Raw genomic sequence first — 57671 nt, forward strand, 5'->3', positions numbered from 1 at the left:
GGGGGCTGGGGGGGATGCGGTTTCTATTCCCTACACCCTACACCCTACACCCTACACCCGCGCGCAGCGCTATAATTCCCCCCTGCCCAGCAACCCCTAGCCCGAGAAGTCAGCCGTGGACATTCCCCTCGAACATCTGTGGAATCGAGTGCTCGAACGTCTCCAAGTCCAACTTGGCGAACCGACGTTCGACACCTGGATCAAGACCGCGAATGCGGAACGCCTCGAAGATAATTGTCTGGTGATCCGCACGCCGAACCCTTTCGCCTGCAATTGGCTGCAAAAATATTACCGGGATCTGATCGCGGACGCGGTGCAAGAAATTTTGGGCGACTCCGTGGACATCTACATCACCACGGGGACGGGGGAATTGGCGAAGGCCGACGATTCTCACCCGATCTGGCCGTCTCCCGGAAACAGTAACGGCGCAGAGGGTCCCCATCCCGATCCGAAACCGGCCAATCTCAACTCTAAATATGTATTTTCCCGGTTCGTGGTGGGGGCGAACAGCCGTCTGGCCCACGCGGCGGCTTTGGCGGTGGCGGAGTCGCCGGGGCGGGAATTTAACCCGCTGTTCCTGTGCGGGGGGGTGGGGTTGGGCAAAACCCATTTGATGCAGGCGATCGGCCACTACCGCTTGGAAATCAACCCCTATTCGCGGGTGTTTTACGTTTCGACGGAGAAGTTTACCAACGACCTGATCGGGGCGATCCGCCGGGACAGTATGCAGAGTTTTCGGGACCACTACCGGGCGGCGGACGTGCTGTTGGTGGACGACATCCAATTTATCGAGGGGAAGGAGTACACCCAGGAGGAATTTTTCCACACCTTCAATACCCTGCACGAAGCGGGGAAACAGATCGTGCTGGCATCCGATCGCCCGCCGACGAAAATTCCGGGGCTGCAAGAGCGGCTGTGTTCGCGGTTTTCGATGGGGTTGGTGGCCGACATCCAGCCGCCGGATTTGGAAACCCGGATGGCGATTTTGCAGAAAAAGGCGGAGTATGAAAACGTGCGTCTGCCCCGGGAGGCGATCGAGTATATCGCCGCCAACTACACCTCGAATATTCGGGAACTGGAGGGGGCGTTAATCCGGGCGGTGGCTTACATTTCGATCTCGGGTTTGCCGATGACGGTGGAGAATATCGCCCCGGTTTTGACGCCGACGGAACGGGTGGAAGAGTCTTCGCCGGAGGCGGTGATTCAGGCGGTGGCGGAGACGTTCAAGGTTTCGGTGGAGGATTTGAAGGGGAGTTCCCGACGCCGGGAGATCAGTTTGGCGCGGCAGGTGGGGATGTATTTGATGCGGCAGCATACGGATCTGAGCTTGCCGAAAATTGGGGAACTGTTCGGCGGGAAAGACCATACGACGGTGATGTACGGCTGCGAAAAGATTACCAAACGTCGCGATCGCGATCCGGAGTTGAATCAAATTTTGCGGCGGTTGAGCGATCGCATTAATTTGAGCAATCGATCGTGACCGGGCAGCCTGTGGAAAAGGTTGTGGATAACCGTGCAATTGATGCTCAACTCGACCATTGACGGCGGGTTTCTTGCCCCGGAATCGGCTCCGATCCGGATGATTTTCCACAGGTTTTCCACAGAAGTGAAGTCTGCGAAACGGCTGATACTGCTCAAATTGAGAAATAATTTCCACAGTTTCCACAGCCGGAAGACGGGAAAAGAGCGCCCGGCGAGTGCGATCGCAAATGGCGGACAAAGCGGGTACGGCAAACGCCATAACGGTTCGGAAATGATAAAATCCTCGCAACTCCGACTCAGATCCGCTTGCATTCATTGGCGCCCATGGTTCTCGACATTTAGCAATCAAGCAGAGGAAACCGGATGCTTACTATGATTCGATCGACGGCATCCCTCGCTTTCGCCTTCGTTCTTCTCTGGAATTCGGGCTTTATCGGGGCGGAGTACGCCCTACCCCATGCGCCGACCTTTACTTTGATGTTTTGGCGATACTGGACACTCACTCTCATTCTGGCTGTGTCACTCAGCCGTACCCGCCGACTGCGTTTACCCGGCACGGGTGCCGTCCGTCATGCCATGCTGGTCGGGATTCTTTCGCACGGCGTCTGGCTGTCCTGCGCGACGATCGCTTTGAACCGAGGCGTGCCGGCGGGCATCGTCGCTCTGGTGGTCGCGCTGCAACCCCTGGCCACCGGCGCGCTTTCCGGATGGATGACGGGCGAGCGGACTCCACCGCATCGATGGGTCGGCTTGGTCGTGGGCTTTGCGGGAGTCTGCGTCGTGCTGTTAAACCGCATCGAATTCGATGACTTTGAATCGGTCTTCGCCTATCTGATTCCGCTTCTTTCGGTGATGGCGATGACGATCGCCAGTCTCTTGCAACGGCGAGCCAAATTATCCCATGAAAACCTGTCGCTTCCCGCAGACTTGGATCTGTTTTTTCAAGGGTTCGGGACTGCGTTAGCCGTCACCTTGCCGGCGATCTGGCTGGAGGGTCTGGCCACAGAGTGGAACGGCGAGTTGATCGGAGCGCTGTTGTGGCTGGTCCTGGCCGTATCTCTGGGGGCATACGGCATGATGTGGCAACTCATCGCCCGGATCGACGCCACCCGCGTGGCCAGCCTGTTCTACCTGGGTCCTCCAGTCACAATGTTGCTGGCCTGGGTTGCTTTTGGCGACACGCTTCAAGGGAGCGACATACTCGGACTCGCGATCGTTTTTGCGGGTGTGGGTCTGACCTACAGGCATCGAGCCAGAATCGGCTGACGAATCCGACGGCTCCGAATGGCAGATTCCCGATCGCCGAGTGCCAACTGCTATATAATGTTCGAGCCCGCCCGATGGTGAGATATCGCAATGGGAAGCGAGTGTATTGAGAGTTGGGATCGGGGAAGAAATCTTGAAACCCTGACAGAAAAGCGGTTTCAGTTCCCTACACCCCACACCCTACACCCTACACCCTCACCCGGGCTGGGGGGATTGGCCGGAAAGACCGTCCGCCGCCCGTCGGCGCGGTGGAAATTCCCAACATATGGAATCTGAATAGGAAATCGACACGATGCGTTTAATTGTAGAACAGCAACAGTTAAGTTCTAATTTATCTTGGGTTTCGAGAGCCATTCCCTCCCGTCCGACCCATCCGATTTTGTCGAATATTTGGGTCGGTGCCGACAAGGAAAACCAGCGGTTGAGTCTGACGGCCTTCGACCTGAGTTTGGGAATTCACACCAGTTTTCCGGCCCAGGTGGAGGAGGAGGGGACCCTCACCCTGCCGGCGAAACTGCTTAACGATATCGTCTCCCGGTTGCCAGGAGGGGAAATCGAGGTGGATGACGAGGCGGGGGAAGCGATCGCCACCCTGACCTCGAGTTCGGGCCGCTACCAGGTGCGGGGCATGGGGGCGGAGGAATACCCGGATTTGCCCTTCGTGGAGGAGGGAGACACGATCCAACTGTCGGCGGAGGCGCTGATGGAGGGCCTGCGGGGGACCCTGTTCGCCACCAGCCCGGACGAAACCAAGCAGGTGCTCACGGGGGTGAATCTGAAGGTGGGGGCGGACAATTTGGCGTTTGCCTCCACGGACGGACACCGGTTGGCGGTGGTGCAGACGGAAAATGTCCGGGACGGGGAAGCCGCGGATCTCGAAGAGTTTGAAGTGACGGTTCCGGCCCGCGCCCTGCGGGAGGTGGAGCGGATGATCGGGATGCGGCACGCGGGTCATTCCTCGGAGGAAGACGCCCCGGCACCGGGGGTGACGCTGCGGTTCGACGAAACCCAAGTCGTGTTTGAATTGGGCGATCGCGACAAGAGTTCGGACACCTATCGCCGCCTGACGTCGCGGAAGTTGGAGGGAGCCTATCCCGCCTACGAACAGTTGATTCCGAATCAGTTTTTGAGTCAGGTGAACGTGGAACGCCGCACGTTTTTGGGGGCCCTGGAACGGATCGCGGTTTTGGCAAGTCAAAAAAATGATATCATCAAGTGCGCGATCGACGGGGTGAATCAAGAGATTTCCCTTTCCGTGGAGGCGGCGGACGTGGGAAATGCCCTGGAGTCGATGCCGGCCCAAATTTCCGGCGACGAACCCAAGCAACTCGCCTTCAACGTGAAGTATTTGATGGAGGGGTTGAAGGTGTTCAACAGCTCAGAAATTCAGATACAGTTGAATGCGGCGACGGCGCCGGTGATTCTCAATCCTTTGGGGGGGTTGAAGATGACCTATCTGGTGATGCCGGTTCAGCTTCGCAGCTAGGTTGAGAGTTGTCAGTCCGCCGGATTTTCAAGTCCCGGCGGACCGCGCGAACTCGGTCAAGATTCCAAACTGCGATCGATGCGATCGCGCAATTTCTCGGCCAAAATCTTCACGTTGGGTTCGGTTAAGATGCTCAGATGGTGGCCGGGAACCTCGATGATATCCACTCCCCCGAGAGCCAATTCCTCCCATCCCAGTTGGGGGTCGATGGTGCGACCCAAGCCGGCTTGGCGGTCCGCCGCCCGGAACAGGGTAATTTGACCGGCGTAAGGTCGGGGGACGTGAGCTTTCATCGCCTCTAAATTGGCCGCTTCGATCGCCAAATTTTGATCGGCGATGGACAGATTCCGCTGTCGGGTCAACTCCGCCGTGACCTGACGCGACCGCCGTTGTCGCCGCAACCACCCGAGCCGATATTTCACCCGCTCCCACAGGTAGCCCGGACCCCGCCGCAACAGGCGTTGCAAGTGGCCGGATATGCGATGTTGGGGGGGCAAATATTTGATGGCGCCGGGAGCCGTGGTATCGAACATGATCAGCAAACCGACTTGACATCCGGCGGCCGTCAGTTGTTGGGCTATTTCAAAGGCGACCCGGCCGCCGAAGGACATCCCCGCCAGAAAATAGGGGCCTTCCGGTCGGATCTGTCGGATTTCTTGAACGTAGAAAGCGGCGATCTCTTCAATTTTTCGGCGCAGTATTTGCCCCTCTTGGTCGAACTGGGCGGCGAGTCCGTAGAACGGATAATCGGTCCCCAAATTTCGCGCCAAATCTCGGTAGTAAAATACCCCACCTTTCAGCGGGTGGACGGCAAAAATCGGCGGTTTTGAACCTCGGGGCTGAATCGGAACCAAAGCTTTCCAAGTCGGAGTCCACCCCCGCTGGCGGAGGATGTCGGCCAGCCGCTCGATGGTGGGCGCGTGGAACAGCGTCGCCAGGGGGAGGGTTTTGTTGAAGGCGGCCTGAATGTCGGAGAATAATTTGACGCTGAGTAACGAATGCCCCCCGACATCGAAAAAGTTATCCCGGATGCCGACCGCCGGATTGTTCAAAACTTGCCGCCAAATTTCCGTGAGTTTCAATTCCAATTCATCCCGGGGTTCGAGGGAGTCGGAGGTGGGCGCGATCGCCACAGAGTCGGGAATCGGCAAGGCGCGATAGTCAATTTTTTGATTCGGCGTGAGCGGCAGTGCGTCCAAGTTCACGAAGGTGGCGGGAATCATGTAATTGGGCAGTTTTCCTTTTAAAAACTGGCGCAGTCGGTCGGGGTCGGGGGGCGCGGAATTGGACGCGAGGTAGGCGGTCAGGGTGGGGTCGCCCGCCTCCGATTCGCGACAGGTGACCGCCACCCCGTCTATGTGGGGATATTGAGAGAGTGCGGCTTCAATTTCTCCCATTTCGACCCGGAATCCCCGAATTTTAACCTGGCGATCTTTGCGCCCGAAAAATTCGACGTTGCCGTCGGGTTGGTAGTATCCCAAATCTCCCGTTTTGTAGAGGCGATCGCCCGGAATTTGGGTGAAGGGATTTTCGATAAATCGTTCCCGAGTCAGGGTTTCATCGTTCAAATATCCTTTCGCCAAATAGGGGGTGCGGATGCAAATTTCTCCGATTTCGCCGATGCCGGCGAGTCGTCCGCGACCGTTCAAAACCAACAGTTGCACGCCGTCGATCCCCCGGCCGACGGGGATGTTGCCACCTTTGCCCGTCTCGGGAATGACGAAATAACTCATGGCTTGGGGGGTTTCCGTGGCGCCGTAAAAGTTGACGCAGGTCGCCGACGGCGCCAATTTTCGGACTTTTTCGATATCCCGACTTTTCAGTTTTTCGCCTCCGAAAAACAGATATCGCAGGTCGGGGAGTCGGGCGCGATCGCCCATTTCTGCCAGCAATTGACTCAGGGCCGGCGTCAGGTGGGCGACGCCAATTTGGCGGCTTCGCATCCACTCCGACAGGATGTCGGGTGAATAGATGTCGTCGGCTTTGGGAATTTCCAGCGTTCCCCCCACCGTCAGGGGGGTGAAAATATCCCGCAACAGCGGGTCGTGGGCGAGTCCGGACAGCAAGCTGAAGCGGTCTTCGGCGGTCAATTGGAACTGTCGGACGTGCCAGCGGATGAAGTGGGCGAGGGGGCGGTGGGTGCCGAGAATTCCCTTGGGTACGCCGGTGGAACCGGAGGTGAAGGCGATGTAAGCCAAGTCATCGGGTTCGGATTCGATATCGGGGGGATCGCCGGGATAATTGGCCAGCGATTTTTCATCGAAAATCAGATGAGATAAAGCGGGAAAATTGGCGGTCGCCTCGGCCAGTTGCGGGGGGAAATCGGGGGCGGACGGGAGTCGGATCAACGCCTTCGGATTTGCCAGATGCAGGCAGGTGACGAGGCGATCGCCGGGATAAGTGGGGTCGAGAATCAAAAAGGCGGCATTGGCTTTGAAGACCCCCAAAATTGCCGCCACCAAGGACGCGGCGCGGTCGGCATAAATCGCGACAATATCTTCGCGACTGACGCCCGCTTCAACTAAGGCGCGGGCCAGTTGATTGCTGCGGGTTTCCAACGCTTGATAGGTCCAGCTTCCTTCCGCATCGGCCACGGCTATCTTTTGGGGAATTTGTCGGGCCATTTGGGAAAACTGAGTTGACAGCGGACCTTCCCAGGCGGCGGTCGGAGGCCGGGTCGGATCGGGCAGAAGGGGGCGGGCCGAAGGGGGGAGCAGGGAAAATTCATCGACCTTCAATTCGGGGGTTTCCAGCACCTGCCCCAGCAAATACTCGAAGGCTTCCAACATCCGATACATCCGCTCCCGGCCGAACAAATCGGCGTTGTAAACCAGTTCCAATTTCAAACGGTCCGGCTGTTCTCGGATGTAAAAATTCAAGTCGAATAGAGAATGGGTTTCGGGGACGGTCAGCGGTTCGACCTCCAAGCCGGGAAGCTTCAGGTTGCGATCGCCCAAATTGATCGAATTAAACCACACCTGAAAAATGGGGCTGTAACTCAAATCCCGATCCGGATGCAACACTTCCACCAGTTTTTCAAAGGGCACGTCCTGATTGGCGTAAGCGTCCAAGGTGGCGGATCGAATTTGATTCAAGAGGTCTTTGAAGCGGGAATTGCCCGACAATTGATTTCGCAAAACGAGGGTATTGACAAAAAAGCCGATCAGGGGTTCGACTTCCACTTGATTGCGTCCGGCGATGGGAGTTCCCACCACCAAATCCTCTTGTCCGGCGTGCCGGGATAACAGCAGTTGAAAGGTCGCCAACAAAGTCATGAACGGGGTCACTCCCTGCTGTTGGCTGAAGGTTTTCAGGGCCCGACTCGACGAGGGCGAGAGCGATCGCGTTTCTTTTTTCCCGGAAAATGTCTGCACGGGGGGGCGGGGGTAATCCGTCGGCAATTCCAAAACGGGGAGGTTTCCGCCGAGTTTTTCCTGCCAATAGGCGAGTTGGGAAGCGGCTATTTCCCCCTCGACCGCCCGCCGCTGCCACAGGGCAAAATCGGCGTACTGAACGGAGAGTTCCGGGAGGGAAAGGGGTTCTCCGCGATCGTGGTGGGCGTAAAGTTGCCCCAATTCTCCCATCAAAATTCCCATCGACCAGCCGTCGGAAATAATATGATGAATTGCCACGATTAAAATGTGTTCCGACGGACTCAAACGCACCAGAGTGGTTCCCATCAGGGGGGGGCGATCGAAGTTGAAAGGGGTTTCGCAGGTTCGGGCGAGGGCCGCCTCAATTTTGATTTTCTGTTCGGTTTCGGACTGGTCTCGGAGATCGACCGTCTCCAGGGGAAGGGTGAGATTTGGGGAGATGACCTGCACCGGCTGTCCCCCCCGGGAAATCAACGCCGTCCGCAGGGTTTCGTGGCGTGCGACGATGTGGTTGAAACTTTTTTCTAAGGCGGTTTGGTTGAGGGAACCTCGGAGGCGATAAACGGCCGAAAGGTGATAGGCCGTACTCTCCGGTTCCAGTTGAGCCAAAAACCAGAGACGTTGTTGGGTGAATGAAAGGGGGATGGTATCGGGGCGGTCGGTCGCCTCGATCGCTCGGGCCGTCCGGGTGATTTGTGTCTGAATTTGTGCCACCAAATCGGCGACGGTCGGCGATTCAAATAGCTGTCGCAGGGTCAGGTCGATCGCCAATTCTTGACGCATCCGCGAAATCATTTGGGTGGCCAAAATAGAGGTTCCGCCCAACTCGAAGAAGTTGTCGTGAATGGCGATCCGGCTCACCCCCAAAATCGACTCCCAAATCCGGGCAATTTGGCGTTCGGTTTCCGTCGAGGGATAGACCCGATCGCCCTCGGTCTGGCGACGTTCCAACGCTTCGCGATCGATGTCGCCCGCCGCCGTCAACGGCAGTTCTTCAAGTCGATAGAATTGGCAGGGGATCGGCGTTCCGAAGCGATCGCGGACGGCGATATTTTCCAGGGTATCCCGGGGGATCGCGCCGCCTTTTGTGGTAAAATAAAGGGCAAGTTTTTGCGTGGCGATGGGAGTCCGTTCCCGGCGGTGGCGGATGTAGGGATTGCTTCCATCCAAACCGACGATCAGGTAATCGCAATCGTGGGACAATCCCCCGAACAGGGAATGCAAACCCTGGCGCGATCGCAAGGTCTGGTAGCCTCGGGCGCGGGAAAGATCGCGCATCTGATAGGTGCGATCGGCCCCCACTTCTTCCCAAATACTCCAGGCAAAACAGTAACTTCGCAAGGATTTTTGATGGCGTTGATAGTGGGTAAATCCGTCTAAAAATCGGTTTGCCGCGGCATACCCCCCCATCCGATACGTTCCAAAAATACTGGAAACGGAAGAAAAATTGACAAAGATTGCATCCGGATTGTTTTCTATCAACTGATGCAATGCCGAGGTCCCCCACACTTTTGGCGCGAGCATTTTCGCCAGACCTTCCCGCGTTTCATTCCCCCACAATTCTTCCCGGGTGACTCGGGCCAGGTGAATGATGCCGTCGAGGCGAGTTTCCCACCGCGAGGACAGGCGATCGACGACTTGTTTTAATCGGGCGAAATCGCAGATATCGACCGCCTCGTAATGCGCGACACCGGGGAGTTCTTCCAATTCCAAATAAGCGCGGATCTGGCGCGAGAGTTTGCCGTCTTTTTTCAATTCATCCGCCCAGGTTTCGCGGGGGGGAAGTTTCGTCCGTCCGACCAACAACAATCGCGCCTCGTGGCGGTTGAGCAACTGTTTGGCAATCTCGACGCCAATTTCCCCCAAACCGCCGCTCAACAGGTACATTCCTCCGTTTTTAAAGGGGGTTCCCCGTCGAGAATCCGGGCGCATCTCCACCCTTTTGAGGCGGGGGATCAGGCGCTTTCCGCCGCGATGGGCGACCTCTCGTTCCCGCCGGACGACGTGCAGTTCCGTCCAAACCTGTCGGACTTGGGCGGCTATCTCTTCGCCCTCCAAATCTAGGTGACGGCAATCCAGCCACGGCAGTTCTTGGGGGATGGTTTCGATCGCGCCCAAAATTGGCGTTTTTTCGACTTCTATTTCGTCGCTCGGAGAGGTGGCTTGACCGCGGCGGGAGATGACGGTCAGTCGAACTGAAGTTCGGTCGGCATCGTTCTTTTCGAGGGCTTGAACCAAAAATAGCAGGCTGTAAAGGCCGAGATTTTGGGCGGCCGCGATCGCTTCCGGCGTCAAGTCCGTTTCGGTTCGGCGATCGTAAGTCCACAAATGCAGGAGATGAGAAATGGCGGCATTTTTGGCGATGGCGGACTCGAACAGTCGGCGGTAGTGTCCGGGGTCTTCCGGGTTGATGCGATACGTTTTTTCATCAATTTTTTGAAAGCTTTCCCCGGCGTAGACGGCAATATAAGGATGTTTGCGTTCCTCAAATTCGGAACACAACGCCGCCCCCAAACCCGCGCGATCGCAGAAAACCAGGGCGATTCCCCCCGGCAAGTTATCGGCGCGGGTGGCCGCTTCTTTTTGAACCCAGACCGGGCGATAAAACCAGTTCGGGATCGTGTTTTCATTTTCCAACAAAATGTCAACCCGTTTGACCCGTTCCGCGAATTCTCCCGCCTCAAATTGTCGTTTGAGTTGCAGGCGCTGAATTTTCCCGATCGAGGTTTTGGGAATTTCTTCTTTTTCCACGGGGATCAGGTAGGATGGGCCGATTCCCAATTCCCGGACCAGATGGCTGCGGATTTCTTTGAAAATGCGGACGACCTGCCCTTCTTCGGAGGTGGAGGGGTTGAAAAAGATCAGCAGCTCGTCCGTGTTCGCGTCCGCCTCGCGAATGGCACAGGCGGCCGTGTAGGACACCGCGACCCCTGCAATTTCTTCGACCAATGCTTCAATTTCATAACTGTAGTGGTTCAAACCGTTGATAATGATCAGATCTTTTTCCCGACCTGTAATCGTGAGACATCCCCGGCGGAGATAGCCCAAATCTCCGGTTTTGAACCAACCCTCTTCCGTAAAAGCCTCTCGGTTGAGTTCGGCATTTTGGTAGTAGTTCGCGATCACCATCGCACCCCGAATTTGCAGGCGTCCCACCGTCCCTTCCGGGACGATCCGATCTTGGCGATCGACGATCCGCATTTGAAATCCGGGGGTCGGCTTTCCGACTTCGACGTAGGGGGCATCCTCGGCGGACAATGCCAGTAAATACCGGTGCGAAAAGGTGACTGCGGCGCCGGTTTCCGACATTCCCCAGGCGGCGTGCATGAGGGAGTCGGAAAACCCGTGGGGGGCGAGTAATTTGGCAAATTTCTGGGCGGTTTTGGGGACGATCGCTTCCGCCACACTCAGCATGGATTTGAGGGATGATAAATCCCAGCGTCCGGATCGAATTTGCTCGGCGCGATCGCAGATCAAACCCATAAAAAAGTTGGGTCCCCAAGCAAATGTCACCCGGTACTTTTCGATCCAATCCAACCACGTCAGAGGATTTTCCAATACCAAAGAACTCGGGGCGTGAACTTGTCGGGAACCGACGTAAATATCCCGAATGGAACAGCGGACTAAACTGCCCACGTGGTCGAGGTGCAGCCAGTTGAGGGAGATATCATCCGGGGTAAAATCATTGATTTTGGAACTCGCGGCGATATTGCTGATGATGTTTTGATGGGTCAGCATCACCCCTTTGGGGACTCCCGTACTGCCGGAGGTAAAGAGCAAGACGGCCAAATCTTCGGGTCGGCTGTCGTGATAGTCGCGATCGCCCGGGCAGGTTGCCAAGGATTCAATTCGGACAATTTGAAAGTCCTCCAGGTTCAACTGTTCCGCCATTCCCCGCAGTTTAGATGCCAAACTTTCGTTGCTCAGGACGATGGGTTTGTCGAGGAGATTCCAAGTATTACAAATTTTTTTTACGGTGCCGTTGGATGGTTCGTAGATGGCGGCGGTGGCGATGGGGACGGGGACAATTCCCCCCAAAATGCACCCCCAAAATGCCGGGATGTAATCCGAGTTGTCGTCGAACTGAAAAATCGCTTTGTCTCCGGCTTTTAAGCCGAGTTGTCTCAATCCCGCCAAAATCCGCCCCGCCGCCTCCAACAATTCGGGATAGGATTGGTTGGTTTCCGACCCATCTTCGCGAATGTAGGTGATCCCGTGGGGCGATCGCGCGGCCGTCCGCCGCAAAATTTCGCCGAGGTTTTTGGGGTCGTCCGGCTCGACCGGCAGGGCTTCACCCCGGGCGACGGATGGGGATTTCTCTTCCGCATCGGAGTCAGTTTGGGCGGTGGCGACCGGCTTTTGAGTCCCTTGTAAATGGGCGGATGTCGAGTTCAATTCCCACCCATCTAATAATTCCGATAAATGAATGGGAGGAATTTTCTCCCGACATTCTTCGACCGTCCCGGCAACTTGTCGGATGCCGGAAACAGACTGCAATGTTTCTTCCCACCGGCGAACCGAATGGGGGTCGAGAACCGGCACGTCAAATAAAGCCCGTTCGTCAACTTTACCCTGGGGAGTCAGAGGGATGGAGGCGACGGGAAGGTAGGTTTCGGGCAACCGGTGTCCGGGCAGCGTCTGCTGTAGGGAAACGTGCCATTTCTCGGGGTCGAATCGTCCGGATGTGACAATATAGGCAATCAGTTCCGGAGCGGAATTTTCGGGCGTGCGAATCGCCACATAGACATCATCAACAGAAGAATCGTTGAGGATTTCTTGTTCTACCTGTTGTCGGTTGATTTCCATAGGTTTCAGATGGGAAAAATAGTTCAAACTTGCATGAAAGCTTAGTTCCGAAGTCCCGGACTACATTCAACACCCTGAACAGTTGGAATGGCTCCGCAACAGCCGCCAAGGATTCTTCCCCCCTCGAAGGGGTGAGTTTTCAACATTAAAATTAAACTTTCAGGCACGCGATGGGTATCGTCCGCGAAAGCGACTCCCCAATCTTGAGACGGGGCGATCAAACCGATCGGAATCGGATTGATGTCGCCGTCTGGAGGATTCCGGTTCGAGTGGCTGTCGGCGCGATCGGGCGGGCAGATGATAAAAATCCGGCTCTTCGAGATGACAATGGCACCCTGCCATCCGATCTTACTATCAAATCCGGTTATTTACCAGACAGATTCCGAACGGCGGTGGGGTGTGGAGTGTGGGATGTGGGAAAAACATATTCTTTATTCCCTCTTCCCTTTCTACAATAGCAATGTCCCAAACGTCGAGGGGAGACATCTCAAAATCGACCGGAAAGTATGGCGTGACACGCGGGGGCAGGAAAGTCCTATCATCCCGCCCCGACTCAAGCGCCGTTTAACTTAGCTCGATTCCACTTCGGGATGCAGCAGGGCGGAGTGAAAACCTTTGCGAATCACGAGGTTGAGATACCGGCGCTGGAACTGGGCCCATCTGCACCACGCCTGATAGCGACTGCGGGCGAGATGATTCGCAAGTTTGGGCAGGTTCTTTTTGATATCGTCGCCCAAAATATCCACCAAAACGGCTTCCAAAACCATGCTATCTTGAATGTCGCCCAAACATTCTTGAATATCTTTCATGTCCTGGAGATAGGCGTCGTAAGTGGGGCCGTAAAAATCAGTGAACAGATTCATCAAATACCGGACTCGTTTGGTCTGTTTCCGCAAACTGTGCAAGACTTCTCCGTGGGCCGTCAACAGTTTTTCGACTTTTTTCTTGGACAGGGTTTGAGTGGGTTGATTGCCGTCCGAATTGTTTTCCACCGCCTCAGTTTCATCGGAGAGGTGTTCGACACCGAACAGCCAACCCGGGTGCAAAAACAGCTTGCTGACTTGGGGGAGAAGCAGGTCTGGCAACACTTCTTCGACGGGCAGTTTTTCGATCGCCGTATATTGCGGAAAGTCGATCCACTGCTGCAACTGTTGTTTCATCTGCTGATACTTCTTACCTTCCAGGGTCGATCGCACCAGTTTAAAAGCCTTGTGGCGGCGTTTGACTAACTGCAATAAAACCACATCCAGGGCTTTTTTTTCCGGTTCGGGAAGCTGGGGGTAATAGTGGGTATTCAACGCTTCCAAAAGCACGTCCAAATCCCGCAATTCTCCCAGGCGGCGAGCAATTTTTCCGATCGGGCGATCGCCCGCCGCTTTCGGCAAATTCAACACCGGGGCGAACCCAGTCGCAGCCGACCGCAGCCGCCGCATTCCCACCCGCATTTGGTGCAATTCTTCGGGATCTTCGTCTTTCAAAACTGCGGCTTCGTGGCTGAGGACTTTGTTCAGATATTTTTGAATACCTAAAGCAGCCCAATTTCCCAATGTATTGGGTTTCAGTTGTGTTTCAATTGTCATGGTTGCTCTCTAAAATAGAGAATGGTGTTAGGACAAGCTTAACTATAGCAATTCACAAAAACTGATTTTACAAAACTTTATCAATTTTGAGAAAAATACTGAGTCCTCCGGCCCACCCCTGGAGACCACCGGGATATTCACTGGTCAACTCGATCGCCAGTTGTTAACCTCTGGCGGTAATCGCCGACCCCGGCACCGGGAACCTCGAAGCCGTGAAAAGCCTTTCCCATCTGATATCGCCCGCGATCGCCCCAAACCTTCACCTTTCCTTCGCCATATTCAACACAAAGCTAACATTTAACCAGATTTTAACTGTCAATGTCAAGTCCTTGTGTTTTGATGGAAACAGGATCGGGCTCCTATCTTGGGGCTCCCGACCCGAGGATGAGGCTGGGAGGCCGGGTGTGGAGAAAATGAATCGGTCGTCGATAACCGATAATAGATAATTATCGATTTTTTCCCGCACCCCAGACCCAAATTCTCGGCCATTTCCACTCTTATAAAAAAACCAGATAACTTCCACCATGATCTCGAGCGATCGCCCCAAAATCAGCAGCCCGACCCAAGTGCTGTGCAGCTATCAGAACCGGACATCCACAATTGAGATTTTGCGGATGGACGATCCCGGATGTGACCCATTCGAGCGGATCGTATTTCCCGGCCAAATTTTCCTATTCGAGGCAACAGGGGAATCCCATCTCAAAATCTTCTATGCCGTCTCATCCGAAGCGATCGAAATGCGCCGGATTTCCTGTCGGACCCTGCAAGTGGACGAGGGGGTGTGAGCCAGTCGAAACGGTGAATTCCAATCCACGGGATCGCTTTTTAGTCTGCGGTTTAGGCAGCCTCGGCCAACATTGCGTGGTCGCCCTGAAAGAATTTGGAGTCCGGGTCAACGGCATCAACCTCGCCGAACCCGAACACTGGGAAATCCCCCGCCTGCCGGAATTGTTGGACCGGTTGATCGTCGGCGACGCCCGCCAAGGGTCGGTTTTGGAACGGGCGGACATCCGCCAATGTCGGGCGGTGCTGATCGTGACGAGTCAGGAACGGATGAACGCCGAAACCGCCCTGGCGATCCGCAAAATCAATCCCCGCGCCCGGTTGGTGGTGCGCTCTGCGAAAGAAAATTTCAATCAGTTGTTGGGCGAACATCTGGGCAACTTCGTCGCCTTTGAACCCACCCAACTCCCCGCCCCGGCCTTCGCATTGGCGGCCCTGGGAACGGACATTTTGGGATTTTTCCAGTTAGACGGGTTGCGAGTGCAAGTCGTCCGGCGGCAGATCGTCCCGGGCGATCGCTGGTGTTATCGAACGTCACTGCGGGAACTCAACGGCCGCACCCGGCGGATTTTGCGCCACACCCGGGACGACGATCGCCCCCAAGAGTCCCTGCACGACTGGGCACCGAAAGCCGAACTGCAACCGGGCGATACGGTGATCTATATCGAAGTGGTCGATCGCCCCCACTTTGAATCCGCCAATCCAGATTCTCCCCGGCGATGGCGGTGGAAATGGTTTCAGTTTCCCCGGTGGCGGGAGTTGCGCCCTCGGTTGGTGGAACTGTGGGAGGGAAACCGGGAGCAGTCCGTCAGCCCGGTGGCGATCGTGTGTCTGGCTTTCGTGGCGGCGCTGCTCGTCCTGGGAACCGCCCTATTTTACCGCTTCTATCCGGATGCCAGCCTGGTGGGGGCGTTCTACGGGGTCGCCGTCCTGTTGCTGGGCGAATACGCCGAATTATTCGGGGATTTTCAAATCGATCCGGCCGTCCCCGGGTGGCTGCAGTTTTTCGCCTTCCTCCTCACCCTGGTGGGGACGGCGTTGGTGGGGGTGTTGTACGCTTTGCTCACCCAGGCGATGCTGAGTAGCCGATTTCAACTCACCCGCCGCCGCCCCCCGATTCCCACCCACGATCACGCGATCGTTGTCGGGTTGGGGCGGGTCGGACAGCGGGTGGTGAGGCTCCTGCAGGAGTTCAGACAGCCGGTGGTGGGCATCACGTTCAACCCCCAGTTCGACCCGGCGGTTTTGCCGGCTATTCCCATCGTCACGGGCAATCTCAAAGAAACCCTGAGTCGGGTGAATCTGGCCGCGGCCCGCAGCGTGGTGGTGGTGACGGACGACGAGATGTTGAATCTGGAAATCAGCTTGATGGCCCGTTCGGCGAATCCCAACTGCCATTTGGCGATCCGGACGGAGGAACAGAGTCTCACCGACAGTTTGAATCACCTGCTGCCGGGGACTCACGTCATTTGCGCCTACGGGGTGACGGCGGAGGCGTTTGCGGGGGCGGCGTTCGGGGAAAATATCCTGGATTTGTTCCGGTTGGGCGATCGCACCGTTTTGGTGACGGAGTACGAAATCGAGGCGGGGGACACGCTCAACGAGTTGCTGTTGGGGGAGGTGGCCTACGGTTACGGCGTGGTGCCGATTTGGCACCGGCGGGGTTCCCAGTCGCCCCGGTTGATGCCGCCGGACGAGATCCAGTTGGCGGTCGGCGATCGCATGGTGGTGTTGGCGACGATGGAGGGGTTGCGGGCCGTGGAGGAGGGGATATTTCTCACCGTCCCCCGCTGGCGAATTCGCATCGAAAAAGCTCTGACGTCGGGAGCGGTATTTGAAGGGGCAAATGCGATCGTCCGCATCTGCGGATGTCCGTTAAATGTGGCCCGGAATTTGATGGCGGATTTACCCGCGATCTTGCCCCGGCTGCTGTTCGAGCACCAGGTCTATCATTTGTCGGAGGAGTTGCGGCGATCGCAGGTCATCGCCCGGGTGATTCCCCCGGATGACACCGGAGAAATTTAACCGGATAATAATCTAAAGCTCACAATTCCTTAAATTCAACCTTGCAGACTATTGATGACAGACAGTGGGGGTAACGGTACATTGAATATCAATACCGGCACGGCGGTCGAGACGCTCGATCTGACCAAGAGCTTCAAGGGAAAGGTCGCCCTTCAGGGGATTGACGTGACAGTGCGATCGGGCGAAATGGTGGCGTTGGTGGGGGCTTCCGGCTCGGGAAAATCCACCTTGTTGCGCCACCTCAACGGCTTGGAACGGGGCGATCGCGGCCGGGTGGAAATCTTCGGGATGCCCTTGCAAACCGACGGCCGATTCCATTCTAAGGTGCGGCACCTGCGGAGTCAGATCGGCTGCATTTTTCAGCAGTTCAATTTGGTCAAACGACTCACCGCCATTGAAAATGTCTGGGTGGGGAATTTGTCCCGCATTTCCCTGGCCCGTTCGGCACTCCGCCTGTTCACCCCGGCGGAAAAACAAGCCGCCCTTTCCGCCTTGGAACGGGTGGGGATTTTGGAACAGGCCTACCAGCGGGCCTCCCAACTGTCCGGGGGTCAACAGCAGCGGGTGGCGATCGCCCGATGTTTGGTTCAGGGTGCCAAAATTATCCTCGCCGACGAACCGATCGCTTCCCTCGACCCGGAGTCGGCCCACCGGGTGATGCAGCTACTCGGCGACCTCAACCGCACCCACGGCATCACGGTGATCGCCTCCCTGCACCAAGTGCAGATGGTGCGCCGCTATTTTGTGCGATCGGTCGCCCTCAAAGACGGGGCGGTGATGTTCGATGGCCCGACAACGGCCCTCGACGACACCGAACTCAACCGCCTGTACGGCACGGCGGCCCAAGAACTCGTCCTGAGCGGACACGGAGAATTGAAATAAAGTCGCCCCCAAACGAGCCTTTTTCGGTTTTCCATTTCCACTTATTTATTCAATCCCAACTGTATCCTATGGACAGACGAAATTTTTTAAAATCAACTTCTCTATTTGTTTTCTCCGCCGCCGGTGCAAAACTGCTGGCGAGTTGTTCTTCCAACTCGACCTCAACGACCCCGGCAGCGGACGGTAAAACCGGGACAGAAGCCACGGAAACCGCCAAAGCGACCAATGTTTCCGCCCTCGACCCCGACCTGAAAACCCTGGAATTTGGCATCATTTCCACCGAGTCCCAAGCCAATCAAAAACCGCTCTGGGAACCCTTCGTAGCGGCGATGTCCGAAGAACTAGGAATCCCCGTCAAAGCCTCCTACGCCACCTCCTACGCCGGGGTAATCGAAGCCATGCGCTTCGGGAAAGTTCACCTGGCTTGGCTGGGTGGAAAATCCTATATCGGAGCGGCGAAAATGGCTAATGCCGAAGCCTTCGCCCGCACCGTCGCCCTCGACGGCTCCCAGGGGTACTATGCCCACCTGATCGCAAATAAGGATAACCCGATCGTCGGCGAAATCAAAGACGGGAAGGGAGATTTATATGTGATAGAAAATGCGGATAAATTGACTTTCGCATTTAACGATCCAAACTCCACATCCGGTTTCTTAGTTCCCAGTTATTACGTTTTTGCAAAAAATGATGTCAACCCCAAGAAAGCCTTTGAAAAACTCGTCTTTTCGGGAAGTCACGAGGCGACGGCTTTGGCGGTGGCAAACAATCAGGTCGATGTGGCAACCAACAACAGCGAATCCCTCAGTCGTCTGGAAAAAACCGCTCCGGAAGCCCGTAAAAATATCGAAATCATTTGGACTTCCGTAGAAATCCCCAGCGATCCGATCGCCTACCGCAAGGATTTGCCGGAAGAAATGAAACAAAAAATTCGGGATTTCTTCTATAATTATCAAGACGAACAGATTCTCGGTCCGTTGGAGTGGTCTGGTTTCGTTCCGGCCGGAGATGCGGATTGGAACCCCATCCGCGAATTGGAAGTTGGCAAGGAAATCTTGGAAGTCCAGTCGGACGAGAAGATCGACGCAGCGACGAGGGAGCAAAAATTGACGCAACTTCGGCAGAAATTGGAAGCCCTGCAATAAGACGATTGGAACCCCCGAACCCAACCACTTATAGCAGTGCGCGATCGTGTAGTTACAAGGTCTAGAAACGGGAGTCGGGAGTCGGGAGTGGGGAGTCGGGGGATTGACAATTCTCACCCATCCGCTGTGTAACTACGCGGCTCGCACAGCGCTATATCAACCCGTTGTTGCGCTTTAGGGCCACCGAAACGGGGCTGAAGCCCAACCAACACTGATTTTATATTAACTCAAAATGAACGGTTCTTCAAGTCGTTTCGATTCCTCCCAAACATCCCTGCAATTGGAAGCCTCTCCAGCCGTTTTAGAGATGCTCGAAAAAGAAGAAAAGCGGGTAACGGGAGTCCGCATTTTCTTCGGGCTGATGGCGATCGCGATTTTAATTTTTTCCTTCATCCAAAGCGAGATAAACGTTGCCGTCTTGGCGGAAAACAGCGGCAACATGGCGACCTACATCGCCGGTTATTTCCCCCCGGACTTCTCCGATTGGAGAATTTACTTAGAAGATACGATTATCACCATTTCGATGGGAATTTGGGGGACGTTAATCGCCGCGATCGTCGCCGTTCCCCTGGCGATTTTTGCCTCGGAAAATATCTGCCCGATCTGGATCGTCCAACCCATGCGGCGCCTCTTGGATGCCATGCGGGCGATCAACGAAATGGTGTTCGCCCTCATCTTCGTCGTCGCCGTCGGTTTGGGTCCCTTTGCCGGGGTGCTGGCGTTGAGTGTCAGCACGGCGGGAGCCCTCGGAAAACTGTTTTCCGAAGCCGTCGAATCCATCGATCCGGGTCCGGTGGAGGGCATCCGCGCCACGGGGGCGAATAACATCCAAGAAATCCTGTTCGGCGTGGTGCCCCAGGTGATGCCGCTGTGGACTTCTTTTGTATTGTACCGCTTTGAATCCAACGTCCGTTCCGCCTCCGTTTTGGGAATCGTCGGCGCAGGCGGCATCGGGGTTTCCCTCTACCAAAGTTTCCAAGCCTTCGACTATCAGAAAGTTTGCGCCATTCTGATTATTTTGATCGTGGCAACGTCCGCGATCGATTTCGGTTCCGCCAAGTTGCGAAATTGGTTGGTTTGAAGGGGATAGGGGATAGGGAGTCGGGAAAATTTCACTTTTCACTTTTCACTTTTCACTTTCCCCGCACCCTCACCCCAACACCGCATCGGGATTGGCGGTTTCGATCAGAATGCTTTCCACCTGTTCGACACTCAAACCGGGATTGGCACTCAACATCAATGCCGCCGTGCCGGAGACGTGGGGTGTCGCCATCGAGGTTCCGTCATACCAACTGTAGGTGTTGTTTGGCGTGGTCGAATAAATGGCCTGTCCGGGGGCGCCGACATAGTCGAGGGGAACCTCCCCGGCGCGGTTGGAAAAACTGACCAAATTTCCGGCGGAATTCACGGCCCCCACCGCGATGCCGTTGTCTTTGGCGTAGTAGGCGGGATAGGCGGGGGCGGAACTGTAGCTGTTACCGGCGGCCATCACCACCGCGACTCCCCGTTCCACCGCAAATTCGATCGCCCGTTCTTCCGGCGGCGAGGGAAAATTTCCCCCCAGGCTGAGATTGATGATGTCGGCACCGTTATCGACGGCGTAGTAAATTCCCGTCGCCACCTCGTTGGGTGCGGCGGCGCCCTCGCTGTCGAGGACGCGGACGGGCATGATTTGGGCGCCGGGTGCGACTCCGGTGATTCCGAATCCGTCACCGGCGGCGGCGATGGTTCCGGCGATGTGGGTCCCGTGGCCGATCGCATCCATCGGATCGCGATCGCCGTCTACGAAGTCCCAGCCGATCGCGTCGTCAACAAACCCGTTTGCGTCGTCGTCGATGCCGTTACCGGGAATTTCATCCGAATTGTGCCAGATATTGTTCGCCAAATCCGGGTGGGTGTAGTCCACGCCACTATCGATGACGGCGACGACCACTCCGGTTCCGGTGTAGCCGGCGTTCCAGACTTCCGGGGCGCCGATGGTGTCGAGTCCCCAGTTGTCCCCGAAGCGATCGGGAACCTCCTGTAAGGGGGCGGGGGAGGCGATCGCACCGGCAACGGCGGCGGAGGCATTCACCAAGCCGTATCCGTAGCGGCTGTTAAAACCGGCGTGAAGGTGATTCGATGTCGGTGTCGCGGATAAGGTGAGATTGTAGGCAGTCGTTCCTTGGTAGGGATAGACGTTGACAAAATAGGTTCCGGGTTCGAGGTTGGCTTCGATCAATTCCGGGCGATTAAACCAATGGTAAGAACCCGCGATCGCTTCTCCGTAATCGACCCGACCGTTGGCGTTAAAATCCCGGCTCAGTTCCACGTCCGCATCCGCACTCAACCCCTCCAAAACCAGGCGGAAATCGGCGGGAGTCGCCAGGGTGAAACGGTAAATATCTCCCGAGTCGAAATAGCCCACCGAGTCGCCGACGGTTTGCGTGCCGTTCAGATCGCCCAAGTCCACGATGCCGAGTAAGGAATCGTACCCATAAAAACTGCTTTGCCGTCCGGTTTCGGAATTTGAACCCGTGAGGGGATCGGCGGCGGAGTCTGGGAGAGTTTCCCCGCCGTCGGTGGAAGAAACGGTCGGTTCCGGGGAGAAAATTTGGGGCGATCGCAACCCAATCTCGGCGGGGTCGTCCGGCGGAAAAATCAATGGCGTCTCTTCCGACGGTGCGGATGGAATGGGTGGCGAGAGGTGATTTTCTGGGGCGATCGCGGCATCCGAATTGACAGTCGAATATAATTCGTCCGCTTGCCAACTGCCGAAGTCTAACATGGGGTGAGCCTCCTACACGGGGAACCGACGGAACCGACGGTTCTTTTTTGCTCCGGACTCCTCACTCTTTTAATATAACGTTTGTCAAAACATTTGAACCGACCCCTTTTCGCCACAACGTTCGCACCGGGGGAGATCCGCGCATTAATAAAAAAAAGATTAAAGAATCTGAAAACGATTAACAATTATTAATTATTAATGATTAATTGTTGGCATCTGAGGGGGTTGTCGCCAGTGCTTCGCCACATCGGCGGATGTAATATCGGGCTACTTGATCCGAGGGATTTTTAGCAATGATCGCTTCAAATAATTCTAACGCTTCTTCAATCCGGCTGTTTCTCCAAGCTTGGGTGGCGCGATCGAATAAAGGGCGGGTGCGAATTTTGGTTTCGGAAATGGGATAATTTCGACTTCCGAGCAGTTCGTAAATTTCCAAAGGTTGGGTTTTACCTCGGGGGGTTACGCGATCAATCCAGCGAGTATAAAAAAAGTTTGATTTTGCTTGTCTATCTGTCATGGATTCTGCGGTTTCTACCGCCACTTTACTGGCGATGATGTGGCATCCGTAAACTTTGGTCAGTCCCTCCAAACGGGAGGCGGTATTGACGATATTTCCGATGACGGTAGAATCCATGCGATATTCCGATCCCAGAGTGCCGATCATGCCGATGCCGGTGTCGATGCCGATGCCAATGCGGATCGGTTTTTGGATTTTAAATTGGCGGCGATCGCGGTTGAATTCCCGCAAACTCTGTTTCATCATCAAAGCCGAATTAAAAGCGTCCGTCGCGTGATCGTTTGGGCGATCAAAAACCGCCATGATCGCGTCTCCCAAATACTTGTCGATGAATCCGTTGTGGGTGGAAATACAGCGGCTCATCTGGTTGAAAAATGCATTCAACCATTCAAAGGTTTCTCGCGCCTGTTGAGATTCCGCGATCGCCGTAAAGCCGCGAATATCGCAAAACAGAACCGTCAGTTCCTCCTCCGTCACATTTCCCAACTGGATCGACTCCACCCCTTCGGGGGCGATGCGTTTTAAAAATTGCTGGGGGACGAAGAGTTGAAATTTGTCCGACAGATATTCGTTGATCTGCCAAGCCGCGGACAGTTGCCGCCGGTTTTGTTCTTGAACCTGCCGCTGCAACTGCACCTGATTCGTCCGCGATCGCATTTTATTGAGCTTCAAAATATTGGTAATTTTCGCCAACAACAGTTCGCTGTTAAACGGTTTGGTAATGTAATCGTCCCCCATTGTCTCCAACCCTTTCAACCGGGACTGGTCGTCATCCAAAGCCGTCAAAAAAATGATCGGGATCGTCTGCAACCGGCTATCTTTCCGAAGTTTTTCGCAAATTTCAAACCCGTCCATATCCGGCATCATAATATCCAGCAACACCAAATCCGGCGGCGACTTGTGGGCGAGTTCCAAAGCTTCGAGTCCCGACTCAGCCAGGTCGGTGCTGTAACCCTCCGAAATTAATAACTCTTCCAATAACACCAAATTGGCCGGTTCGTCATCGACCAGGAGAATGTGCGACTGTGTTTCAGACATGGGGTTGGGGGGGTAACTGTTCGGGGAATAGGGAAGTTTGACGACCTGCCGGACGGCAAAATCGATCGCGATATCGGCTCTATTTAATTTTATCTTTTCGGCAGATACCCCTGTTGACCGGTGAAAAATTGAGATCGAACCGATCCTCACCTACGGAAATTGTAACGATCCTGAGAATTGTCCGGAGCGGCTGTCCTCAGTCGCCGTCGAGCAAGCCTTTCACCGTCTTCAACGCCGTTTCCACATCCAGCGGTTTGCTCAAATAAGCGATCGCCCCGGCCTCCAAACAGCGATCGCGGTCCCCCGGCATCGCCATCGCCGTCACCGCCACCACCGGGACCGCCTTCCAAACCGGATGCCGCTTCAATTCCCGCATCAGTTCAAACCCGTCGATCTCCGGCAGTTGAATGTCCATCAAAATCAGATCCGGCAACGTCCCGGCTTTCACCAGGGGGGAATGAATCAAATCTAACATCGTCTGGCCGTCGGCGATCAATTCCACCTGATACCCCTGCAATTCCAACATCTCAGAAATCAACAACTGATTGAACGGTTGATCCTCCACCACCAACATCCGGGGGGTATTTCCCTTTTTCAACTCGGGCATCGGTCCGGCAGTTTGATAAGTCTCCATCTCGGAAGGGGGGCTTTTTGCCAATTCCTGCCGCATTTCCGTCAGCGGCAGCCACACCCGGAACCGGCTCCCCTCGTCAACCCGGGTCTGCAACGAGACAGTCCCCCCGTGCAGTTCGGCCAGACGCTTGGTGAGCACCAACCCCAATCCCGTCCCCTCGTGGCGGCGCGTCAGGGACGAGTCGATCTGTTGGAAGGGTTGGAACAGCAGATGCCAGCGATCTTCAGGGATACCGATGCCGGAGTCGAGCACTTCCAGGCACAAATAGGGAGTGCTCTCGTTGACCGGAGAGCGATCGGGGCGGTAATCTCCCTCCATCTGCGCCCCGTAGGCCAGTTGTCCGCTCAACCGCACCTTTCCCCCTTCCGGGGTGAATTTCACCGCGTTGGAGAGCAGGTTGATCAAAATTTGGCGCACCCGCCGCTCGTCGAGTAAAACCTCGGTGATGCGATAATCTAACTCCAACGAGAGGGCCAGACATTTTTTTTCGGCCCGGGGTTGGATCATTTTCAGGCACTCGCTGCACAGTTGGTGGATGTTGACCGATTCCAGGTTCAACTCGGTTTTGCCGGATTCGATTTTGGAGAGGTCGAGGATGTCGTTGATGAGCTGCAACAGGTGCTTGCCGCTTTTTTCGATAAACTGCACCTGGTTGATCTGGCGCGTATTGAGTTCCCCGGCGGTTTTGCGTTTGAGCAGATCGGAGAAGCCCAAAATGCTGTTGAGGGGGGTGCGGAGTTCGTGGGACATGGAGGCAAGAAACTCCGATTTCAGTTGGGAGGCCCGCTCCAAGTTTTCGTTGCTCTGGCGCAGCCGTTCCTGGGCCTGGGCGCGTTCGATCGCCGTTCCGAGGGTGCGGCAGGCGGCGAAGAGCATATCGAGTTGGGGATATTCCTGCATTTTTTCGAGATCCCGGGATTCGAGGGTCAGGACTCCGATGATCTGGCCGGTGGTGCAGGGGATGGGGAAAATTCCCAGCTTGCCGATCCCCGGGTGGCGGAATGCGGGGACGGACTGGGGGTGGTTGGCGTAGTCTTCCACGAACACGGGTTGCCCCGTCTCCACCACGTCCCACAGCAGGCCTTCGCCGTGGGGGATGCCTTGATTTAACATGGATTGCATTTCGGTGACGGCGGGTTCCCCGTAGGTGGCCACGAATTGGCCGGAAATTTGGTTTCCCACCATGCCGGTGACGCGGTTGTTGCCTTCCCCGAGGATGACTTTGACATCGCCGAAGGCCGCGTCCATGACTTGAATCAGGTAGTTGAGGGCGAATTGGGCGATCTCTTGCAGGTTGTCGAGGTCCTGGAGGCGTTCGTTGAGTCCCAGGAGAAAGCGCAGCCGCCGGACTTCGGTGTTGAGGTTCAGTTGGGTGTTGCGGTGGTCGGTGACGTCCCGGAAGGTGAGCAGGCGTCCGCCCTGGGGGGTGGGGATGCTTTGGATTTCCAGGCAAATTTGGTTGTGCTGTTGGATGCAGAAGGACAGGCGCCCCCCGGGAGAGTTGCCGATGGTGCGTTTGAGGTGTTCGCACTGATCCTCGGACCAGTGGCCCCGGGAGGTGATGGCGGCGCAGAGTGCCTCGATGTCGGGTCGGGCCGCGAGGAATTCGGCGGGGAACCCCCAGAGATCCGCGAGTTTTTGGTTGAACCGGACGAGGCGATCGCTCGGGTCGAACAGGGCGATGGCGTGGTCGATTTCATTGAGGATCAGGGCTTGCTCGTCCGTTAACTGCTGTGTGTCCATGGGTTTTGTCAGATCTCGAATCTCAACTGGGCAGCGCCCCACCTCGGGGGATCGCCTCCTCCACCTTCAGAAAAGTTAACAAAAGTTAATTGAAGGTTGGGGTGAGGCAGATCGAAAGGGGCCGTGATCTCGGACGGAAGGCGATCGCTTCCGCCGGCGAGGGAAGACCGGAGCGAGCAACTGAAAACAAATGGAGTCGAAGTGAGAGCGACGGGAGGGCTAACTTCCAGGTTATCAAAGTGGCGAGAATTTCGACGGTTTCGGACTCCGATCGCCCGTCAACCGCGATCGGGGATTGATCTTCTGCTAGGCTCTCTCTTGAGATAGACGACGCCGAGACGAACCTTCCGGATAATGGGCTTAACTAGACCCGCTTCTTATCATATCCAATGTTTTTTGTCAAGACCTGCGGTCTGGGAAATGATTTCGATCCGGGGGATTTTAATCGAAAATTGGCTCAAAAAAAGTTGTTTTGACAACCTCTGGTGGTATATGATGAGAATATTGTAAAGTTTTATTGAGATCGGTGATCAACTTTGCCCCCGGGCAAGGGCGATCGTCCGAAGCAATTTAGAGAGGAGCAAACACGATGGCTTTTGAACTTCCCGATTTACCCTATTCCAAAGACGCTCTCGCGTCCGACAAGATGTCTGCCGACACCCTGTCGTACCACCACGACAAGCACCACGCCGCCTACGTCAGCAAACTCAACGCGGCGATCGAAGGCACGGACATGGCAAATATGTCCCTCGAAGAGATTATCAAGGCGACCTACAACGATTCCTCCAAGTCCGGCGTGTTCAACAACGCCGCCCAGGTGTGGAACCACAGCTTTTTCTGGAAGTGCATGAAAGCCGGCGGCGGCGGCCAACCCACCGGCGCCCTGGCCGACAAAATTAACGCCGACTTCGGCAGCTTCGACAAATTTGCCGAAGAGTTCAAGAATGCGGCGGCTACCCAGTTCGGCAGCGGTTGGGCCTGGTTGGTCCTCGACAACGGCACCCTGAAAGTGATGAAGACCCCCAACGCGGTCAACCCCATCGTCGAAGGCAAAACCCCCCTGCTGACTTTGGATGTTTGGGAACACGCCTACTACCTCGACTTCCAAAATGCCCGGCCCGGTTTCATCGACAACTTCATGAATAACCTGGTCAACTGGGATTTCGTCGCCGAAAATCTCGCATCCGCCAGCTAAAATTGGTGACAATCTGGCTATAATTTGCCCATTTTGATGGCTTGAGTGGACATCCGCCACTCAAGTTTCAACGGACAGTCACGGTCATCGTGGCTGTTTTGTCGTAGACGCAGACTCTTATGGATTCTCGAGATCTCGCCCGCTACATCGAAGCCACCGACGGCATTTCTAAACCGTGGCTCCTGGTACAATTGCGCCTCAAAAAACTCCGGGAGCGGCGGTCCGAGTTATCGGAGTCGGAGTACGTCCGGGAATTGTCCGCTTTGCACGAAGAATTGATGAATTTGGGAGAATGGTGGGTCGGGATCGAGCCGGAAGTGTTCGGCGATCGCTGAATGTGGGAATTTGAGATTTGAGATTTGAGATTTGAGATTCCCCCCCAATCAGCAGTCAAGTCAACTCCCCCCGACGGGCGCTTTTCCCATCTCCGCACCCGTCAATTGTGCGATCGGCGACAGAAGTTTTGGCCCGACCGTGATTTCTCAATTGTGTGTTCCAGTTGCTCGGCATCAAAATGGGGCGATCACCGGCCCCGCTTTAAATAAGCTCCTCTCAGGTAAAGCACGCCGTCCGAGTTGTTAAAGAATTGGTAAATTGGCTGGAAATTCCTTGACATCCCAGAAATAAGAAGGTTCCATGTTAGCTAGAAAAATATTTTAATCGGCAAAATTTGCGCCGGGTGCATGGAAACAAATGACTTTAAAAAAATTTTTTCAGCTCGAATGAGCGAGACTAACTCGCGACTCCCATCGACAAATGTGAGCGTTACAGTCCGAACCCGAGGGGCGATCGCCCCTCTCTCCCCCTTGAATTCGTCGATGTCTGACGGAGTCTGCGACTTCGTAATTCCCGCCTCTTCTCATCAAAGAGGGTTGTTATAACTCTCCCATCTCTCCCTATTGATCATCTCAAAAATCCCAATCTTTTATTTGAATTGACCGAGATTTGGGATTTTCAATCCATTCAAACTCTGTCGGCTCGAGTCCTATGGTGTTCAATGATCGTAAACATGGTTGCGTTGCCATCTTCCAATTCTCCTTTCAATTCAAAAACTTTCCCTGACCGGGCGTGGAGTTCGCAGTCCTTACCCCAACCCCCTCAATTTGGTGCCACTGACTTTCGCGGACGGGTGGGAGAATTTCTCAACCCGTCCCTGGCCCTCCAGATCGGGTATTGGAGTGGGCAAGTGCTGCAAGCCTCCACCTCCCGTCCCGGCCCCGTGATTCTCGGCCAGGATTCCCGGCCGTCGAGCAATCTGTTGGCCATGTCCTTCTCCGCCGGTTTGGCGGCAACCGGTTTGGAAGTGTGGCATCTGGGACTGTGTCCGGCCCCGGCGGTGTCCCACCTGAGTGCGACCACCGGGGCCGTCGGCGGCGTGATGATTTCCGCCGACGAGAGTGCCCCCGACCAAAACGGCATCAAAATACTCGGCGCGGACGGGATGCCCATTTCTCCGAGTCTCCACTACCAAATCGAAGCGGGGGTGCGGGGAAAGGGCGATCTCATGGGGTGCGATCGCCTCGACTCCTACCGCTGGGGGCGGCAGTACCACCGGACGGAGTGGCTCGAACACTACCGCCAATTTTTACAGGATTCGAGACCTCTGACAGATTTGTGCGGAATGCGAATTGTCCTAGATTTGGCGTGGGGGGCAGCCGCCCACCTCGTCCCCCCCCTCTTCGAGTCCTGGGGGGCACAGGTCATCCGCCTCCACGACCAACCCGACGGCCATCGCATCAATATCGATTGCGGTTTTAACTCTCCCGACCTGCTGCGGCGAGCCGTTTTGGAGCACCAGGCCGATCTGGGGTTCGCCTTCAACGGCGATGCCGGACGGGTTTTGGCGATGGACGACCGGGGGGAAATCGTCGATGGCAACCACATCCTCTATTTGTGGGGGACGGCCCTGAAACGGCGGGGGCAACTTCCGAATCGGACGGTCGTCTCCAACCCGATGGCGAACTTGGCCTTTGAACGGGCCTGGGCCGTCTCTGGGGGACGCTTGGTGCGGATTCGGGGCGACGAGTCCCACATCCACCAAGAAATGCTGCGGTTGGGGGCGATTTTGGGCGGCGACCCGTCCGGTTCCATTTTCTGCCGGCACTACGGCGGAACGGGGGACAGCGTGCTCAGTGCCCTGCATTTGGCCGCCCTGACCCGAGAAGCCGGAATGTCCCTGGCTCGACTGAAACGGGAGAGCTTTCAACTGTATCCCCAACGGAGGCAGACGGTGTCCGTTAAACACTGCGATCGCCTGCTCATTTGGTGGGAATGCGAGTCCTTACGACGGGCGATCGAAAAGGCAGAAATTGCCATGGGAAATCAAGGGCGCGTCATCGTTCAAGTGACCGCAAAATCGGAACCTAAATTGGGGATCACGGTGGAAGCTTCTGATGTAAATATCGCCCACTATTGGTTAGAATATTTACTTTCTACTGTCCGACGGGAACTTTCTTCCTAGCAGATAAAAATCTCGATTTCCAAGGGTGGACTTCCCACTCACTCTATCAGTTTAGGGTATTTTTCATGAAGTTTGGAGGTTCAATCATGGGTTTCGTCAAACACCCGGCCGAATTTACCAGTCGGCTCGGCTATCTAGTTCCGGGAAGCGCGAGTTCTCGCAATTGGGAATCTGTTTTCTGGTTCAAGTGGCTGCTGCCCGGGCGATTTTTCAAGCGGTGGTTGCTGGTCAGCGGTATCGGAATTCTATTGATCGGTTTGGGTCTGGGAATTTGCCTGACTCGCATCTCGATGGATTGGCAACAGTTGGCGGTTTGCCTTCAGAATGTCGTCCGGGTATTACCCGGCCCCGCCGCCGGCGCGATCGCGGTCTTCCTGGGCCTGTTTTTGACGATCTGGGGGCAGGTGCGGGCGGCGACTTCCATGACCGACCTGCTCGCCGGAGCGGCCGTCGTGTCCCGCGATCGCCGCCTGGAGTCCCTTTCTTCCCAGCCCTCTCCCAAAGTCGTCCTCATCGGAGGCGGAAAAGGGTTGTCCGGCATCTCGCGAGGTTTGAAATCTTATCGCGCCACTATCACCGCCACCATCGACTTGACGGCGGGGGGGAAACAATCTGAGTCCTTCAACAGCAAGCATCCGCTTTTCTCCCTCTGGCCCGATTCGTTTTCGGGACCCAATCGCCTCCTGCAAAACTCGGTCAATTTATTTCAAACGGTCGGCACGGGGATGCCCCGGTCGTCCGCAGTGTCGGTCGCCGAGAAATCCACACCTCCATGTCCGGGGACTCCGGCGAATTACCCGTCTTGGGTGGCCTCATCCGAGTCGCTCCCCTGCCTCAACGGGGGCGAGTGTATCCGGGATTCCATGCGGTCAGAATTGGTGCGGGCGATTCAAGAAGCTGACTGTATTGTTGTCGGTCCGGGAAGTTTGCACACCCATTTGATTCCGAATCTGACCGCCCCCGAAATTCGAGATGCCATCGCCTCGGCCAAGGCCCTGCGCGTCTACGTCTGCAATATCATGACGGAACCGGGCGAAACGGACGGATATACGGTCGCCGAACACCTTCGCACCCTCCACGACGCCTGCGGCGGCTCCCTATTTGATGCGGTTTTGGTGCAGCGCGGCAGCCCTTCGGCGCGATCGCTGATGCATTACGCCCAAGACAATATTCACCCCGTCTATTTCGACCGCGAGGAGGTCGAAGAACTCGGATGCTCCGCGATCGCGGCCAATGTTATGCAGGAGGATGAAAAAACCGGCGCCGTCCGCCACCATCCCCAACGACTGGCCCGGGTTCTCCTGAATTGGTACGAAGAACATCGGCCGACGCGATCGGTATAGTTGAAACTGCGGGGCGACAAGGGGCCCCTTGTCGCCCCGCAGTCTCCTTTTATAGCGCTCGACACTCGGCTTTGAGCCGTCAGCTTTCCCTCAACTGCCCATCCGACAGCTCGATCGCTTCGGGGACACCTCCGCCCTCTTCCGTCCCTTTCAAAACATTCAATAAAAACTCGAGCTGGGGATCGGTTTTAGACAGAAAACCCGACGAACGAGAAGCCACGATATCTTCCAATTCCAGAATTCGCCGGCGACTCGAATCGACCCCTCCTTGATGACCCAACTCGGCATACAGTTTCGACGCTTCTCGATAATTCGACAGCGCCCCATCGAAGCGGTTCAAATGTTGGCAGGTCAACCCTAACATAAAATAAGTTTTGGCTTCATCCCAGCGCCGCCTTTCCGCCCAACCCTGTGCCACTTCCAAAGCCGAGTGATAAGAATCAAAAGCCCGACGGTAATCCTTGAGTTGGTGATAATATAACCCCGCAATTTGCTCCAAAAGTTTGAACTCACCCCGCTTGTCCCGACCCTCTCTGACGATCGCTAACCGCCTTTCTAAAACCGCGATCGCCTTCTCAAAATTTTCTGTTTTTTGATATAAATTCTCCAAATATTCTAAAATGACGGCGATCCACGTTTTGCCCTCTTCCCATTGATCACAAACCGCGATCGCCCGTTCGTAATCAGCGATCGCATCCGCCAATTTTCCCCGTTTCCAGCTTCCCCAAGCCGACCAATACAAAGCAGTCCCCTCCATTTGACAATCCGACAACTCCCGGGAAATCTCCAACATCTGCCGATGACATTCCCCGGCCAACTCATCCAGACCCTCCCCGGAAAATCCTCGACCTAAACCGTGCCAAACCCAGCCCAACTTGCGACGATCTCGAGTGGTTTTGACAATTTTCAGCAACTTTTGATAAAATAAAGTTGCCTCCTGAAACTTTTTGTTATTCAAAAAATTATTGCCGATCACACTCAGAGAATCCCACGCCTGCCGAGTTTGGGGATGATTTTCCAATTGACTGAATAACTGATAGGCCAAAGAATAAGCGGAAACCGCAGAGTCCGGTTGCTGCAAATGGAAGTAACACTGCCCCAAACACAATTGGGATGCCCCCTGAAACCAGAGATGCTGTCGAGTTTGGGAGCGTTGATAACAGGTCTTGTAGGACGCGATCGCATCTTCAAAATGACCCAAACTCTGCCAACATACCCCCACCTTATACCAAACATCCATCTGGTCGGGATTTAATTCCAAAGCCCGAACAAAGCAAGATAAGGCATCCCGGAATTTGCCGGCATTCTGGAGCTCGATGCCCCGTCCGATCCACTGTTGGACGACAAAGCTATTGGCCGGTTGAGTCGCCGCAGCCTGAGAATCACCAGTCATAACCCCAAACCATCATATAAGTCCGATAAAATTCTAGCTTGACAAATCAGAATAACTGCTGTTTTCATGTTCTTCTTAATGAAGATTCTGGCGCTCCCTGGCGGTGCAGAATCCGCCAGATTTCTATCCGTTTTTTATGAACTCAAACACCGATTCGATTCTGGCGCGATATAATCCTATCACGGCTCGGCCCGGAAATCCACATCTTTTAACAATTCGATCGCTTTGATGGCGGCGGGGAAAACACTCATCCATCCCGACCGGAACATCGGGGCGATCGCCTGCTAAAATAACGGCAGTTCCTCGAACTTCTGAACGGCAAACGAAACCGACAACATGAACCCGACAGACGATATGATCCCCAGCCCCAAACTGATCTTCCTCGATGCCGTCGGAACCCTATTCGGCCTCCGGGATAGCGTGGGGGAAATCTACGGAAACATCGCCAGACAGTGGGGCGTGGATGTCCCCGCCAAACCCCTCAACCGGGCCTTCTTCCACGCCTTCTCCACCGCCCCCCCGATGGCCTTTCCCGACGCCGACCCCGACGATATTCCCCGGTTGGAGTTTGAATGGTGGCTCGATGTCGCCGCCCGCAGTTTCAAAGCGGTAGAAGCCTTCGACCAGTTCGCAGATTTTTCCGAGTTTTTCGTCGATCTTTACGAAGAATTTGCCACCGCCAAGCCTTGGTTCGTTTATCCCGATGTCATTCCAGCTCTAAAAAAATGGCGCGATCGCGACATCGAACTCGCCGTATTATCTAACTTTGACTCCCGACTTTATCCCCTATTGGAAGCCCTGGAACTCGCCCCCCATTTCTCCCGCGTCACCATCTCCACCGCAGTCGGAGCCGCCAAACCCGACCCGAAAATATTCGCGATCGCCCTCAAAAAACACGGCATTTCCCCCTCGGAAGTCCTCCACATCGGCGACAGCTTAAAAGCCGACTGCGAAGGGGCGAAAGCCGCCGGAATTCCCGCCATCTGGATTGATCGCGACGGCGAAAACACCCCCCAAACCCACCCGTCCGTTCTGCGACGATGTACCACCTTCGCAGAAATAGAATTGAGTTAAAATTCCCCCTTACAAAGGGGGATAATGGGGGATTTTTCAGCCACAATTAAACTGAAGAATCCCCCCCGCCCCCTGGACAAAGGCAGTCACTATCGCCTAAAACCCTTATCCAGCAAGTCTTTCGGCTACTCCATCACCGGCCAAAACCTCCTGGATGCCGATCCGCTTCCCAAAAATGTCGGAACCGGGCTTGACGAAACCCCACATTTAACATATGATAAAAAATCGTCGTCAAAACGCAGGCGACTGCTGGTATGGGGATGGCTAACTCTTAGGATTTGCCAGGAACCGGCGGTTCTATCGTCGCCACTCCACTCCCGAATCCCGTCGATTGTTCAAAGCTGCCAAAGCTTCGCCCAATTGTAGCGCGCCAGCAGTCAGGTCGGTCAAGCCTCAAAACCGTTTGACCGCAGCCGCCGAAAAGGATACTGAGTAGAACCCTACTCAAGTCCGAGCGACATCCGGGCAGCACTGAGGACCATTCCTCAGTCTTGGAACAGCTTAAACAAGTTGATAGCCTGAAAGCCTTCCAGGTCAACCCGCCTCCCCAACCGGGGGGCAAAACCGGAAGAGGCGATCGGTATGCCTGCCCCGAACCCGGGGAACTCAATTTGATGATGCCCCGAGCATCGTCAGTTTGGCGGATTAACCGTTACGGGAAATCCCGCCCTATTGTAATGCGTAGAAAAGAGAGGCTAGTTTAAGTGTCTGTAGGTATCCTCGGCACCAAGCTCGGCATGACTCAGATATTTGACGCCGAAAGCGGAAAGGCAATTCCGGTGACGGTCGTTCAAGCCGGGCCATGCCCCATCACCCAAGTCAAAACCGAAGCGACGGACGGCTACACCGCCATCCAGGTCGGTTACGGCGAAGTTCCCAACAAAACCCGCAAGCTCAACAGCAAAAAATCGCCCGATAAAGAGGTCAACAAATACCTCAGCAGCGCCGAACAGGGGCACCTGGCGAAATCCAGCAGTCCGATGGTTCGCCACCTGAAAGAATATCGGGTCGAGAGCAGCGACAGCTTCGAGCTCGGCGGCGAAATCAAAGTCGATCGCTTCGAGCCCGGCCAACTGGTGGACGTGACCGGCATCAGCATGGGTCGCGGTTTTGCGGGCAACCAGAAACGCAATAACTTCCGGCGCGGACCGATGGCCCACGGCTCCAAAAACCATCGCCTCCCCGGTTCCATCGGACCCGGAACCACCCCAGGCCGCGTTTACCCCGGCAAGAAAATGGCGGGCCGCTACGGCGGCAAGCAGATTACCACCCGGAAGCTGACCGTCGTGCGGGTAGATGCAGAACGGAATTTGCTGTTAATTAAGGGTTCGATCCCCGGCAAACCGGGCGGCCTGCTCAATATCAAACCGGCCAACCTGGTGGGTGGCAAGTAGAGAGAAAACAGGGGGAAATATGGTTGATTGTGTCGTTCGCAACTGGCAGGGGGAAGAAGTCGGACAGGCGACCCTGGAACTGAAAGTTGCAAAAGAAGAAAACGCCTCCCACATCGTCCACAGAGCATTGGTTCGCCAGATGAACAATGGGCGTCAGGGGACGGCAAACACCAAAACCCGCGCCGAAGTGCGGGGGGGCGGCCGCAAGCCGTGGCGGCAAAAAGGGACCGGACGGGCCAGAGCCGGTTCGATCCGTTCTCCGCTGTGGCGGGGAGGCGGGATCATCTTCGGCCCCAAGCCCAGAGATTACGGCATCAAGATGAATCGCAAGGAGCGGCGCCTGGCCCTGCGGACGGCGCTGCAAAGTCGGGCCGAAGACATGGTGGTGGTGGAAAATTTTGCCACCCAACTGCCCCGGCCGAAAACCAAAGATTTGATGGCAGCTTTAGATCGGTGGGGCATCTCCGCCGGAGAGAAAGTGCTGCTGGTGTTGCCCGAAAAACAAGAAAACGTCTACCTGTCGGGTCGCAACGTGGCGAAGATGAGAATTTGTCTGGCCGACAGCTTGAACGTGTATGACGTTCTGGTGGCTGACAAAATCGTGACCACAGCCGATGCCCTTGCGAAAGTTCAGGAGGTTTATGGTGACTGAATTTAAGACCCGCGATCTAGCCGACGTGATCCGGCGTCCGATCGTGACGGAAAAAGCGACCATCCAGATGGAGCTCAACCAGTTCACGTTCGATGTCGATCCGAGGGCCGACAAACCGACCATCAAAGCGGCGATCGAACTGCTGTTTGAGGTCAAAGTTCGGAGCGTGAACACCCAAAACCCGCCGCGCCGGAAGCGCCGTGTCGGCCGGTTTTCGGGCTACAAGCCGAGTTACAAGAAAGCGATCGTCACCCTAGAGGATGGGGAACCCCTGAGAAAAATCCTCTTCCCGGAGGTTTAGGTTTAAGCCGGAACCCCAACAGGATAGGGAGGTTAGGCAAAATATCTAACTTCCACGGAAACAGACAGAGGATCGATCCAAAATGGCAATTCGTTCTTACCGACCCTACACCCCCAGTACCCGCCAACATACCGTCTCGGAATTTACAGAGGTCACTCGCGCCGAGTCGGAAAAATCCTTGACCGTCTCCAAGCACCGCAACAAAGGTCGCAACAACCGGGGCGTGATCACCTGCCGCCACCGGGGGGGCGGACACAAAAAACTGTATCGAATTATCGATTTCCGGCGCGACAAGCACAACATCCCGGCGAAAGTGGCCGAGATCGAATACGATCCCAACCGCAACGCCCGCATCGCCCTGCTGTTCTACACCGACGGCGAAAAGCGCTATATCCTGCATCCGGCGGGATTGGCCGTCGGCACCACCATCGTCTCCGGACCCGAATCCCCCATCGAAGTGGGCAACGCCCTGCCCCTGTCCAAGATCCCCCTGGGTACGAGCGTCCACAACGTGGAGATGATTCCCGGCAAAGGGGGACAGATGGTGCGAGCCGCGGGGGCCAGCGCCCAGGTGATGGCAAAAGAAGGGGATTACGTCACCCTGAAACTGCCCTCCGGGGAACAGCGGAAAATTCCCGCCCGGTGCTACGCCACCATTGGCCAGGTGGGCAACGTGGACGCCAGAAACATCAGCATCGGGAAAGCCGGTCGGAATCGGTGGTTGGGCAAGCGCCCGACGGTCCGGGGTAGCGTGATGAACCCCGTCGATCACCCCCACGGCGGCGGTGAGGGACGGGCTCCCATCGGCCGCAGCGGCCCGGTGACGCCCTGGGGCAAACCCGCCTTGGGTGCCAAGACCCGAAATCCGAAGAAGCGCAGCACGGCTTTGATCGTGCGCCGCCGTCGGAAATCCTCGAAGCGCGGCAAAGGCGGCCGTCAGACCTAAGACGGTTTGGGAGGTCGAGGCGGTTCCGGCGCGAATCGCCCCGCCGTCTGCCAGCGTTCCAACCCCATACATGAATTTCAGAACACACCATGTCTCGATCGCTAAAAAAAGGCCCATTCGTTGCCGACCACTTGCTCAAAAAAATTGAAAAGCTCAATTCCGACAAAAAGAAGGAAGTGATCAAAACTTGGTCGCGGGCTTCCACCGTCGTCCCCCAGATGGTCGGCCACACGATCGCCGTCCACAACGGCCGCCAGCACGTCCCCGTCTTTATCAACGAGCAAATGGTGGGACACAAGTTGGGCGAATTCGCCCCCACCCGCACCTTCCGAGGTCACGCCAAGAGCGATAAGAAAGCCCGCCGATAAGGAGTACAGATATGGCTGTCGATACCACTACAGAAGTTCGAGCGATCGCTCGCTACATCCGAATGTCCCCCCACAAAGTCCGGCGGGTCCTCGACCAAATTCGCGGGCGCAGCTACCGGGAAGCTTTGATCGTCCTGGAGTTCATGCCCTACCGCGCCTGCACCCCCGTGCTGAAAGTGCTGCGATCGGCCGTCGCCAACGCCGAACACAACCAGGGCTTGGATCCGGCCAATTTGGTCGTCTCCCAAGCCTTCGCCGACGCCGGACCGAGCCTCAAACGCTACCGGCCCCGCGCCCAAGGTCGAGCCTACCCGATCCGCAAGCCCACCTGCCACATCACCGTGGCGGTGGCCCCGATGGAAGATGCCGGCTAAACGGGTCGTCAAACCTGCCGGGTCGAGCATTTAAACCTTAAAGAAAGCATTTTCGGCCGGATCGCCCGTCCGTCAAACTACAGACCGAATCATTAAGCTCTTATGGGACAAAAAATACATCCGATTGGTTTTCGCCTCGGCGTCACCCAAGAACACAAATCCCGCTGGTTTGCGGATACCTCCCAGTATCCCCAACTCCTGCAAGAAGACCACACCATCCGCCAGTACATCCAAAAAAATCTCAGCAACGCCGGGATCTCCGATGTCCGCATCGAGCGCAAAGCCGACCAGATCGACCTGGAAGTTCAGACCGCCCGACCCGGTGTCGTGGTCGGCCGCGGGGGGACCGGGATCGAAGCCCTGCGCGTCGGCCTCCAGAAAGAACTCGGCAGCAACCGCCAGATCCGCATCAACGTCGTGGAAGTCTCCCGCGTCGATGCCGACGCCACCCTGATCGCCGAGTACATCGCCCAGCAGCTCGAAAAGCGGGTCTCCTTCCGCCGCGTCGTCCGCCAAGCCATCACCCGCGCCCAAAAAGCCGGCGTCGAAGGCATCAAAGTCCAGGTCAGCGGCCGCCTGAACGGGGCGGAAATCGCCCGTACCGAGTGGACCCGGGAAGGTCGGGTGCCCCTGCACACCCTGCGGGCGGATATCGACTACGCCTACTGCACCGCCCTGACGATTTACGGCATCCTCGGCGTCAAGGTGTGGATCTTCAAGGGAGAAATCATCCCCGGTCAGGAAGAAACCGCCGCCCCGGCTCCGGCTCAACCCCGGCGGAGCCGACAGCCCCGGCGACAGAAGTACGACGACCGCTCGAACGAGACTTAAGTGTAGTCTGGAGTCCCTTTAACTCCGACCCACACCCCGACCACATTGTCCACCCACCACCCCAAACGCGATCATGTTAAGTCCGAGAAGAACAAAATTCCGCAAACAACAGCGCGGCCGGATGCGGGGTCAGGCGACTCGCGGCAACGAGATCAACTTCGGCGATTTTGCCCTGCAGGCCCTCGAACCCTCCTGGATCACCTCCCGGCAAATCGAAGCGGCCCGCCGTGCCATGACCCGCTACATCCGCCGGGGCGGGAAAATCTGGATTCGCGTCTTCCCCGACAAACCCGTAACCATGCGCCCCGCCGAAACCCGGATGGGTTCCGGTAAAGGTGCGCCCGAATATTGGGTCGCCGTCGTCAAACCCGGACGCATCATGTTTGAAATCGCCGGCGTCCCCGAAAATGTCGCCCGGGAAGCCATGCGCCTCGCCGCTTTCAAACTCCCCATCAAAACCAAGTTTCTGGCCCGGGAAACCGAACAATCCTAAATTTCTACGGGAGTCGGGAGAAAAAATAATTGTCAATTATCAATTCATTCCCCACACCCCAGACCCTAATTTGAGGAACGAACCATGCCCCTTCCCAACATCGAAGATGCCAGACAGCTCGGAGATGAGGAACTGTCCGAGACCATTCTGGACATCAAAAAAGAACTGGCTAACCTGCGCCTGCTCAAAGCGACCGGGCGCCTCGAAAAGCCCCACGAAATCCGACACGCCCGCCACCGATTGGCTCAATTGCTGACCGTGGAACGGCAGAGACAGCTCGAAGCTGAAGCACCGGCGGCTGCGACGGAATGAGCGCAACTTGCACCCCGATTTCGCGGGCAAGTTTGTCCCATCTCGACCCGAACTTTTATTTCTCATTTCTCACGATCATGGCAGTTAAAGAACGAGTTGGCGTAGTCGTCAGCAACAAAATGCAAAAAACGGTGGTGGTTGCCATCGAAAACCGCTCCCCCCACCCCAAATATGGAAAAATTGTCGTGAAGACCAAGCGGTACAAAGTTCACGACGAAGAGAATGCTTGTCAGGAGGGCGATCGCGTCCGGATTCGAGAAACCCGGCCGCTGAGTCGCACCAAACGCTGGAATGTCATTGAAATTCTCAACAAAACCGGCGAGTAAATGTCAGGGGTTCGTCGTAACTACCAACCCACCTCACCATTACAGAATCGACAAGTCATTTTCTGTTTATCTTCGTCCCCTAACAACTGACAAAACGAGCACCATGATTCAACAGCAGTCCATACTCAATGTTGCGGATAACAGCGGAGCCCGCAAACTCATGTGTATCCGCGTCGTGGGTGGGGGAAATCGTCGCTACGGCAAGATCGGTGACGTGATCATCGCTGTCGTCAAAGATGCGATTCCCAACATGGCGGTCAAAAAGTCCGATATCGTCCGGGCCGTGATCGTCCGCAGCCGCCAGGGGTTGCGCCGGGACAGCGGGATGAGCATCCGGTTCGACGACAACGCCGCCGTCATCATCAACCCGGACGGCAACCCCAGAGGGACCCGGGTATTCGGACCCGTGGCGCGGGAGCTGCGGGACAAGAATTTCACCAAAATCGTTTCTCTCGCACCGGAGGTACTCTAAATCATGCCCAAGCGCAAGCGCATAGCGGCCCCACCCCAGGGCTTCAAAATGCACGTCAAAAAAGGGGATACCGTCCAGGTGATCGCCGGACGGGACAAGGGGAAGGTCGGGGAAGTGATCCGCGCCATCCCCAAACTCAGCAAAGTGGTGGTCAAAGACGTGAACGTGCGAACCAAGCACGTCAAGCCCCAACAGGAGGGCGAATCCGGCCAAATCGTCAACTTCGAGGCCCCCATCCACAGCTCCAACGTGATGCTGTATTCCACCAAAGAAAAAGTGGCCAGCCGGGTTTCCTACACCTTCACCGACGAGGGGCGGAAGGTGAGGATGCTGAAAAAAACCGGGGAAATTATCGACTGACCGGCGACGGTCAAAACTCCCCGAATTCCCCTTTTTTGACATCGAACGTCTTTCTGACAATTCCTATCCCTGACCAAGCCCAGGGAACGTATTTAGGACAGTAACTATGGCCCCGACACTCAAAACAACTTATCAGGAAACCATCGTCCCGAAACTGATGGAACAGTTCAAATATGCGAACATCCATCAGGTTCCCAAACTCGTCAAAGTCACGGTCAACCGGGGACTGGGCGAGGCGTCTCAGAACGCCAAAGCCCTGGAATCCTCGGTGAACGAACTGGCGATTATCGCGGGACAAAAACCGGTCGTCACCCGGGCGAAAAAGGCGATCGCCGGCTTCAAAATCCGCCAGGGGATGCCCGTCGGCGTCATGGTCACGCTCCGGGGCGATCGGATGTATTCCTTTCTGGAGCGCCTGATCCACCTCGCCTTGCCCCGCATCCGCGACTTTCGGGGCATCAGTCCCAAAAGTTTTGACGGCCGCGGCAACTACAGCCTGGGTGTCAAAGAACAACTGATCTTCCCAGAAATCGACTACGACAGCATCGACCAAATTCGGGGTCTGGACATCGCGATCGTGACCACGGCCGAAACCGACGAAGAAGGACGTGCCTTGCTCAAAGAAATGGGAATGCCCTTCCGGGAGAACTGAGGCAGTACAACAACGAGACAACTATGGCGACGAACGACACCATTGCAGATATGTTGACGCGCATCCGAAATTCCTGCATGGCGCGGCATCAAACGACCGAAATTCCATCCACCAAAATGACCCGCAGCATCGCCAAAGTCCTCCGGGATGAAGGCTTCATCGGGAACTTTGAAGAAACCGGCGAAGGGATCAAAAAATCTCTGGTTCTTTCCCTCAAATACAACGCCAAAACCCGCACCCCCACGATTCGCAAACTCAAGCGGGTCAGCCGCCCCGGTTTGCGCGTGTACAAAAACCGCAAAGAACTGCCCAAAGTCCTCGGCGGCATCGGCATCGCGATCATTTCCACCTCCCGGGGGGTGATGACCGACCGAGAAGCCCGACGTCAGGGCGTGGGCGGCGAAGTGCTCTGCTACGTTTGGTAACGGTCCGCCCGGCGGACGGCACCCCAACCTCCAACCATTGCTCACCGACAATCAACGAAAGGATTATGTCTAGAATTGGTAAGCGTCCAATTCCGATTCCCCCCAAAGTCACCCTTACCCTCGACGGCCAAAAAGTCACCGTCAAAGGACCCCAGGGCGAACTGTCCCGGGTACTCCCCGGCGAAGTCATCCTCGAACAGGAAGGGGACACCCTGCTCGTCAAGCGCCGGGACGAATCCCGGGTCGCCCGCCAGCGCCACGGCCTGTGCCGCACCCTGGTCGCCAACATGGTCGATGGGGTCTCCAAGGGATTTGAACGGCGCCTGGAAATCCAAGGCGTGGGATATCGGGCTCAGGTGCAAGGAAAAAACCTGATTTTAAACGTCGGCTACAGCAAGCCGGTGGAAATGAAACCGCCGGAGGGCGTCACCGTGGCCGTCGAAAATAACACCAATGTGATTGTTAGCGGAATTAATAAAGAGGTGGTCGGCAACATGGCCGCCAAAATTCGAGCCGTTCGGCCGCCGGAACCCTACAAAGGCAAAGGCATTCGCTACGCCGGGGAACAAGTCAGACGTAAAGCTGGTAAGGCAGGTAAGAAGTAATGAAGCGAACTCGTATCGAATCCCGTCAGCGCCGCCACAGCCGGGTGCGGCGCAAGGTGAACGGAACCTCCGAGCGGCCGAGGTTGGCTGTGTTCCGCTCCCACAAGCACATCTACGTCCAGGTGATCGACGACAGCCGGCAGCACACCCTGGCGGCCGCGTCGAGCTTAGACCCGGAATTGAAAACCGACCGGTCAACGGGGGCGACCTGCGACGCCTCTGTCAAAGTCGGGCAACTGATCGCCAAGCGATCGCTGGACCAGGGCATCGCACGGGTGGTGTTCGACCGGGGCGGCTACATCTACCACGGCCGCGTCAAAGCCCTGGCCGACGCGGCCCGGGAAGCCGGCTTGGAGTTTTAATGTCCCCTCAAGTGTTACGCTCAAAAGATCGGGGAGTGATGTCCAAAACCGCATGAGGAATTCAAATTATGGCAGAGCAACAACAGCGCCGTAAAAAAGGCAATCGGACAAAAGAAAAAGAATCGGAATGGCAGGAGCGGGTCGTCCAAATCCGCCGCGTTACCAAAGTGGTCAAGGGCGGTAAAAAACTCAGCTTCCGGGCGATCGTTATCGTCGGCAACGAAAAAGGCCAGGTCGGCGTCGGCGTCGGCAAGGCCGCAGACGTGATCGGTGCCGTCAAAAAGGGCGTGGCCGACGGCCGTAAGAATGTCGTCGAAGTCCCCCTGACCAAATCTAACTCCATCCCCCACCCCGCCAACGGCGAGGGCGGCGGCGCCCAGGTGATGATGCGGCCGGCAGCTCCCGGTACGGGGGTAATTGCCGGGGGAGCGGTGCGAACCGTTCTGGAACTGGCCGGGGTGAAAAATGTCCTCGCCAAGCAACTCGGCTCCAGCAACCCCCTCAACAACGCCCGGGCGACTATTGACGCCCTGTCGGGGTTGCGGACGTTCTCGGAGGTCGCCAAAGAACGCGATATCTCCATCGAACAGCTTTACGCCTGACCTCCCCTGGGGGTGGCGCAGCGGTTTGCGAACTCAATTTGACAGCTCACGAATTGCGGACAGTATAACCATGAGATTAGAAGATGCCCAGCCCAAAGCGGGCTCAAAAACCCGTCGCCGTCGCCTGGGCCGGGGGATTTCCGCCGGCCAAGGAGCCAGTTGCGGCAAGGGGATGCGGGGTCAGAAGTCGCGGTCGGGCGGCAGCACCCGGCCGGGGTTCGAGGGCGGACAAAACCCCCTCTACCGACGCCTGCCGAAGCTCAAAAGCTTCCCCCTGGTGAATCGAAAACAGTACACTACGATTAATGTGGGTCGTCTGGCTTCTCTGGATGCCAATACGGAAGTCACCCTCTCCTCTTTGATCGAAGCGGGAATTCTCACGAGCGATCGCGGGCCGCTGAAGATTTTGGGAGACGGCGAACTGAACGTGGCACTCCAGGTCAAGGCCGCCGCCTTCACCCAAAGCGCCCGCTCCAAAATCGAAGCGGCCGGGGGGAGTTGCGAAGTCTTGGGAGCCGACAACACAGGTGGAGAGGAACCGGCGGAGTCGGCCTAACCCTCTCCGTCCCAATGGTGTTTCAAGAGGTAGTCCTTCATGGTCGTCAGTCGAGAAAAAGCGCCAACTGCCCAGGAAACGTTCATGCAGATGGCTCAGGCGGCGGGGTTGCGGGGTCGAATCCTCGTGACCATCGGCCTGTTGATTTTGGTGCGCTTGGGCGTTTACCTGCCCATCCCCGGGATCGACCGGGCGGCGTTCGCCGCCAACATCCAAAATACCCCCTTTATTGGTTTTCTGGATCTGTTTTCGGGGGGCGGATTTTCGGCCCTGGGGATCTTCGCCCTGGGGATTCTGCCCTATATCAACGCTTCCATCATCATGCAGCTCATGACGGCTGCCCTCCCGAGTTTGGAAGATTTGCAGAAAAATGAAGGGGAAGCGGGACGGCGCAAAATCTCCCAAATCACCCGCTACGTGGCCCTGGGATGGGCGATTTTGCAGAGCATCGGCATCGCTATCTGGGTCAGTCCCTTCGCCCAAAATCCGAACCTGCCCCAGGCTTTGGTGATGGCTGAAGTCGTCCTCGCCCTGGCCGCGGGGTCGATGTTCGTGATGTGGGTGTCGGAACTGATCACCGAACGCGGCATCGGTAACGGCGCCTCCCTGTTGATTTTTATCAATATCGTGGCGGTGCTGCCCCGATCGCTGGGCGACACCATCGAGTTGGCCCAGAGCGGCGATCGCGCCATCGTCGGCCGGGTGATTATTTTACTCGCTATCTTCCTGGCGATGATCGTCGGCATTGTCTTCGTTCAGGAGGGAAGCCGCCGCATCCCCATTGTTTCAGCCCGCCGCCAGGTCGGCCGCAAGCTGTACCGGGAAAAAACCAGCTACCTGCCCCTGCGTCTGAACCAGGGCGGGGTGATGCCGATCATCTTCGCTTCGGCGGTGCTGATCCTGCCGTTGTCGCTGTCCCAGTTCGCCAACAATCCGGTCTTGGTGCAAATTTCCACCTACCTGAGCCCCGGCGGTCCGACTCCCTGGCTCTACATCGCCTTTTACTTGCTGCTGATCCTATTCTTCAGCTATTTCTACGCCTCCCTGATCATGAACCCCGTGGACATGGCTCAGAACTTGAAAAAGATGGGGGCAAGTATTCCTGGCATCCGTCCGGGGCGGGCGACGAGCGAATATATCGAGCGGGTCCTCAATCGCCTCACCTTTTTGGGGGCGATTTTCCTCGGCATGGTGGCGATCATTCCCACGGTGGTGGAAAGTGCCACCCGGGTGCCGACGTTCCGGGGATTCGGGGCGACCTCCCTGCTGATTTTGGTGGGGGTGGCGATCGATACGGCCAAGCAAGTTCAAACCTACGTCATCTCGCAAAGATATGAAGGAATGGTGAAACGATAGTGCAACAAGTGATTTTTTTGGGGCCGCCCGGATCGGGGAAGGGAACCCAAGCGGCCCGCATCGCCGAAATCCTGCAAATCCCCCACATTTCCACCGGAGACATTTTGAGAGCGAACGTCTCTCGGGAAACGCCCCTCGGCCAACAAGCCAAAACCTACATGGACCGGGGCGATTTAGTCCCCGACCAGCTCGTTTTGGATATGGTCGAGGAGCGGTTGAAAGAACCCGACGCCCAAAAGGGCTGGATTCTGGACGGGTTCCCCCGCACCGTATCCCAAGCGGAATTTGTGGAGGAAAAATTGTTGGATTCCGACGGCAGTTCGTCGGGGGGCGAATTGCAGGCGATCAACCTCGATGTCCCGGATGATGTCCTCGTGGAACGACTGTTGGCCCGCGGCCGTCAGGACGACAACGAGGAGACGATCCGCCGCCGCCTGCAGGTGTATCGGGAACAGACCGCCCCGCTGATCGAGTTTTACAGCGATCGCGGGCAACTGCACGACGTGGACGGCGATCGCTCGATGGACGAAGTGACGGCCTGCCTGAAAAAGGCGATCGCCCCCGAATGACTGCCATTCCTCCCCGACTGCATCTAGCCCGCCGACCAATGGGGAAGATTCACCGAAGGATTGATGGTTCTGGGAGAGCTTCGCTCTAAATTTTTGATAAGATCTGTTAAGAAATGCATCCGGATGCCAATCCCCAAATCTACCGGGCTAGATTGAAGCAGTCCGCCCCGACCGTTCACCTGTCGAATTGAGGAATTAACAGTTTGTCCAAACAAGACTTGATCGAAATGGAAGGAACCGTCACCGAGTCCCTTCCTAACGCCATGTTTCGGGTCGATCTCGATAACGGATTTAATGTACTTGCCCACATTTCCGGTAAAATCCGCCGCAATTACATTAAAATTCTGCCGGGCGATCGCGTCAAGGTCGAATTGACGCCCTACGACCTCACCAAAGGTCGGATCACATATCGCCTGAAAAAGAAATAGGTGCAGGGAAAGTTGTTAATTCATCCAGGTTGATTCACCTCAACCCTGGATCGATCGCCCTCGTCTGTGATATAATTATAAATTTGTTGTAGTGTTGCTCTATATCGCATGAAAGTTCGAGCATCAGTCCGGAAAATGTGTGAAAAGTGTCGCATCATTCGCCGCCGCGGCCGGGTGATGGTGATTTGCTCCAACCCCAAACACAAACAGAGGCAAGGATAGCGGGGGCCGACCCTCTATCCAGCTTTCCATGTCGAGCCCCCAGTTGCTCGCTGGAATAGACCGATTAGCGGGAAATACAGCGCTTCACCGAATCCCAATTGCCGAACGCCAGCGACACGCTCCGAGGAGGTTCATGACTGCGCCGAGGTTAGCTCACGGCCCGCCAGTCAGTCCCCCCTCGCCGGCAGTGAGACGTCGAAACTCGTCTGACTCGCCCCATTCTAAAGAAACGACTCGGCATCGTAATTCATTTTGACACAGCACGATTATTAGGGAGAGAAAAACGTGGCACGGATAGCCGGAGTAGACCTTCCACGCGACAAGCGCGTTGAAATCGGTCTGACTTACATCTATGGAATCGGACTGTCTCGGTCCAAAGAAATCCTCGCGCAGACGGGCGTCAACCCCGATACCCGGGTGAAAGACCTCAGCGATGCGGAAGTCGCCGAGTTGCGTTCCGTCGTCCAGACCCAATACCAGGTCGAAGGGGACCTGCGACGCCTCGAAGCCATGAACATCAAACGTCTGATGGACATCGGCACCTATCGCGGCCGCCGTCACCGGATGGGCCTGCCCGTCCGGGGCCAGCGGACTCGCACCAACGCCCGAACCCGGCGGGGGACCCGTCGCACCGTGGCCGGCAAGAAGAAAGCCGCGGCCAAGAAATAGAATTTTGCCGGGTTCCGAACCGTTCGCCTGCTGTATTTTCCAATTCAGTGGGCATTGAATTCACTCAAAGAGATCGTTAAAGAGACAGCTATGGCGCGACAAACCAAGAAAACCGGAGCAAAAAAGCAAAAGCGGAACGTACCGAACGGAGTGGCTTACATTCAGTCTACGTTTAACAACACAATTGTAACGATTACCGATCAGAACGGCGAGGTCGTCTCCTGGGCTTCCGCCGGTTCCACCGGCTTTAAGGGGGCCAAAAAAGGGACACCCTTCGCGGCCCAGACGGCGGCCGAGAGCGCCGGACGTCGGGCTGGCGACCAGGGAATGCGCCAAATTGAAGTCATGGTGAGCGGCCCGGGTTCGGGCCGAGAGACGGCCATCCGAGCCCTGCAGGGCGCCGGACTGGAAATCACGCTGATTCGAGATGTCACCCCAATTCCCCACAATGGCTGTCGCCCTCCCAAGCGGCGTCGGGTTTAGTCCTGTTATGGAGTCGTAAACGTCATGAAAAATGAGAAGTGGCATCCCCGAGACTTTTCATTTTTCATTTTTAATGAATCAATTCCAATGTTTGGGGGTTACAGGAGAAGGGAGGTCAATCGGTGGCGCAGTTTAAGATTGAGTGTATTGAATCCAGCATGGATACTGACCGCAGTCAGTATGGCAAATTTGTCCTCGGGCCGTTGGATCGGGGGCAAGGCATTACCGTTGGAAATGCACTGAGGCGGGTGCTGCTGTCCAATTTGGAAGGAGCTGCCATCACTGCCGTCCGAATTGCCGGCGTCAACCACGAGTTTGCAACGATTGAGGGAGTCCGGGAGGATGTCCTGGAGATCCTGCTGAATTTGAAAGAGGTCGTTCTCAAAAGTTATTCCTATCAGAAGCAGATCGGAAGGCTCCTGGTACAGGGACCGGCGACCGTGACGGCCGGTCACTTCGATTTGCCCTCGGAAGCAGAGGTCGTCGATAAAAATCAATATATTGCCACCTTGTCTCCGGGGTCAACTCTGGAGATGGAGTGCCAGATCGAGAAGGGGACGGGGTATCGAGCCGTCGAGCGCGGCCGGGACGAATCCAGCGCTTTGGACTTTCTCCAAATTGATTCGGTGTTCATGCCGGTGCGGAAGGTGAACTGCACCGTGGAGGATGCCCGGGACGGGGGGTCGATGGAGAAGGATCGGCTAACCTTGGAAATCTGGACTAATGGTAGTTTGACACCGCAGGAGGCCCTCAGTCAAGCGGCGGCCATTCTGGTGGATCTGTTCGGCGCCCTCAAGGATATCAATCTGGAATCCATCAAGAGCGACCAGACGGATGATGTCGATCCCACCAGTCAAATTCCCATCGAAGAGCTACAGCTTTCGGTTCGGGCCTACAACTGCCTGAAACGAGCGCAGATCAACTCCGTCGCCGACCTCCGGGATTACACCGAAGAAGATCTCCTCGAGATCAAAAATTTCGGTCAAAAGTCGGCCGAAGAGGTGATCGAAGCCCTTCAAAAACGCCTGGGCATCACGTTGCCCCGGGAGCGGGCCTCAAAAACCTAAGTGAGGCTCGCCATTCGAGCGGGGGCTGATTTCCCCCAACTTGCAGCAGTTCATTAGTACCGATCGAAATACTTGTCATGCGTCATCGTCGTCGTATTCCCAAACTCGGCAAACCGGCCGACCAGCGAAAAGCCCTGTTGCGATCGCTGACCACCGAACTGATCCGCCACGGCCGGATCACCACCACCAAAACCCGGGCGAAAGCCCTGCGGATGGAGGCAGAGCGGATGATCACCCTCGCCAAGGACGGCTCCCTGGCGTCCCGCCGTCGGGCGATGGGTTACATCTATGACAAACAACTGGTTCACGCCCTGTTTGAAGGGGCCAAGGATCGTTACGGCGATCGCGACGGGGGCTATACCCGCATCGTCCGCACCGTGCGCCGCCGGGGGGACAACTCGGAAATGGCAATCATCGAACTGGTTTAGGCTCGTTCCGCCATTGCCCATGACCGACCTGCAGCGCGTCGCCATCGTCATCCAATACCGGGGGACCCACTTCCACGGATGGCAGCGCCAACCCAACGGGCGGACGGTTCAGGAGGAGATCGAAACGGCGATCGCGGGGGTTTTGAACCGGGAGCGAGTCCCCGTCCACGCGGCGGGACGCACCGATGCCGGAGTCCACGCGGCGGCCCAAGTCGCCCACTTCGACGCCCCCGCCCACATTCCGGGCTACCGCTGGGCAACCATCCTCAACGGCCGCCTGCCGGACGACGTGCTGATCCGGGCGTCGGCTCAAGTTCCCCCCGACTGGCACGCCCGCTTTTCCGCCCAGTGGCGGCGCTACCGATATACCCTGTACACCGAGGCGCGGCCCAACCTGTTCGTCAGGCCCTACGTCTGGCACTACTACCAGGCACCCCTGGATGAAACCCTCATCCTCGCAGCCCTGAAACCCTTGCTGGGACGCCACCACCTGTCCGCCTTCCAGCGGGCCGGGTCGAGTCGGCCCCACGCCTGGGTGGATGTCCAGGATGTCCGATGTTGGCGGCGGGACTCGTTCATCCATATTGAAGTCCAAGCCAGCGGATTTCTGTATGGGATGATGCGGTTCCTCGTCGGGTTGCTGGTACAGGTGGGGACCCAAGAGCGATCGCTCGAAAACTTCAAAGATATCTGGGTCAACGAACGCCGGGAAGTCGTTAAATCCTCCGCCCCCGCCCGGGGTCTGTGCCTGTTGCGGGTGGGCTACCCCGACTTCCCCTTCACACCCGATATCTGGTTCGACACCCTCCCCCAATTTTGCTTCCCCCAGACCGATAAATAGAAGGATACAGTTCAAATGATGACCAAAACTTACCTGCCAGCCGTTGACTCCATCGAACGAAAATGGTATGTCATCGACGCGGCCGACCAGCGCCTCGGCCGTCTGGCCAGCGAAATCGCCCAAATTATCCGGGGCAAAAATAAACCCACCTACACCCCCCACATGGACACTGGGGATTTTGTCGTCGTCATCAACGCCGAAAAAGTTCAGGTGACGGGCCGAAAGCGGGAACAAAAACTCTACCGCCGCCACTCCGGCAGACCCGGGGGGATGAAAACCGAAACCTTCGCCAAGCTGCAAGATCGCGTCCCCGAGCGGATTATCGAGCAGGCGGTGAAGGGGATGCTGCCGAAAAACGCCCTGGGACGGCAACTGTTCACAAAGCTGAAAGTGTACGCCGGCCCCAACCACCCCCACCAAGCCCAACAGCCCGAGTCCATCACCATCAACACCATTCCCACAGGAGATAAATAATGCAAGCGACAGATACCGGCAAAGCAGTTTACTGGGGCACCGGTCGGCGGAAATCGTCGATCGCCCGCGTGCGTTTGGTTCCCGGCAGCGGCCAGTTGCTCGTCAACGGCCGGGAAGGGGAAAATTACCTGCAATTCAACCACAGCTACCTCTCCGCCACCCGAGCCCCCCTGGAAACCCTGGGGTTGGAAAATGACTACGATATCCTGGTCAACGTCAAGGGCGGCGGGCTGACCGGACAGGCCGAGGCGATCCGCCTGGGCGTGGCCCGCGCCCTGTGCGAGTTGAACCCCGAGAACCGCCAACCCCTAAAGGTGGAAGGCTACCTGACCCGTGACCCCCGAGCCAAAGAGCGGAAAAAATACGGGCTGCGGAAAGCGCGGAAAGCTCCCCAATACTCGAAGCGATAAACTGCCGCAGGATTGCCAGGAAAGGGGGAAAGGCGGGATTTTTCCCTTCCCCCGGTTATTCCCGCCCGACATTCGTTCCGGCGGAACCGTCATTTTCCCGACTCCCGACTCCCGACTCCCGACTCCCTAACAACCGACTCCCGCACACAGGCGATCGCCACTAAAATAATAACTGAACGTCAATCCAACAAATTTGTAAATCGAACCATGCCAAAACCCGACATCCACCCCAAATGGTATCCGGAAGCCGAAGTCATCTGCAACGGCGAAGTTGTCATGAAAGTCGGCTCCACCCAACCCACCCTGCACGTCGATGTCTGGTCCGGGAACCACCCGTTTTACACCGGAACCCAGAAAATGATCGACACCGAAGGACGGGTCGAGCGCTTCCTCCGCAAATACGGCATGATCGACGAAAGCCAAACCGAAGACAAAAAATAGCCCGGTTGTCAATTGTCCGTCGTCTGTTGTCCGTAGCTCTCACTACCGACAACCGACCAATTTTAGGGTTCCGGTTCTCAGAAAATAACTGAGGGATAGCGCTCACGAACCGGAGCTGACCCGATCGCAAACCCTCGCTTCGACAACCGACAACTGACAAAAGGCAACCTAAAAATGGCTGAAAGTTATTTATTAGACAAACTCAAATCCGTCGAGCAAACCTTCCAGGAGCTGACCCTGCGGCTGGCCGACCCGGAAATTACCACCGACCCGGAGGAATTTCAGCGGGTGGCTAAAGCCCGATCTTCCCTGGAAGATGTGGTGAACGCCTATCAGGAATGGAAGGCAGCCCAGACGGAGTTGGCCGGGGCTAAACAGATCCTGAAAGAGGCGGGGGGCGACCCCGAAATGAAGGAGATGGCGGCGTCGGAAGTGGAAGAACTCGGCGCCGAACTCGAACGGCTCGAAACGCGACTCAAGATCCTCCTGCTCCCCCAAGATCCCAACGACGACAAAAATATCATGTTGGAGATCCGGGCCGGAACCGGGGGGGACGAAGCCAGCATTTGGGCCGGGGATTTGGTGCGGATGTATTCCCGCTACGCCGAAGGCCAGGGCTGGCGGGTGAAAATGTTGAGCGAGTCCCCGGCGGATATGGGGGGATTCAAAGAAGCGATCCTGGAAATTCAGGGCGCGAACGTTTACAGCCAGCTCAAATTCGAGGCGGGGGTGCACCGGGTGCAGCGGGTCCCCGTCACCGAAGCCGGGGGGCGAGTCCACACCTCCACCGCCACGGTGGCCGTGATGCCGGAGGTGGACGATGTGGAAGTGGAAATCGATGCCAAGGACATCGAGATCAGCACGGCGCGATCGGGCGGTGCCGGGGGTCAGAACGTCAACAAGGTGGAGACGGCCGTTGACCTGTTCCACAAACCCACGGGTATCCGGATTTTCTGTACCGAGGAACGCAGCCAGCTCCAGAACCGGGAGCGGGCCCTGCAAATTTTGCGGGCGAAGTTGTACGAGGCGAAGTTGCGGGAACAGCAAGAAGCCGTCACGTCCATGCGGCGATCGCAGGTGGGGACGGGTTCCCGCTCCGAAAAAATCCGCACCTACAACTACAAGGATAACCGCGTCACCGACCACCGCCTGGGTCAGAACTTCTCCCTGGCGCCGATTTTAGAAGGTGGCATGGGGGACGTGGTGCAAGCCTGCGTCATTCAAGACCAGCAGGAACGGCTGGCGGAGTTGGCCGAATCGACCACCACCGCATCGGTCTAATTTCCGATTTCCGTTCCATCCCGGCGAGGACTTTGGCGAGTCCCGCCTTTTTTTTGGGGAGAGAGGCGACCGGAGGCGACCGGAGGCGACCGGAGGCAGGTGAGGGAGCAAGTTGATATAGCGATCGCCAGAACGGTTGGGACAGATCTGCCAATTGAGTTCACTCGCCTTGAAATGAATTTCAAGGCTCACAGCAAAAGTCCACGCTTGCGTGGACTCAGTTGGACATTGATTGTCCGAACCGCCAAGGCGGTTGCCATATCAGAGCCAGTTTTTGAACCGTACAAACTCCCCAATCATCTGAATATGATTTTCGCTACAAGAAAAGGGAATTGATTCCCAAGCGGTCTGGATGTTCCACCCGTTTCTATTCTTCCTCCGCTCCCTCCGCTTCCTCCGCTCCCTCCGCTTCCTCCGCTCCCTCCGCTTCCTCCGCTCCCTTAGCTTCCTCCGCTTCCTCCGCTCCCTTAGCTTCCTCCGCTTACCGAAGCTTCCTCCGCTTCCTCCGCTCCCTTAGCTTCCTCCGCTTCCTCCGCTTCCTCCGCCCCCTCCGCTCCCCCCGCCCACACCCCACACCCCACCGAGCACACCCCATCCCCACATTTTGCCTGAAAATAAACAGTTCGATAAGATAATTAAGGGAGAAACTGTGGTTTCTGTTCGGCGAGAAGCGACCCGATTGAATTTGAGGTGATGGGGACTTCGCTCACAGTCCGGAACCCTGACGAACGCAGTCTAAAGTTGAGAGATGCCCAAAAACAAACTCAAATTGATGGTGGTTGACGACGAACCCGATAACCTGGATTTGCTGTATCGAACGTTTCGCCGAGAATTTCGGGTATTTCGAGCCGAAAGTCCGACGGCGGCGTTGGAACTGCTGGAAACCGAGGGAGAAATGGCGATCGTCATCTCCGATCAGAGTATGCCGGAAATGACGGGCATCGAATTTTTGCGGAAAACCGTCGCCCCGTTTCCGGAGATGATCCGAATTTTACTCAGCGGTTACTCGGCGGAAATGCTCGACCCCTCGGGAGAAACCCTGAAAGCGGCGGATATTTTTGCCTGTATTACGAAACCCTGGGACCCGGCGGTATTTGAGGAGACGATCGCAAAGGCAAAGGCGACTTATCAGCAGCGGCAGGCGGAAAAAAATTCCTGACCTTCGGGAGCGATCGCCTCACCTCCAGAAGGGATTAATTTTTGTTAAGATGCAAGGCGGGCGAGGGATTTTAGACCGCTCAATTTTCGTTTGCCCGAACGCCCCCGTTGTCGTCCTAGGAGACTTTCGATGCTGCGACTCGAACACATCAGCAAAATTTACCCCACGGGAACCGTCCTCAAAGATATCAACTGGGAAGTCAAACCCGGCGATCGCATCGGTTTAGTCGGAGTCAACGGGGCGGGAAAATCCACCCAACTCAAAATTATCGCCGGGGAAACCGAACCCACTTCCGGGGAGGTGATCCGCCCGTCGAGCCTCCACATCGCCTATCTGACGCAGGAATTTGAAGTCGATCCCGGGCGCACGGTGCGGGAAGAATTTTGGACGGTATTCACGGAAGCCAACGCCACCCACGAGGCTCTGGGCCGGGTGCAGCGGGAGATGGAAACCGCCGACCCCGATCGCCTCGACGACTTGATCCACGAATTAGACCGGCTGCAGCGGAAATTTGAGGCTTTGGACGGCTACGGTTTGGAGGCGAAAATCGAGAAAATTCTGCCGGAGATGGGGTTTGAAATCGAAGACGGCGATCGCCTGGTGAGCGCCTTCAGCGGCGGCTGGCAGATGCGGATGAGTTTGGGTAAAATCCTCCTCCAAGCCCCCGATTTGCTGCTCCTGGACGAGCCGACCAACCATTTGGATTTGGAAACCATCGAATGGTTGGAAACCTACTTGAAAGGCCTGACGACGCCGATGGTGATCGTCTCCCACGACCGGGAATTTTTGGACCGCCTCTGCACCCAAATTGTGGAGACGGAGCGCGGCGTTTCCCAGACCTATTTGGGGAACTATTCCGCCTACCTGCAACAAAAAGCGGAGGGCCAGGTCGCCCAACTGAGCGCCTACGAACGGCAGCAAAAAGAAATCGAAAAGCAGCAGGAATTTGTCGAGAAATTCCGCGCCAGCGCCACCCGCAGCACCCAGGCTAAAAGCCGGGAAAAGCAACTGGAAAAAATCGAGCGCATCGAAGCGCCGACTGCTTCTTTGAAGACATTGAAATTCCGGTTTCCCCCCGCCCCCCGCAGCGGCCGGGAGGTGGTGACAATCAAAGACTTGGTTCATACTTACGACGAAAAGATCCTATTTTTGGGGGCGAATTTGGCGATCGAACGGGGCGATCGCGTGGCGTTTCTAGGCCCCAACGGCTGCGGCAAATCCACCCTCCTCCGCATGATGATGGGGATGGAAAAACCCACCGAAGGCACGGTGACGCTGGGCTCTCACAACGTCATCCCCGGCTACTTTGAACAGAACCAAGCCGAGGCTCTGGACTTGAGCCGGACGGTGATGGAAACCATCCACGACGAGGTTCCCGACTGGAAAAATGAGGAGGTCCGCACGCTGTTGGGCCGGTTCTTATTCAGCGGGGAAACGGTGTTTAAAAAAGTGCAGGCGTTGAGCGGGGGAGAAAAGGCGCGGCTGGCCCTGGCGAAAATGTTGCTGCAACCGGTCAATTTGCTGATGTTGGACGAGCCGACGAACCACTTGGATATTCCGGCGAAGGAGATGATGGAGGAAGCGCTCCAGAATTACGACGGGACGGTTTTGTTGGTTTCCCACGATCGCTATTTTATCTCCCAAGTGGCGACCAAAATTGTGGAAATCCGCGACGGGGAATTCCGCGTCTATCTGGGGGATTACCACTACTATCTCGACAAACTCGCCGAGGAGAAGGAACAGGAACGGCAGGCCAAAATAGCGGCGGAGAAGGCGGCGAAAAAGGCGGCTAAGACGGCGAAGAAGAAGGCGGCGGCAAAGCGGCGGTAAGTTGGGGTTGAGTTGTTGTGCTTCAGCCCCTTTCGGGGGCGCTAAAGCGCAACAACGAGTTAATTCTATTCCGATTCCGGTGCAATAGATTTCAATCAAAATATATGGTTATCACGGAAACTCGTTATTATACGCCAGAAGAATATTTGGAACTCGAAGAAAAATCCGAAGTTAAACACGAATATCGAGATGGAAAGATTATTCCCATGACAGGCGGAACGACCAATCATAACGAAGTGGCGGGCAGTTTGTACGCCTATCTGAGATTCGCACTTCGGAAAAAGGATTTTCGCGTTTATATCGGCGATGTCAAAGTTTGGATTCCCCGATATCGACAATACACTTATCCGGATGTCATGGTGATTCGGGGCGAACCCGTCTATGCCGGAAAAGGAAAAACCACCGTGATGAATCCTTCAGTTGTCGCGGAAGTTTTATCCAAATCGACCCAAAATTATGACCAGGGTGATCAATTCAAATACTATCGTTCGATTCCGGAAATGAAGGAATATATTTTAATCGACCCCAAACAATTCTATGTCATGCAATTTGTTAAAAACTCAGTCGGCCAATGGGTGTTGACTGAGTACGAGGGCGAGGATAATTTATTGAAATTTGATTCGGTAGAATTTGAAATTCCTTTCGGCGATTTATACGAGGGTGTCGATTTTACGAAGGTCGAGGAATAAATGATACCGAGATCCGGCATACTGTAATATGGTGTAGATTAACTGATGCCAATATGAAAATTAAAAAATTAGAGTATTTTGATGATGAATATCAATGGAAACTGGAACCGGTCGAGTTTTTGCCCAATCTGAATCTACTGGTTGGGGTATCCGGGGCCGGAAAAACGCAAATCTTAAAATCAATCCGTCGGTTAAAAGCGATCGCCAATGGTAAACCGATGAATGGAGTCCAATGGAGTGTTTGTTTTGAGACGAATCAAAATATTGAGTATCATTGGAGTGGTCAATTTGAAACAAAAGAAAATATTACACCGATTGATACTGATTCGGACGAAAACGAGCCAGTTAAAATTCTCCACGAGAAATTACAATGTAACGGAAAGACTCTCGTAGAAAGGACAGGAGAAGAAATATTTTTTGATGATGTAAAAACGCCAAAACTCTCTCCTTTTGAAAGTGTTATCGAATTATTCAAGCAAGAAGACAGTATCATTCCCGTCAAAGAAGAGTTAGATAAAATTATTCTGACTGACTCAGAGCGTGATTTCGATCAAATGTGGCGACTGCCAGTTTCTATTTTTAAGAAATATGAAAATGCTTCTTTGTCAACACTCAAGGAAAGTGATCTTCCGATTTTCGTCAAACTAGCCATACTATATCGAACACTGCCCCGAGAGTTTGCAATCATCAAAAAAACTTTTACCAATATTTTTAATAAGGTATCTGACATTAAGATTGAAACCATTAAAAATGAAGAGTTACCGATCGCTTTATCTCAACTCTTAAAAGAGGCGACGATTGTCAGCATTAAAGAAAAAGGCGTATCGACCTGGATTGACAATATTTCATCGGGAATGTACAAAACATTGATGTATATCAGCGAGTTGTATTTATCTCCCGATAATTCTGTCATTCTAATTGATGAATTTGAGAATAGTTTGGGTGTCAATTGTATGGATAGTGTGACCGATTTAATTTTGAATCATCAGAATTCACAATTCATTATTACCAGTCATCATCCGTATATCATTAACAATATCAGTCCGGCATTTTGGAAAATCGTGACTCGACAAGGCAGCTTGGTAACAGTCAAAAATGCCAAAGATTTTCATATTTCAGAATCGCGACAGAAAGCGTTTATTGATTTAATCAATATTCTTGAAGATGAGGACGATGAATGAATATTTACTTTTTGGTGGAGGGACGAAGTACAGAAAAGAAGATTTATCCCAAATGGCTTGAGTATCTTATCCCCGAACTTGAAAGAGTTGATTATCATGATCAAGCGATCAAAAACAACTATTATATCATTAGTGGCAGGGGTTATCCCAATATTTTATATGATGGTCTAGATAATGCAATTAACAAAATTAATGAAACCAACAATTATGATTATTTGGTGATTTGTGTAGATGTAGATGAAGATACTGTCGATGAACGAGTGATTTATATTCAAAATTTTATCAAAGATAGAAATATTAATTTGGGCGGGACGGAAATTATAATTATTGCACAGAATCGATGTATAGAAACTTGGCTGTTGGGAAATCGTAAAATTTTTGATTCGAGGCAACCCCAGGAATATCCATTGTCAGATTATGTTAGTTATTATGACGTTTCTCAAAACGATCCGGAATTGATGGGTCAGTATAATATGAAAAATCATGCTGACTTTCATTTTGAATATTTGAGAGAAATTTTTATAGCAAAAAATATCATTTATACCAAAAAAAGACCCGGGGAGGCTCAGAAACAGTATTACTTGGACGAACTCAAGAGAAGAGTCACAAACAATCCCGACCATTTAAAAAGTTTTCAAACCTTCTTGGAATTTTGCAAAAAAATGAAAAGAGAAATGTAGAAGGCGAAAATTTACGAAGGTCGAGGAATAAATGATACCGAGATCCGCTATACTGTAAGATGGGATCGATCGCGATCGCCGACGAGATCAGTCGTACACCCAAGGGGAAGGGAGGAAAAAAGCGGTGTTTGGTCAGAAACTCATTTCATTTCCGCCATTCTCCGCCGCGATACGGAAATATTTTCCCGATCGAGATGCGGTGCGATCGCAACTTCGCCTATTTTACGATCGCGCGATCGCCCTGTTGATCCTCGCCAACGTCACCCTGGTCATATTTGACCTCACTTATATCAAACATCGCACGTCCTATTTGCGCCTTGATCGCTACCACCAAACCCGCACCGACAGCCCCCAAAAAGACTATTTACAATTAGTCGATCGCCTCAAAAATACCCTCGAAACAGAGGGGTTGGACTCCCCCGACGTCGAACCCCTCCTGGC

The 57671-nt window shown here is 55.4% G+C and carries 57 protein-coding genes and 1 pseudogene (1 of these 58 running past the window's edge); 50 read left to right on the forward strand and 8 right to left on the reverse strand.

Annotation, left to right across the window (positions count from 1 at the left end):
- The first annotated feature begins 115 nt into the window (after positions 1-115).
- Positions 116-1480: a chromosomal replication initiator protein DnaA gene (dnaA, locus tag LKE08_RS13625; RefSeq protein WP_324704779.1), complete on the forward strand. Its 1365-nt coding sequence runs from the start codon at positions 116-118 to the stop codon at positions 1478-1480.
- On the opposite strand, the gene LKE08_RS13630 is transcribed toward dnaA, so the two are convergent.
- Complete coding sequence (locus tag LKE08_RS13630) at positions 1429-1794, reverse strand: hypothetical protein (protein WP_324704780.1); 366 nt, start codon at positions 1792-1794, stop codon at positions 1429-1431. The two genes, dnaA and LKE08_RS13630, sit on opposite strands and share 52 nt — an antisense overlap.
- A 51-nt stretch (positions 1795-1845) precedes the next feature.
- Between LKE08_RS13630 and LKE08_RS13635 the strand changes: the two genes are divergently transcribed.
- A complete protein-coding gene (locus tag LKE08_RS13635) occupies positions 1846-2748 on the forward strand; it encodes a DMT family transporter (RefSeq protein WP_324704781.1) in 903 nt (300 codons plus the stop codon).
- A 292-nt stretch (positions 2749-3040) separates the two neighbouring features.
- Positions 3041-4234: a DNA polymerase III subunit beta gene (gene dnaN / locus LKE08_RS13640; RefSeq protein ID WP_324704782.1), complete on the forward strand. Its 1194-nt coding sequence runs from the start codon at positions 3041-3043 to the stop codon at positions 4232-4234.
- Positions 4235-4290: 56 nt separating this feature from the next.
- Here the strand turns inward: dnaN and LKE08_RS29300 are convergent, their stop codons facing one another.
- The 3 genes and pseudogenes from LKE08_RS29300 to LKE08_RS13650 form a co-directional block, all read right to left on the reverse strand.
- Entirely contained in the window at positions 4291-8811 is a 4521-nt protein-coding gene (locus LKE08_RS29300; protein ID WP_375341428.1) for an amino acid adenylation domain-containing protein, read from the reverse strand.
- 111 nt (positions 8812-8922) lie between these two features.
- A pseudogene (locus LKE08_RS29305) lies at positions 8923-12414 on the reverse strand (AMP-binding protein); the annotation flags it as partial.
- A 569-nt stretch (positions 12415-12983) separates the two neighbouring features.
- Positions 12984-13994 carry a CHAD domain-containing protein gene (locus LKE08_RS13650; RefSeq protein ID WP_324704784.1) on the reverse strand — a complete coding sequence of 337 codons (1011 nt, stop codon included), beginning with the start codon at positions 13992-13994 and terminating at the stop codon, positions 12984-12986.
- A gap of 524 nt (positions 13995-14518) precedes the next feature.
- Between LKE08_RS13650 and LKE08_RS13655 the strand changes: the two genes are divergently transcribed.
- The 5 genes from LKE08_RS13655 to phnE all read left to right on the forward strand — a co-directional run bounded on the left by LKE08_RS13655 (position 14519) and on the right by phnE (position 19907).
- On the forward strand, positions 14519-14779 hold the full coding sequence (locus tag LKE08_RS13655; RefSeq protein ID WP_324704785.1) for a DUF1830 domain-containing protein: 261 nt from the start codon (positions 14519-14521) through the stop codon (positions 14777-14779).
- 13 nt (positions 14780-14792) lie between these two features.
- Complete coding sequence (locus LKE08_RS13660) at positions 14793-16802, forward strand: NAD-binding protein (RefSeq protein ID WP_324704786.1); 2010 nt, start codon at positions 14793-14795, stop codon at positions 16800-16802.
- Positions 16803-16856: 54 nt separating this feature from the next.
- Positions 16857-17684 (forward strand): phosphonate ABC transporter ATP-binding protein, encoded by an 828-nt coding sequence (gene phnC, locus LKE08_RS13665; protein ID WP_324704787.1) that lies wholly within the window; start codon positions 16857-16859, stop codon positions 17682-17684.
- Between the two features lie 68 nt (positions 17685-17752).
- Positions 17753-18826: a phosphonate ABC transporter substrate-binding protein gene (gene phnD, locus LKE08_RS13670; protein WP_324704788.1), complete on the forward strand. Its 1074-nt coding sequence runs from the start codon at positions 17753-17755 to the stop codon at positions 18824-18826.
- Between the two features lie 232 nt (positions 18827-19058).
- Entirely contained in the window at positions 19059-19907 is an 849-nt protein-coding gene (gene phnE / locus LKE08_RS13675) for a phosphonate ABC transporter, permease protein PhnE (protein WP_324704789.1), read from the forward strand.
- Between the two features lie 69 nt (positions 19908-19976).
- Here phnE and LKE08_RS13680 read toward each other — a convergent pair whose 3' ends face one another.
- From LKE08_RS13680 to LKE08_RS13690, 3 genes are all read right to left on the reverse strand, one after another.
- On the reverse strand, positions 19977-21593 hold the full coding sequence (locus tag LKE08_RS13680) for a S8 family serine peptidase (protein WP_324704790.1): 1617 nt from the start codon (positions 21591-21593) through the stop codon (positions 19977-19979).
- Positions 21594-21795: 202 nt separating this feature from the next.
- Positions 21796-23148, reverse strand: a complete 1353-nt coding sequence (locus LKE08_RS13685; protein WP_324704791.1) for a response regulator — start codon at positions 23146-23148, stop codon at positions 21796-21798.
- A 196-nt stretch (positions 23149-23344) separates the two neighbouring features.
- On the reverse strand, positions 23345-25525 hold the full coding sequence (locus tag LKE08_RS13690) for an ATP-binding protein (protein ID WP_324704792.1): 2181 nt from the start codon (positions 25523-25525) through the stop codon (positions 23345-23347).
- A gap of 589 nt (positions 25526-26114) precedes the next feature.
- On the opposite strand from LKE08_RS13690, the gene LKE08_RS13695 reads away from it, so the two are divergent.
- The 4 genes from LKE08_RS13695 (at position 26115) to LKE08_RS13710 (ending at position 30524) form a co-directional block, all read left to right on the forward strand.
- Positions 26115-26720 carry a superoxide dismutase gene (locus tag LKE08_RS13695; RefSeq protein ID WP_324704793.1) on the forward strand — a complete coding sequence of 202 codons (606 nt, stop codon included), beginning with the start codon at positions 26115-26117 and terminating at the stop codon, positions 26718-26720.
- Between the two features lie 119 nt (positions 26721-26839).
- Positions 26840-27055 (forward strand): hypothetical protein, encoded by a 216-nt coding sequence (locus tag LKE08_RS13700; protein ID WP_324704794.1) that lies wholly within the window; start codon positions 26840-26842, stop codon positions 27053-27055.
- 674 nt (positions 27056-27729) lie between these two features.
- Positions 27730-29181 carry a phosphoglucosamine mutase gene (gene glmM / locus LKE08_RS13705; protein WP_324704834.1) on the forward strand — a complete coding sequence of 484 codons (1452 nt, stop codon included), beginning with the start codon at positions 27730-27732 and terminating at the stop codon, positions 29179-29181.
- Positions 29182-29267: 86 nt separating this feature from the next.
- Positions 29268-30524, forward strand: coding sequence for a 2-phospho-L-lactate transferase CofD family protein (locus tag LKE08_RS13710; protein WP_324704795.1), 1257 nt, complete (start codon positions 29268-29270; stop codon positions 30522-30524).
- 79 nt (positions 30525-30603) lie between these two features.
- Here the strand turns inward: LKE08_RS13710 and LKE08_RS13715 are convergent, their stop codons facing one another.
- Positions 30604-31917 carry a tetratricopeptide repeat protein gene (locus LKE08_RS13715; protein ID WP_324704796.1) on the reverse strand — a complete coding sequence of 438 codons (1314 nt, stop codon included), beginning with the start codon at positions 31915-31917 and terminating at the stop codon, positions 30604-30606.
- A 336-nt stretch (positions 31918-32253) separates the two neighbouring features.
- Between LKE08_RS13715 and LKE08_RS13720 the strand changes: the two genes are divergently transcribed.
- The 38 genes from LKE08_RS13720 to LKE08_RS13905 all read left to right on the forward strand — a co-directional run.
- Positions 32254-32991, forward strand: coding sequence for an HAD family hydrolase (locus LKE08_RS13720; RefSeq protein WP_324704797.1), 738 nt, complete (start codon positions 32254-32256; stop codon positions 32989-32991).
- 704 nt (positions 32992-33695) lie between these two features.
- Positions 33696-34385, forward strand: a complete 690-nt coding sequence (gene rplC / locus LKE08_RS13725) for a 50S ribosomal protein L3 (protein ID WP_324704798.1) — start codon at positions 33696-33698, stop codon at positions 34383-34385.
- 19 nt (positions 34386-34404) lie between these two features.
- The gene (gene rplD / locus LKE08_RS13730; protein ID WP_324704799.1) at positions 34405-35037 is read left to right on the forward strand and encodes a 50S ribosomal protein L4; all 633 of its coding nucleotides are present in this window, start codon (positions 34405-34407) and stop codon (positions 35035-35037) included.
- Entirely contained in the window at positions 35027-35338 is a 312-nt protein-coding gene (locus tag LKE08_RS13735) for a 50S ribosomal protein L23 (RefSeq protein WP_324704800.1), read from the forward strand. Before rplD ends, LKE08_RS13735 begins: the two co-directional genes overlap by 11 nt.
- An 82-nt stretch (positions 35339-35420) precedes the next feature.
- Entirely contained in the window at positions 35421-36284 is an 864-nt protein-coding gene (rplB, locus tag LKE08_RS13740) for a 50S ribosomal protein L2 (RefSeq protein ID WP_324704801.1), read from the forward strand.
- Between the two features lie 89 nt (positions 36285-36373).
- Entirely contained in the window at positions 36374-36652 is a 279-nt protein-coding gene (gene rpsS, locus LKE08_RS13745) for a 30S ribosomal protein S19 (protein ID WP_324704802.1), read from the forward strand.
- 11 nt (positions 36653-36663) lie between these two features.
- Positions 36664-37026, forward strand: coding sequence for a 50S ribosomal protein L22 (gene rplV / locus LKE08_RS13750; protein ID WP_324704803.1), 363 nt, complete (start codon positions 36664-36666; stop codon positions 37024-37026).
- Positions 37027-37128: 102 nt separating this feature from the next.
- The gene (rpsC, locus tag LKE08_RS13755) at positions 37129-37857 is read left to right on the forward strand and encodes a 30S ribosomal protein S3 (protein WP_324704804.1); all 729 of its coding nucleotides are present in this window, start codon (positions 37129-37131) and stop codon (positions 37855-37857) included.
- Positions 37858-37930: 73 nt separating this feature from the next.
- On the forward strand, positions 37931-38350 hold the full coding sequence (rplP, locus tag LKE08_RS13760) for a 50S ribosomal protein L16 (RefSeq protein ID WP_324704805.1): 420 nt from the start codon (positions 37931-37933) through the stop codon (positions 38348-38350).
- Between the two features lie 84 nt (positions 38351-38434).
- Positions 38435-38662 (forward strand): 50S ribosomal protein L29, encoded by a 228-nt coding sequence (gene rpmC, locus LKE08_RS13765; RefSeq protein WP_324704806.1) that lies wholly within the window; start codon positions 38435-38437, stop codon positions 38660-38662.
- 77 nt (positions 38663-38739) lie between these two features.
- On the forward strand, positions 38740-38988 hold the full coding sequence (rpsQ, locus tag LKE08_RS13770; protein WP_324704807.1) for a 30S ribosomal protein S17: 249 nt from the start codon (positions 38740-38742) through the stop codon (positions 38986-38988).
- Between the two features lie 103 nt (positions 38989-39091).
- Complete coding sequence (rplN, locus tag LKE08_RS13775) at positions 39092-39460, forward strand: 50S ribosomal protein L14 (RefSeq protein ID WP_324704808.1); 369 nt, start codon at positions 39092-39094, stop codon at positions 39458-39460.
- Positions 39461-39463: 3 nt separating this feature from the next.
- The gene (gene rplX / locus LKE08_RS13780) at positions 39464-39820 is read left to right on the forward strand and encodes a 50S ribosomal protein L24 (protein WP_324704809.1); all 357 of its coding nucleotides are present in this window, start codon (positions 39464-39466) and stop codon (positions 39818-39820) included.
- A gap of 106 nt (positions 39821-39926) precedes the next feature.
- Positions 39927-40472, forward strand: a complete 546-nt coding sequence (rplE, locus tag LKE08_RS13785) for a 50S ribosomal protein L5 (RefSeq protein ID WP_324704810.1) — start codon at positions 39927-39929, stop codon at positions 40470-40472.
- A 23-nt stretch (positions 40473-40495) separates the two neighbouring features.
- Positions 40496-40897 (forward strand): 30S ribosomal protein S8, encoded by a 402-nt coding sequence (rpsH, locus tag LKE08_RS13790; RefSeq protein WP_324704811.1) that lies wholly within the window; start codon positions 40496-40498, stop codon positions 40895-40897.
- A gap of 65 nt (positions 40898-40962) precedes the next feature.
- A complete protein-coding gene (rplF, locus tag LKE08_RS13795; RefSeq protein ID WP_324704812.1) occupies positions 40963-41502 on the forward strand; it encodes a 50S ribosomal protein L6 in 540 nt (179 codons plus the stop codon).
- Positions 41502-41864, forward strand: a complete 363-nt coding sequence (gene rplR / locus LKE08_RS13800) for a 50S ribosomal protein L18 (RefSeq protein ID WP_324704813.1) — start codon at positions 41502-41504, stop codon at positions 41862-41864. The genes rplF and rplR overlap by 1 nt, the downstream gene beginning before the upstream one ends.
- A gap of 68 nt (positions 41865-41932) precedes the next feature.
- On the forward strand, positions 41933-42466 hold the full coding sequence (gene rpsE / locus LKE08_RS13805) for a 30S ribosomal protein S5 (RefSeq protein ID WP_324704814.1): 534 nt from the start codon (positions 41933-41935) through the stop codon (positions 42464-42466).
- Between the two features lie 70 nt (positions 42467-42536).
- Positions 42537-43022, forward strand: coding sequence for a 50S ribosomal protein L15 (gene rplO, locus LKE08_RS13810; protein WP_324704815.1), 486 nt, complete (start codon positions 42537-42539; stop codon positions 43020-43022).
- A gap of 39 nt (positions 43023-43061) precedes the next feature.
- Positions 43062-44378, forward strand: a complete 1317-nt coding sequence (gene secY, locus LKE08_RS13815; RefSeq protein WP_324704816.1) for a preprotein translocase subunit SecY — start codon at positions 43062-43064, stop codon at positions 44376-44378.
- The gene (locus LKE08_RS13820; RefSeq protein WP_324704817.1) at positions 44378-44947 is read left to right on the forward strand and encodes an adenylate kinase; all 570 of its coding nucleotides are present in this window, start codon (positions 44378-44380) and stop codon (positions 44945-44947) included. Before secY ends, LKE08_RS13820 begins: the two co-directional genes overlap by 1 nt.
- 203 nt (positions 44948-45150) lie before the next feature.
- A complete protein-coding gene (gene infA / locus LKE08_RS13825; RefSeq protein WP_009782729.1) occupies positions 45151-45375 on the forward strand; it encodes a translation initiation factor IF-1 in 225 nt (74 codons plus the stop codon).
- 108 nt (positions 45376-45483) lie between these two features.
- On the forward strand, positions 45484-45597 hold the full coding sequence (gene rpmJ / locus LKE08_RS13830) for a 50S ribosomal protein L36 (protein ID WP_324704818.1): 114 nt from the start codon (positions 45484-45486) through the stop codon (positions 45595-45597).
- A 285-nt stretch (positions 45598-45882) separates the two neighbouring features.
- Positions 45883-46266, forward strand: coding sequence for a 30S ribosomal protein S13 (gene rpsM / locus LKE08_RS13835; protein ID WP_324704819.1), 384 nt, complete (start codon positions 45883-45885; stop codon positions 46264-46266).
- Between the two features lie 90 nt (positions 46267-46356).
- Complete coding sequence (gene rpsK / locus LKE08_RS13840; RefSeq protein WP_324704820.1) at positions 46357-46749, forward strand: 30S ribosomal protein S11; 393 nt, start codon at positions 46357-46359, stop codon at positions 46747-46749.
- 122 nt (positions 46750-46871) lie between these two features.
- Positions 46872-47816 carry a DNA-directed RNA polymerase subunit alpha gene (locus LKE08_RS13845; protein ID WP_324704821.1) on the forward strand — a complete coding sequence of 315 codons (945 nt, stop codon included), beginning with the start codon at positions 46872-46874 and terminating at the stop codon, positions 47814-47816.
- Between the two features lie 77 nt (positions 47817-47893).
- Positions 47894-48244 carry a 50S ribosomal protein L17 gene (gene rplQ, locus LKE08_RS13850; RefSeq protein WP_324704822.1) on the forward strand — a complete coding sequence of 117 codons (351 nt, stop codon included), beginning with the start codon at positions 47894-47896 and terminating at the stop codon, positions 48242-48244.
- 19 nt (positions 48245-48263) lie between these two features.
- Positions 48264-49085 (forward strand): tRNA pseudouridine(38-40) synthase TruA, encoded by an 822-nt coding sequence (gene truA, locus LKE08_RS13855; protein ID WP_324704823.1) that lies wholly within the window; start codon positions 48264-48266, stop codon positions 49083-49085.
- Between the two features lie 18 nt (positions 49086-49103).
- Positions 49104-49559, forward strand: a complete 456-nt coding sequence (rplM, locus tag LKE08_RS13860; RefSeq protein WP_324704835.1) for a 50S ribosomal protein L13 — start codon at positions 49104-49106, stop codon at positions 49557-49559.
- Complete coding sequence (gene rpsI, locus LKE08_RS13865) at positions 49559-49969, forward strand: 30S ribosomal protein S9 (RefSeq protein WP_324704824.1); 411 nt, start codon at positions 49559-49561, stop codon at positions 49967-49969. Before rplM ends, rpsI begins: the two co-directional genes overlap by 1 nt.
- A gap of 207 nt (positions 49970-50176) precedes the next feature.
- Positions 50177-50410: a 50S ribosomal protein L31 gene (gene rpmE / locus LKE08_RS13870; protein WP_324704825.1), complete on the forward strand. Its 234-nt coding sequence runs from the start codon at positions 50177-50179 to the stop codon at positions 50408-50410.
- 174 nt (positions 50411-50584) lie between these two features.
- Entirely contained in the window at positions 50585-51691 is a 1107-nt protein-coding gene (gene prfA / locus LKE08_RS13875) for a peptide chain release factor 1 (RefSeq protein ID WP_324704826.1), read from the forward strand.
- Between the two features lie 748 nt (positions 51692-52439).
- Positions 52440-52850, forward strand: coding sequence for a response regulator (locus LKE08_RS13880; protein WP_324704827.1), 411 nt, complete (start codon positions 52440-52442; stop codon positions 52848-52850).
- A 129-nt stretch (positions 52851-52979) separates the two neighbouring features.
- Positions 52980-54680, forward strand: coding sequence for an ABC-F family ATP-binding cassette domain-containing protein (locus LKE08_RS13885; RefSeq protein WP_324704828.1), 1701 nt, complete (start codon positions 52980-52982; stop codon positions 54678-54680).
- A gap of 104 nt (positions 54681-54784) precedes the next feature.
- Positions 54785-55369, forward strand: a complete 585-nt coding sequence (locus tag LKE08_RS13890; protein ID WP_324704829.1) for a Uma2 family endonuclease — start codon at positions 54785-54787, stop codon at positions 55367-55369.
- 53 nt (positions 55370-55422) lie between these two features.
- The gene (locus LKE08_RS13895; RefSeq protein ID WP_324704830.1) at positions 55423-56550 is read left to right on the forward strand and encodes an AAA family ATPase; all 1128 of its coding nucleotides are present in this window, start codon (positions 55423-55425) and stop codon (positions 56548-56550) included.
- Positions 56547-57230 carry a hypothetical protein gene (locus tag LKE08_RS13900; RefSeq protein WP_324704831.1) on the forward strand — a complete coding sequence of 228 codons (684 nt, stop codon included), beginning with the start codon at positions 56547-56549 and terminating at the stop codon, positions 57228-57230. Before LKE08_RS13895 ends, LKE08_RS13900 begins: the two co-directional genes overlap by 4 nt.
- Before the next feature lie 124 nt (positions 57231-57354).
- Positions 57355-57671, forward strand: partial view of a hypothetical protein gene (locus tag LKE08_RS13905; RefSeq protein ID WP_324704832.1) — the 5' end (the start) only. It continues 1648 nt past the right edge of the window; the window shows 317 of its 1965 coding nt (coding positions 1-317); the start codon lies at positions 57355-57357; its stop codon lies beyond the right edge, outside the window.

Source organism: Lyngbya sp. CCY1209 (assembly GCF_035615495.1).
In the GTDB taxonomy this organism is placed as follows: Bacteria; Cyanobacteriota; Cyanobacteriia; order Cyanobacteriales; family Microcoleaceae; genus Limnospira.

What these genes read in the sequence shown, in the direction of transcription:
- rplM (WP_324704835.1), top strand. Translation starts at nt 49,104, where the DNA reads ATGACCAAAACTTACCTGCCAGCCGTTGACTCCATCGAACGAAAATGG.
- prfA (WP_324704826.1), top strand. Translation starts at nt 50,585, where the DNA reads ATGGCTGAAAGTTATTTATTAGACAAACTCAAATCCGTCGAGCAAACC.
- rplF (WP_324704812.1), top strand. Translation starts at nt 40,963, where the DNA reads ATGTCTAGAATTGGTAAGCGTCCAATTCCGATTCCCCCCAAAGTCACC.
- rpsH (WP_324704811.1), top strand. Translation starts at nt 40,496, where the DNA reads ATGGCGACGAACGACACCATTGCAGATATGTTGACGCGCATCCGAAAT.
- dnaN (WP_324704782.1), top strand. Translation starts at nt 3,041, where the DNA reads ATGCGTTTAATTGTAGAACAGCAACAGTTAAGTTCTAATTTATCTTGG.
- rplX (WP_324704809.1), top strand. Translation starts at nt 39,464, where the DNA reads ATGCCCAAGCGCAAGCGCATAGCGGCCCCACCCCAGGGCTTCAAAATG.
- LKE08_RS13715 (WP_324704796.1), bottom strand. Translation starts at nt 31,917, where the DNA reads ATGACTGGTGATTCTCAGGCTGCGGCGACTCAACCGGCCAATAGCTTT.
- LKE08_RS13880 (WP_324704827.1), top strand. Translation starts at nt 52,440, where the DNA reads ATGCCCAAAAACAAACTCAAATTGATGGTGGTTGACGACGAACCCGAT.
- LKE08_RS13900 (WP_324704831.1), top strand. Translation starts at nt 56,547, where the DNA reads ATGAATATTTACTTTTTGGTGGAGGGACGAAGTACAGAAAAGAAGATT.
- rplB (WP_324704801.1), top strand. Translation starts at nt 35,421, where the DNA reads ATGGCAATTCGTTCTTACCGACCCTACACCCCCAGTACCCGCCAACAT.
- rplQ (WP_324704822.1), top strand. Translation starts at nt 47,894, where the DNA reads ATGCGTCATCGTCGTCGTATTCCCAAACTCGGCAAACCGGCCGACCAG.
- rplE (WP_324704810.1), top strand. Translation starts at nt 39,927, where the DNA reads ATGGCCCCGACACTCAAAACAACTTATCAGGAAACCATCGTCCCGAAA.
- LKE08_RS13700 (WP_324704794.1), top strand. Translation starts at nt 26,840, where the DNA reads ATGGATTCTCGAGATCTCGCCCGCTACATCGAAGCCACCGACGGCATT.
- LKE08_RS13720 (WP_324704797.1), top strand. Translation starts at nt 32,254, where the DNA reads ATGAACCCGACAGACGATATGATCCCCAGCCCCAAACTGATCTTCCTC.
- rpmJ (WP_324704818.1), top strand. Translation starts at nt 45,484, where the DNA reads ATGAAAGTTCGAGCATCAGTCCGGAAAATGTGTGAAAAGTGTCGCATC.
- LKE08_RS13895 (WP_324704830.1), top strand. Translation starts at nt 55,423, where the DNA reads ATGAAAATTAAAAAATTAGAGTATTTTGATGATGAATATCAATGGAAA.
- rplP (WP_324704805.1), top strand. Translation starts at nt 37,931, where the DNA reads ATGTTAAGTCCGAGAAGAACAAAATTCCGCAAACAACAGCGCGGCCGG.
- LKE08_RS13690 (WP_324704792.1), bottom strand. Translation starts at nt 25,525, where the DNA reads ATGGACACACAGCAGTTAACGGACGAGCAAGCCCTGATCCTCAATGAA.
- rpsQ (WP_324704807.1), top strand. Translation starts at nt 38,740, where the DNA reads ATGGCAGTTAAAGAACGAGTTGGCGTAGTCGTCAGCAACAAAATGCAA.
- rplN (WP_324704808.1), top strand. Translation starts at nt 39,092, where the DNA reads ATGATTCAACAGCAGTCCATACTCAATGTTGCGGATAACAGCGGAGCC.
- LKE08_RS13635 (WP_324704781.1), top strand. Translation starts at nt 1,846, where the DNA reads ATGCTTACTATGATTCGATCGACGGCATCCCTCGCTTTCGCCTTCGTT.
- LKE08_RS13650 (WP_324704784.1), bottom strand. Translation starts at nt 13,994, where the DNA reads ATGACAATTGAAACACAACTGAAACCCAATACATTGGGAAATTGGGCT.
- truA (WP_324704823.1), top strand. Translation starts at nt 48,264, where the DNA reads ATGACCGACCTGCAGCGCGTCGCCATCGTCATCCAATACCGGGGGACC.
- rplD (WP_324704799.1), top strand. Translation starts at nt 34,405, where the DNA reads ATGGTTGATTGTGTCGTTCGCAACTGGCAGGGGGAAGAAGTCGGACAG.
- rpsE (WP_324704814.1), top strand. Translation starts at nt 41,933, where the DNA reads ATGGCAGAGCAACAACAGCGCCGTAAAAAAGGCAATCGGACAAAAGAA.
- LKE08_RS13710 (WP_324704795.1), top strand. Translation starts at nt 29,268, where the DNA reads ATGGGTTTCGTCAAACACCCGGCCGAATTTACCAGTCGGCTCGGCTAT.
- rpmC (WP_324704806.1), top strand. Translation starts at nt 38,435, where the DNA reads ATGCCCCTTCCCAACATCGAAGATGCCAGACAGCTCGGAGATGAGGAA.
- rpsI (WP_324704824.1), top strand. Translation starts at nt 49,559, where the DNA reads ATGCAAGCGACAGATACCGGCAAAGCAGTTTACTGGGGCACCGGTCGG.
- rpsK (WP_324704820.1), top strand. Translation starts at nt 46,357, where the DNA reads ATGGCGCGACAAACCAAGAAAACCGGAGCAAAAAAGCAAAAGCGGAAC.
- LKE08_RS13695 (WP_324704793.1), top strand. Translation starts at nt 26,115, where the DNA reads ATGGCTTTTGAACTTCCCGATTTACCCTATTCCAAAGACGCTCTCGCG.
- phnE (WP_324704789.1), top strand. Translation starts at nt 19,059, where the DNA reads ATGAACGGTTCTTCAAGTCGTTTCGATTCCTCCCAAACATCCCTGCAA.
- phnD (WP_324704788.1), top strand. Translation starts at nt 17,753, where the DNA reads ATGGACAGACGAAATTTTTTAAAATCAACTTCTCTATTTGTTTTCTCC.
- LKE08_RS13735 (WP_324704800.1), top strand. Translation starts at nt 35,027, where the DNA reads ATGGTGACTGAATTTAAGACCCGCGATCTAGCCGACGTGATCCGGCGT.
- rplR (WP_324704813.1), top strand. Translation starts at nt 41,502, where the DNA reads ATGAAGCGAACTCGTATCGAATCCCGTCAGCGCCGCCACAGCCGGGTG.
- LKE08_RS13655 (WP_324704785.1), top strand. Translation starts at nt 14,519, where the DNA reads ATGATCTCGAGCGATCGCCCCAAAATCAGCAGCCCGACCCAAGTGCTG.
- LKE08_RS13885 (WP_324704828.1), top strand. Translation starts at nt 52,980, where the DNA reads ATGCTGCGACTCGAACACATCAGCAAAATTTACCCCACGGGAACCGTC.
- rpsC (WP_324704804.1), top strand. Translation starts at nt 37,129, where the DNA reads ATGGGACAAAAAATACATCCGATTGGTTTTCGCCTCGGCGTCACCCAA.
- LKE08_RS13685 (WP_324704791.1), bottom strand. Translation starts at nt 23,148, where the DNA reads ATGTCTGAAACACAGTCGCACATTCTCCTGGTCGATGACGAACCGGCC.
- LKE08_RS13890 (WP_324704829.1), top strand. Translation starts at nt 54,785, where the DNA reads ATGGTTATCACGGAAACTCGTTATTATACGCCAGAAGAATATTTGGAA.
- rplO (WP_324704815.1), top strand. Translation starts at nt 42,537, where the DNA reads ATGAGATTAGAAGATGCCCAGCCCAAAGCGGGCTCAAAAACCCGTCGC.
- secY (WP_324704816.1), top strand. Translation starts at nt 43,062, where the DNA reads ATGGTCGTCAGTCGAGAAAAAGCGCCAACTGCCCAGGAAACGTTCATG.
- LKE08_RS13680 (WP_324704790.1), bottom strand. Translation starts at nt 21,593, where the DNA reads ATGTTAGACTTCGGCAGTTGGCAAGCGGACGAATTATATTCGACTGTC.
- rpmE (WP_324704825.1), top strand. Translation starts at nt 50,177, where the DNA reads ATGCCAAAACCCGACATCCACCCCAAATGGTATCCGGAAGCCGAAGTC.
- rpsS (WP_324704802.1), top strand. Translation starts at nt 36,374, where the DNA reads ATGTCTCGATCGCTAAAAAAAGGCCCATTCGTTGCCGACCACTTGCTC.
- rplV (WP_324704803.1), top strand. Translation starts at nt 36,664, where the DNA reads ATGGCTGTCGATACCACTACAGAAGTTCGAGCGATCGCTCGCTACATC.
- glmM (WP_324704834.1), top strand. Translation starts at nt 27,730, where the DNA reads ATGGTTGCGTTGCCATCTTCCAATTCTCCTTTCAATTCAAAAACTTTC.
- phnC (WP_324704787.1), top strand. Translation starts at nt 16,857, where the DNA reads ATGACAGACAGTGGGGGTAACGGTACATTGAATATCAATACCGGCACG.
- LKE08_RS13630 (WP_324704780.1), bottom strand. Translation starts at nt 1,794, where the DNA reads ATGCAAGCGGATCTGAGTCGGAGTTGCGAGGATTTTATCATTTCCGAA.